The organism is Planktotalea sp., from assembly GCF_018607995.1.
Classification (GTDB): domain Bacteria; phylum Pseudomonadota; class Alphaproteobacteria; order Rhodobacterales; family Rhodobacteraceae; genus Planktotalea.
This window is the reverse complement of record NZ_JABBAL010000015.1, coordinates 128,928-184,136: the sequence shown is the minus strand read 5'-3', so window position 1 is coordinate 184,136 and position 55,209 is coordinate 128,928. Positions and strand designations below refer to the sequence as shown.

Below are 55,209 nucleotides of genomic sequence, written 5' to 3'. Positions count from 1 at the left end.
ATCAACGATGCGACCGCGCGTACAGCGGCGCTTCAGTCAGGTCAGGTGCACCTGATCAACCGTCTTGAGCCTAAGATTGCCGGCCTCCTGTCACGCGCACCTGGCGTTCAAGTTCAGTCCACTCCGGGCCGTGGTCACTATGTGTTCATCATGCATACGAACACTGCGCCGTTTGATAGCAAAGAGCTGCGTCTTGCGCTTAAGTATGCGATAAACCGAGAAGAAATGGTCGAGAAAATTCTGCGTGGCTACGGTTCTGTTGGTAACGACATGCCGATCAACGCAGCCTATCCTTTGTTTGATAGCTCGATTGAACAGCGTATGTATGACGTGGACAAAGCGAAAGAACACTACGCAAAGTCTGGTCACGATGGCTCGCCCATTATCTTGCGTACCGCTGATGGTGCCTTCCCAGGTGCTGTTGATGCTGCGCAGCTGTTCCAGCAATCCGCTCAGGCTGCTGGCATTCCATTGGAAATCAAGCGCGAACCAAACGATGGCTACTGGTCCGAAGTCTGGAACAAGCAGCCCTTCTGCGCATCTTACTGGGGCGGTCGTCCGGTTCAGGATCAGATGTATTCGACAGCGTATCTTTCAAGCGCAGATTGGAACGACACAAAGTTCAATAATCCAGAATTTGACGCCAAACTTTTGGCTGCAAAAGCAGAGTTGGACGGCGAGAAGCGCAAAGCACTATATTCCGAGATGGGCCAGTTGGTGCGTGAAGAAGGCGGTCTTATTTGCCCAATGTTCAACGACTTCATCGACGGTGTCAGCGACAAGCTTGTGGGTTGGGAAGTCGATCCAAACGGCGAGCTGATGAACGGTCAGGTCACACGCAAGCTGTCCTTCGCATAAGGTCGGGTTAGCGCATGCACCCGATTTTGAAATTGGTGTCCCAGCGTTTAGCGCTGGGGCTACTGCTCCTTCTCGCAGCGTCTGCGTTGATATTTGTGGGAACGCAAATTCTTCCCGGTGATGTTGCTGCTTCTATTCTAGGCCAATCCGCGACCCCTGAGGCGCTGGCCAATCTTCGTGCAGAATTGGGCCTGAACGAGCCTGCTTTGAGCCGCTATTTCAGCTGGCTTGGTAGCGCAGTCACAGGTGATCTCGGCACAGCGCTCACCAACGGTCAGGATATCGCGACATCAATGGGCAAACGCCTTGGCAACACCTTGTTCCTTGCCTTTTGGGCCGCTGTTGTCTCCGTGCCTCTCGCGATCTTTCTTGGTCTTCTGGCAGTACGCTACAAAGACCGCTGGCCCGACAAATTGATCTCAGCCGTCACGCTCACCTCTATCTCAATCCCCGAGTTCCTGATCGGTTACGTGTTGATGTATTTCATCGGTGTCAAACTCGGCTGGGCGCCATCCGTGGCGATGATCAACGACAGCATGAGCCTTGGTGAAAAGCTCGCAGCTATCGCACTCCCGGTCACTGTGCTGACCCTCGTGGTGCTAGCCCACATGATGCGCATGACCCGCGCCGCCATTCTTAACGTGATGCAATCCGCCTATATAGAAACCGCAGAACTCAAAGGTCTCAGCAGCTTCCAAGTCATCTCGCGCCACGCTTTCCCTAACGCGATTGCACCAATTGTGAACGTCGTCATGCTCAACCTCGCCTACCTTGTTGTGGGTGTCGTCGTGGTCGAAGTGGTCTTCGTTTATCCGGGCATGGGTCAGTATTTGGTCGATCACGTGGCCAAGCGAGATGTGCCAGTTGTGCAAGCCTGCGGCCTTGTTTTCGCAGCCGTTTACATCCTGCTCAACATGGTCGCTGACATTGTGTCGATCCTTGCGAACCCGCGCTTACGACACCCTAAATAGGAGGACCGGACATGTTCAAGAATATCCCCATATCCGCCCTCATCGGCCTTTTCTTTACAGGTCTCTATTTTTTCATCGCCATCTTCGCCCCATGGATCGCCCCCTACGGCATGGCGGAAGCCGTCGGCGACGTGTGGGAGCCATCCTCGGCCAAACACTGGCTCGGCACAGATAGTATCGGACGCGACCTGCTCAGCCGGATGATCTATGGCGGACGCACAACAATCTTCATCGCTACAGCGGCGACGATCCTCAGTTTCACGCTCGGCTCCTGCCTTGGCCTTTTAGCAGCAGTCATGGGCGGTTGGGTCGACCAAGCCATTTCACGCTTCGTAGATTTGATCATGTCGATCCCCACTTTGATATTCGCGCTCGTGGTCCTCTCGGTCATGCCCGTTACGATCCCGGTGCTTATCCTCGTCATGGGTCTCTTGGACTCAACACGCGTCTACCGACTCTCACGCGCAGTTGCAGTGGACATCAACGTGATGGACTACGTCGAAGCCGCAACACTGCGCGGCGAGGGGCGAGGCTGGATCATTTTCCGTGAAATCCTACCCAATGCACTTAGCCCACTGGTCGCCGAAATGGGGCTGCGTTTCATCTTCGCAGTCCTCTTCGTCTCGACGTTGTCGTTCCTTGGTCTCGGCGTACAGCCCCCCGGTGCAGATTGGGGCGGCATCGTGAAGGAAAACAAAGACGGCATCGTCTACGGCATCCCCGCCGCATTGGTACCAGCCTTCGCCATCGCAACGCTCGCAATTTCAGTGAACCTCGTAGCGGACTGGATCTTGAACAGAACCACCTCTCTCAAAGGAGGGCGCGGATAATGAGCGATCCACTCCTCAAAGTATGCGGTCTCAAGATCGACGCGACAGTTTATCCACCAGATGCCAAACCTCACCAGATTAAGATCGTGCATGGCGTCGATTTCGAGCTGCAAAAGGGCAAGGTCCTTGGCCTCATCGGTGAATCCGGCGCGGGTAAATCCACGATCGGCCTCTCTGCGCTTGGCTATGGGCGTGGCGGCGTGGAACTCACGGGCGGTGAAGTTTGGGTCAACGGACGCGACATCCTGCAAGGCGGTATCGCGGATCTGCGCAAACTGCGCGGCGCGGAAGTCACCTATGTGGCGCAATCCGCTGCTGCAAGTTTCAATCCTGCCAAAAAAATTATGGATCAGGTGGTTGAGGCCTCCGTCAGCCAAGGCAAGTTCTCCCGTTCAGATGCCGAAGCTAAAGCGCGGCTCTTGTTTGCCAAACTCGGCCTGCCCGATCCAGACAACATCGGATCGCGCTACCCACACCAAGTCAGCGGTGGCCAACTACAACGTTGCATGACAGCGCTCGCGCTGTGCCCCGAGCCTGATCTGGTGGTCTTCGATGAACCAACCACCGCGCTTGATGTAACCACGCAAATCGACGTGCTCGCAGCCATCAAAGAAGCGATCCGTGATACCGGCGTTGCTGCGCTTTATATTTCTCATGACCTCGCCGTAGTGGCGCAGGTCAGCGATGATATCATGGTTCTGAAAATGGGCGAGATGGTCGAATATGGCCCCGTCGATCAAATCATCAACACCCCGCAGGAAGAGTATACCAAAGCCCTCGTCTCCGTGCGCTCGATCAATAACGAAGAAAAAACGCCGACGGCTCCGATCCTAAGCGCCAAGAACATAACCGCGCGCTACAAGGGCACCAAATTCGACGTGCTGCATGATGTCAGCATTGATATCTCTCCCGGCCAAACCCTTGCGGTGGTTGGTGAATCCGGCTCTGGCAAATCTACGCTCGCGCGCGTGATTACGGGCCTTCTGCCCCCCAAAGACGGCAGCACAGATTTCGCAGGCCGCACACTTAGCCCCGATCAACCGAGCCGCACCAAGGAAGACCTGCGCGAATTGCAGATGATCTACCAAATGGCGGATGTGGCGATGAACCCGCGACAGACCGTGGGCACGATCATTGGCCGGCCCTTAGAGTTCTACTTCGGCCTCAAAGGTGCCGAAAAACACAAACGCATTAACGAATTGCTTGATGAGATCGAGATGGGCGATGGCTTCATCGACCGTTATCCAGCCGAGCTTTCCGGCGGTCAAAAACAACGTGTCTGCATCGCCCGCGCGCTGGCAGCGAAGCCCAAGCTAATAATCTGTGATGAAGTCACCTCCGCACTCGATCCACTCGTCGCTGACGGCATCCTAAAACTGCTGCTTAATCTGCAAAAGCGCGAAGACGTAGCTTATCTCTTCATCACCCACGACCTCGCCACAGTGCGCGCCATCGCGGACAGCATCGCGGTGATGTATCAAGGCAAAGTCGTGCGTTACGGTGCCAAATCCGAAGTGCTCAGCCCGCCCTTTGATGACTACACCGACCTGCTCCTAAGCTCTGTGCCAGAAATGAATCTCGGTTGGCTCGAAAACGTCATTGCCACACGCAAAATGGAAAGTGCTGGCAACTAGCGCGACTTCATCTTTCTAAATTAACTTCCGCCGGAGGCTCCTATGGATCGCAAACTACTCCTCATAATCCTTGATGGTGTGCCCTTGCGAAACTGGACCCGTCTGTTCGGCAATCTCGAGGGCTGGGTCGACGCAGGAACGGCACAAAAATGGACCATGACCAGCGTGTTGCCGTCGATCTCTGCAAGCTGTTATGCATCTATCCACACAGGCGTGACCCCGCAGGAACATGGCTGCACCGGCAACGGAAATGTGTTTCGCATCAACAAACCAGACCTCTTCTCTGAAATCAGAAAAGCGGGCGGTATAACAGGCGCAGTCACCCATTCCTTCTGGTCAGAGTTTTTCAACCGCCACCCCTTCGATTACGTGCGCGATATTGAATACGACGAACCTGAAAGCCAGACGATCAACCATGGTCGTTTCCATTCGATGACAGGCTACGGCGCGGCCAATCAAATGACGCCGTCCGATCTAGATCTCTTCGCGACGCTCACCAATCTCGCGCTAAAAAACAATCTGAATTACGGCATCCTGCACACGTGTACGCTTGATAGCATGGGGCATCGCTTTCAGCACGAAAGTCATGAGATGGACCATGCCTGTTTTGTGATGGACGAAATGCTCGCCCCGTTTATTCCGCGCTGGCGCGAGATGGGCTATGAGGTGATCGTCACTGCAGATCACGGCCAAGATGCACGCGGACATCACGGCGCGCGCGATCCATTGCAGCAAGAGTTCGCGCTTTATTACTTTGGCGACGCAAATGGGCCAAGCTCCGATACGCCATTGCACCAGTTGCAACTCGCACCCACAATCCTGTCACGACTTGGTGCCCCAATTCCGTCAACTATGACGGCCAGACCGTTTCTGAATTAGTAAGGCCAGCGGCCCGCCCCCAATGCACTCACCGCTTCTTTGATCCGCTCAAAACTCGCGCTTGAGCGCGCAGACATGTGCCGCGCGCGCATATGGCCATGCACCAAACCTGCTTCATCGACACGGTGCACTGGCACGCCAGCGACCTTTAACGCCGCTTCATAATCCACGCCATCATCGCTTAGCGGATCACATTGCGCAGTGTTGATCACAGTTGGCGGCAAGCCTTCAAACGAGCTGTCATGCAAAGGTGCGTAGCTTGGATCGCCCACAGGTTCTTTCCCCGCCAAGCGTACATCACGATAGATCACGATATCATCGCGCGTGAGCATCGGGGCGTCTGCAAACTCCAGATACGAACCCTTATCAAAATCCCCGCCAAGGCCCGGATATATCAAAACTTGCCCGCGAATATCCAACTCCGTTCCGCGCGCCATATGCGACACGCTGGCCGCAAGATTACCCCCCGCACTGTCCCCGCACAGCACCAAAGGTTTGCCAGTTTCAGCAAACACCGCGCGCGTCGCTACCATCGCATCGTCGAACATTGCAGGGTGCTTGTGCTCTGGCGCCATGCGATAATCGACCGACACCACATCATGACCGCTGGCCGCACAGATCTCGGCGCAGACGTCATCGTGACTGTCCAAACCGCCCACGACAAAGCCACCACCATGGTGATACATCACAACAACATTACTGCCGCCGATAGTATACTGTCGGCACGGCACGCCACCATAATCGCGATCAAGCGCAGTGACGCCAACGGGATAGGGCACCCGAAATTCGGTGCACATATCATTGTATATCCGGCGCTGATCCTCGACCCCAAAAGTCGCAGTATCTTCGGGATAGCATGCGTTCGTCTTTTCGATAAACGCCCATGTCTCTGCATCAATCAGCTTTTGATAATCGGCCATCGCGCCCTCCTGTTTCTTCATGTTTCAGCAAAACGACTAAGGCCAGCACGGTCAAGCCGACACCCACCAAAATCAATCCACGCGGTGCGCCATGCCCCAGTGCAATTTCCCACAAAGTGACCCATGAAGGGATCAAATATGTGTAGGCCATCACCTTCGCCCCCGGCAATCTCAGGGAAGCGAACTGCCCAAGCACAAACGTTGCGGCCGTCGCAAAGATCGACACATATAGCACTGTCAGCCAGACTATGTTTGGCAACGCTGCGTAGTCGGTGTTCCAGATCGCAGGCCAGCTCCAAACCAAGAGCACCAGAATGCCGCCAATCGTTGTTCCGAACGAGAAAAGTATCGCGCTTTCGCCCCGGTTCAACAAACGCACGAGCGGGATGTAGATCGCGTGGCACACGCAGCCCCAGAAGTAGATGATCTCGCCCTTGCCAACTTCGAACAGCATGAAGGCAGACCAATCCGCGCGGAAAATAACCCAGAGCGCGCCGACCGCACCAATGCTCAAACCCCCTGCGATCCGCCACGTTGTGATTTGACGCAAAAGCAAGAAGGACGCGAAGGCGGTGACGATAGGTGTCAGCGTAAAGACCGCTGCTGCTGACACGGGTGTTGCGGTTTTCAGTCCCTCGAACATCAGAACGAAATAGGTCGCAAACACGCCACCCAACAAAACGTAGCGCCACGCGGCGGTGAAAACGCTGGCGTTTAGCTCGCCACGCAGCGCGCAAATGCTGCCAAGGATGAGCGCTGCAATCGAGAACCGCAAAAATGTGACCAGTTCTGGTGCGATGAACGGCGATGCGAGCGCGCCAAGCGAAAAGGACCCCGCCACGAGCATCGAAAACAAGAGCATCGCTCCGTGACCGCGCAGCCCCTCGCTCATGCGGCGTCCCAATCTTTCGCTTGTTCTTTCACGAACTTCAGAAAGGCTTGCACTTTCGCGGTGCGATGCAAATCCACATGACTAACAAGCCACAAAGGCGCGCACCATTCCGCACGCGGTGGCGCAATTTGCACCATGTCAGGATGACTTTCCGCGTCTTTCACAGTCATAAACCCAATGCCTGCACCCGCTCTGATCGCCAGCTCCATCGCGCGATTGTCTGTGGATCGAAACACAACGTTCTCGCGCGGCACGTTTGTGTTGAGCCACACAAAAAACGGTGCGCGGTTGGTCTCCAGATCATGACCCACAAAGCGATGCTGCGCATAATCCGCTTCTCTGGCTGGTGTGCCGTGGCGATCTACATAGCTTTGCGCCGCATAAAGCCCGACCGATTGGCTCACAAATTTCTGCACCACATTGTCCGGCTGATCAGGCGCGACACCGGCGCGAATGGCAACATGTGCCTCACCGTATTCTAAACGAAACAGGCGTTCACCCGTTAGATAGCGCACGGTGATATCAGGATAGCGTTCTTGAAACGCGCTCAACGTGGGTGACATGAGCGGCGCGAGTCCGTTGAGAGAGGTCACAACTAGCTCGCCCGAAACCTCTTCACCCTTGCCTTTGACGCGCCCCGCGAGTTGGCTGAATTGCTCATCTGTTGCTTGCGCAACGCGGCACAGGTCCTCACCGGCTTCGGTGGCAGTGTAACCGCGCGCATGACGCTGAAACAGCTTTACACCAAGGCGCGCCTCAAGCGCATCAACATGGCGAATAACCGTCGCATGATGCACCCCTAGGATATCCGCAGCCCCGCTTACCGTGCCCATGCGCGCAACCTGATAAGCGGTGCGCACCTCGTCCCAATTGTCCATTCACAGCCCTTTTTGTGCGTCAATCCACGTTGCGCACCACATTCACTGGTTTGGTTCGAAATTGCAACAAACACACCCTTGGCAATCCCACCAGCACACACCAAACTCGTCGCACGAAAGTTGCGCGCAACACATATTCCACTTTGGTCATCGAGAAGCGCCCAATTCTAGTATCAGCCGTGCTTGGCTTCTTTTTCTTTGCGTCATCTGCAGGTGCAATCAGGGCTTTGATGGCGGGAGAGTGGGTAGCCGGCATTGTGCTAAGCGTCTCTGCAGTGTTCTCCGCCTTGCTTATCCGTCTCATTGTTCGCCGTGTGCAGGTGATCTTTGATCGCAACGGTGACACAATCACCTTTCGCGCACGTAATATGCGAGGCTACAATCAAGTCATCCACGCGCTTGGTGATCTCAGCCATGCCAAAAAGGACGGGCACGACACAGCACGTAGTGTTTTGATGTTCGATAGAGGTATGAGTCAACGCGAACACCCGATCACACAATACCACGTCAGTGGCCCTGCGCCCAAGCGGAGCACAGATGCTATTAACGCATGGCTCAAAGCACCCGCACCTGTTGACTCCGAGCCACCGAAAGCCTAAACGCACCCTACATCCGGAAGCATAAACCTTCCGGTCCTCAATTACATGAGGATCGCCACCAGTCAGCGCGTCGCGCCCACTGGTGCGTTTCTCGTTTGGAACATTCGCTGGGCCTTACTACATAGGTCTTAACTTGCACACGGCTAAAGGATCTTAGGCATGTTTGAAAATCTATCCGAACGCCTCGGCGGTGTCTTTGATCGCCTGACCAAGCAAGGTGCTTTGTCCGATGAGGATGTGAAAACCGCCCTGCGCGAAGTACGTGTTGCTTTGCTTGAAGCGGACGTGTCCCTGCCCGTCGCGCGCGATTTCGTCAAAGCGGTGCAAGAAAAGGCCACGGGCCAAGCGGTCACCAAGTCCATCACCCCCGGCCAGCAAGTTGTTAAGATCGTTCACGACGAGCTTCAGCATGTTCTGCGCGGTGAAGGTGAGCCCGGTGAGCTCAAGATCGACAACGCCCCTGCCCCGATCCTGATGGTCGGATTGCAAGGTGGCGGTAAGACAACAACAACAGGTAAGCTCGCCAAACGTTTGACCGAGAAGAACGGCAAGCGCGTTTTGATGGCGTCCCTCGATATTTACCGCCCAGCGGCGCAGCAACAGCTCGCGATCCTCGGCACGCAGATTGGCGTGGACACATTGCCAATCGTTGCTGGTGAAAGCGCGGTTCAGATCGCCAAGCGCGCCAAGCAACAGGCGACATTGGGCGGTTACGACGTTTACATGCTCGACACAGCCGGTCGTTTGCAAATCGACGAAATCTTGATGAAAGAGGTCGAAGATGTGCGCGACGCGGTGAATCCGCGTGAGACTTTGCTCGTGGTCGATGGCCTCACAGGTCAGGTCGCAGTGGAAGTCGCGCAAGAGTTCGACGGCAAGATCGGCATCTCTGGCGTGGTTCTCACGCGTATGGATGGAGACGGTCGCGGTGGTGCAGCACTTTCCATGCGTGCGGTCACAGGCAAGCCGATCAAGTTCGTCGGCATGGGCGAAAAGATGGACGCGCTTGAGACGTTTGAGCCTGAGCGCGTCGCGGGTCGTATCCTTGGTATGGGCGACATCGTTGCGCTGGTCGAGAAAGCGCAAGAAACCATCGAGGCCGAGCAAGCCGAGCGCATGATGAAGCGCTTCCAGAAAGGTCAGTTCAACATGAACGACCTCAAAGGCCAGCTTGAGCAAATGCAAAAGATGGGCGGCATGGAAGGCATCATGGGCATGATGCCGGGCATGGGCAAGATTGCGAAGCAGATGGAGGGCGCGGGCATTGATGATCGCATCCTCAAGCAGCAGATCGCCCTGATCCAGTCGATGACCAAGCGCGAGCGCGCGAACCCGCAATTGTTGCAAGCTTCGCGCAAAAAGCGGATCGCCAAAGGCGCGGGCATGGAAGTGTCCGAGCTGAACAAACTTCTGAAAATGCAGCGCCAGATGGGCGACATGATGAAGAAGATGGGCAAAGGCGGGATGCTCAAGCAAGCGATGAAAGGCATGATGGGCAAAGGCGGCGGCATGCCTGCTGGCATGGACCCCTCCAAGATGGATCCAAAAGCGATGGAAGCGGCAGCTAAGGCGATGGGTGGCAAACTGCCTGGCGGTCTTGGCGGATTAGGTGGCGGCATGGGTCTGCCCCCGGGTCTGTCTGGCTTTGGGAAGAAGAAGTAACCTTGGATCGCGCGCCCACCATACGCACCGAGCGGTTCACGCTACGGCACCACCAGATGAGCGATTTCGCTCCTCTAGGTGAGCTGTTCGCGTCTGAGCGTTCAATCTATATAAGCGGGCGGATTGATCGTCAAAAGCTGTGGTATTGGGTGGCTGGCGAAGTTGGCAGTTGGTCTTTGCAGGGCTTTAGCAGCCGGGGAAGCGAAACCCATGACGGTGCGTTTGTGGGCCAAGTTGGTGTCAACAAGCCAAGCCATTTTCCTGAGGTCGAGCTTGGCTATCTGATCATGCCTGAATTTGAGGGCCAAGGGATTGCGTTTGAAGCGGCTGAAGCTGCGCGCGCATGGGCGTTTGAAACCCTCAAGATTGAAACGTTAGTAAGCTACATTGATCCAAAGAACGCGTGCTCTATTGCGTTGGGGCAGCGTCTTGGCTGCGTCATCGATCCTGACAGGGCTCTTCCGGACGGCGAAACGAATGATGAGACGGTTGTGTATCGTCATCGGAGGGCCGCATGAGTTTAACCAACGCCCCCCATTTTGAAACAGAACGCTTGATCTTGCGTGGCCCTGAAATGCGCGACGTGGAAGCGTTTATCGTGTTCTCCGCAGATAAAACCCGCTCCGAGGGTTTCGGCTACATCCCACAACGTGATGAGGCTTGGCGCTGGTTCGCGTTGAACATTGGCCACTGGCACATTCACGGCTACGGCTACCTCACGATTGAAGACAAAGAGACAGGCAATCCCGCTGGCGTTTGCGGCATTTGGAACCCAGAGGGCTGGCCAGAACCAGAAATCGGCTGGGTGGTCTATGAGGGATTTGAAGGCAAAGGCGTTGCTTATGAGGCAGCAATCGCTGTGCGCGCATGGGCCTATGCGGATCTTAACTTTACAACGCTTACGTCAAACATCGTTCCCGCCAACACACGCTCCATTGCGCTTGCTGAGCGTCTCGGCGCAACGTTTGAACGGGAATATGAGAACGTGCAAATGGGGCTCGACCACCTCTATCGCCATCCTGCACCGGAGGTGCTTTTATGACACTGCGCCATGCACAAGCCCCCACTGGCATCCCATCTGCACTCGCCGCAAACGTGGCTGCGCAGATCCCGACGCTTGTGTCTGACGCGCTCTTGTTGCGCGCACCGCTTGTTGAGGATTTTTCACTTTATGCAGAAGTTATGTGCAGCGAGCGCGGTCAGTACATGGGCGGCCCTCTCAGCCGTGATGATGCGTGGTGGGGCTTCGTTCAACTCGCGTCAGGCTGGATGCTGCATGGGCATGGTGGTTGGTCGATTGTCGATGTGGATAGCGAAGAGCTGTTGGGTTTTGTGATCCTTGGGCTAGAGCCAGGCGATCAACAGATTGAGCTGGGCGTCCTTGTGTCTGAATCTAATGAAGGCCTCAGTATCGCACATGAAGCCGCGCAAATGGCGCGTACGTTTGCGTTTGATACGCTGAAGCTGACGGAACTGGCGAGCTACATTCACAAAGACAATACACGTTCTATTACCTTGGCGGAACGCCTTGGTGCCAAGCGCACAGTGCACGATGATACGATACTGGCCTACATTCATACCAATGAGGCTGTGCAATGACCTCATTCAACTTCGAAATTCCCACTATCGAAACAGAAAGCTTGATCCTGCGCGCGCCGCTGGAAAGCGATCTTGATGCGCTGGAAGTCTTCAATCAATCAGAACGCTCGCATCTCATTGGTGGCCCGCTGGATCGTGCGAATTGCTGGCGTGTGATCTCGAATGGCATCGGCCATTGGGCTTTGCGCGGATTTGGGATGTGGCACATTCATCATAAAGCAGATGATCGCATGATCGGTGCTTGTGGGTTCATAATCCGCGAAGGCTGGGACGAACCTGAACTTGGTTGGAACGTGCACGATGGCTATGAAGGCAAAGGCTACGCCTTTGAAGCCGCCATGGCCGCACGCACACACGGTGCGACGCATTTAGATTTGAACGGTATTCTCAGCTATATCGATCCTACGAATCATCGCTCTTTCGCCCTTTCGACACGCATGGGCGCGTACTTTGAGCGCCAAGGCAGTTTGCGGGGTGAAGTCGCAGACATCTACCGCCACCCCACGACAGGAGACACCACATGACAGACGCAGTCACCAAAGCCGCAGAGGTGCTCAAAGAGCATCGCTCCAGCATCGATCGCCTTGATGCGATCCTCGTCTACACGCTGGGCGAGCGGTTCAAACACACACAAGCTGTGGGCAAGCTAAAGGCAGAGCATGAACTACCTGCGAGCGATCCCACCCGCGAGGCCACGCAGATTGCGCGACTTGAAGACCTTGCAAACAGGGCCGATCTTGATCCTGAATTTGCCAAGAAATTCCTTAATTTCATCATTGAGGAAGTGATCCACCACCACAAACAACACCAATCATAGGATCCGTGATCTCACTGATCCGAAAAAGAAAACTTAGGAGTACTACATCATGGCTATGAAAATTCGTCTTGCTCGCGGCGGTTCCAAGAAGCGTCCATTTTACCGTATCGTTGCAGCGGATAGCCGCATGCCACGCGATGGTCGCTACATCGAAAAGTTGGGCACATATAACCCACTTCTTCCAAAAGACAGCGAAGAGCGCGTGAAAATGAACGTTGAGCGCGTTCAGTACTGGTTGGGCGAAGGCGCACAGACAACGGACCGTGTGTCTCGTATGCTCGAAGCGGCTGGCCTGAAAGACAAGGTTGAGCGCAGCAACCCGAAGAAGGGTACGCCTGGCAAGAAAGCTGTTGAGCGCGCGGAAGAAAAAGCAAACAAAGCGGCAGAAGCAGCAGCCCCAGCGGAAGCATCTGCGGAAGAAGCAGCAGCAGAAGAAGAAGAGTAAACCGCTCTGCCTTCTCAAGAATAAAGGGCGGCGCTGTAGTGGCGCCGTCTTTTCTTTTTCTATTGTTGGATGATTTGATATGTTCCGCTTGATCCGCCTTCCAATCATGTTCGGCATTGCATTCGTGCTTGGTGTTTTTTCTGAACGAAACGCAGCGCTCGATAAATGTGTGGACGCGGGCGGCACCATGAAAAGCGGCATATGTCGAGGAGTTTCAAAATGAGTGATGATCTGATTTGTGTCGGTTCCATTGGTGGCGCGTTTGGCGTCAAAGGTGATGTGCGCATCAAAAGTTTTTGTGCACAGCCCTCTGATATTGCTGACTATAACCCTTTGCGTCTAGACAATGGACGCACTTTGAATTTGACCCTACTTGGCCCCGTGAAAAACGGCTATTCCGCGCGCTTTTCTAACGTGAGCAGTAAGGAAGATGCTGACGCACTCAGCGGCCAAAAACTGTTTGCGCAACGCGCTCAACTGCCCGATCTGCCCGATGACGAATATTACCACACCGACCTCGAAGGGCTTGAGGTCGTTGACACAGGCGGCGTCGCGCTTGGCCGTGTGAAGAATGTCCAGAACCACGGCGCAGGTGACCTGCTGGAAGTACATGGCCCCAACCTGAAAACAGCCGTTTTGCTACCGTTTACTTTGGACGCTGTACCCACAGTTGACCTCAAAGCAGGTCGCATTGTCACAGACCCTCCGTTAGGTCTGTTTGAATAAATGAGCGATCCGCGCACCCTTTCAGAGCAGGCATTGACCAGTGGTAATATTGCCGATTTGTTGCGCCACGGTGTGCCTGTTCACTTGCAAAGCTGTTCGTTGACTGGCGTCGATTTCGCCGAAGCCGATCTTGCAGGATGGCGCTTTGAGAAATGTGATTTACTCCACACCAATCTCGATCACTGCATCCTCGAAGATGTGGTGGTCTCGGGATGCCGTAGCGTGGAAAACAGCTTTCGTTTCGCGCGTTTTTCGCAAGTTTTCTTTAAGGACAATGACCTAAGCAACACCAGCTTCAAGCACAGCCAATTCACGGATGTGGCGTTTGAAGGTTGCAAAATGCTCGGCGTGGATTTCACTGACACCACGACAAGTGAGCTGGCGTTCAAAGAATGTAATCTTGGCCTGTCCCAAATGCAAAAAATCACCCTCCGCGATGCGACCCTCAATGCGGTGAATTTCGATCAAGCCGACCTCACAGGCGGCGATTTTAGCGACGCACTTTTCGATGAATGCTCCCTGCGCGAAAGCAATGTAAGTGAGGCCAATTTCCAGGGTGCGGACCTGCGCAATTCCGACCTTGGCGGCCTTCAAATGAGCGACGCGCGTTGTTTCAAAGGCGCGATCATCTCCAAACGCCAAGCCGCTGATCTGCTTGGGCAACTGGGGTTAAAGGTACTTTGATATGACTGATACTCCCCGCTCTCATGGTCGCAAAGCGATCCGTCCAACCTTTAAGCCACGCGAGTTGATGACGCCAACACCGGAACTAGCAGGCGTGTGGCGCGCGCAGATTATCACCTTGTTTCCTGATGCTTTCCCCGGCGTTCTTGGTGCATCCCTCACAGGCAAAGCCTTGCAAGAAAGGCTGTGGCAGATGGAAACGATTGATCTGCGCCCTTTCGGGGAAACCAAACATCACAACGTGGATGACACGCCTGCAGGCGGCGGCGCGGGGATGGTTTTGCGGGCGGACGTGCTGGGCAAAGCGCTTGATAAGGCGGCAGAATCTGAGCGTGGAAATTGGCCGCGCGTCTATCTTTCCCCGCGTGGCAAGCGCCTAGATCAGAAGATGGCGCAGCGCTTTGCGGCGTGTGATGGAATCACGTTGCTTTGCGGACGTTTCGAGGGTGTTGATGAGCGTGTGATCGAAGAATACGACATCGAAGAAGTCTCCCTTGGTGACTTTATTCTCACAGGCGGCGAGATTGCAGCGCAGGCCTTGATTGATGCAACTGTGCGGCTTATACCGCGCGTGCTTGGGAACTATGATTCCACGCAGGACGAATCGTTCTCGCATGGGTTATTGGAGCATCCTCAGTATACGAAACCTGCGATCTGGAAGGATCGTGCGATACCGGAAATACTTCAGTCCGGCCATCATGCGAAAATTTCTGACTGGCGGCAGGCTATGGCCGAAAGGCTAACAAAAGAACGTCGACCTGACCTCTGGCGGGCTTGGTGTGCAGCGCACAACAGGGACCCGAATGAAGACCAAGAGCTCTGAGGACGCATAAACCTTTGCGGAACAACCGCGAGCATACATAGGAGATAGGACATGAATCTTATCGCACAATTGGAGGCCGAACAGGTCTCCGCACTCGGGAAAGACATTCCCGATTTCAAAGCTGGCGACACCATTCGCGTTGGCTACAAAGTAACCGAGGGCACGCGCTCTCGTGTTCAGAACTACGAAGGTGTGTGCATTGGCCGCAAAAACGGCAAGGGCATCGCGGGTTCTTTCACAGTTCGCAAAATCTCATTCGGTGAAGGCGTGGAACGTGTGTTCCCATTGCACTCCACCAACGTCGACAGCATCACAGTTGTGCGCCGTGGCCGTGTTCGCCGCGCCAAGCTGTACTATCTGCGCTCACGCCGCGGTAAATCCGCACGTATCGCAGAAGATACAAACTACAAGCCACTCAAAGGCTAAGGAGCGCACTGATGAAAAACGATATTCACCCAGATTACCACATCATCAACGTGAAGATGACCGATGGTACGATTCACCAGATGAAATCCACATATGGCAAAGAGGGCGACCAGCTCGCGCTCGACATCGACCCATCCGCGCACCCTGCGTGGACAGGTGGCGGCACACGCTTGATGGATGCTGGCGGACGTGTTTCCAAGTTTAAGAAGAAGTACGAAGGTCTGGGCTTCTAAGCTTAGCACTCTTTCGGATTTTACGAAGCGCCGCTCCTTTTTGGGGCGGCGTTTTGCGTTTTGGCGCTCAAAAGGACGCGAGACGTCTGATTCAGGGCCCATTGCGCGACGCTATAATGCCCACCTCTTGTTGCAACCAATCGCATTATTGTTGACAGTGTCCTCTATGCCTGCAGACTTGAGCTTTAACAAAAAGAGAACCTCGATGGCACAAAAACCGGACCTCGCTGCGCTATTCGGAGCAACCAATGCGGAGACCTTTCTAGGATTGCCCGCTTGCAAAGACCTAACGAATATTGACGCATCTTCGGCTTTCATAGGAGCCCCTTGCGCGACGCCTTACGGCTCTGTTGGTGCCTATGCACAAAATGGGCCTGAATCGCTTCGCCAAGCAATTGCGTCGCTGACTGCCAACATAAACCGACACAATTTTGATCTAGGGGGGCCAACTTTTCCAGAAGGCACCAAACGCGCCGTCGATTGCGGTGACCTGCCATGGAGCGGCACTGATTTTCCAAATAATCGCCAAACGATCCAAGAAACTGTGGCCTCTGTTCTGGCTTGTGGTGTCATCCCGATGGTCGTGGGTGGGGATGATTCAATTCCCATTCCGATGCTGCAAGCGATGGGCGGCACAGGGAAAAAATATACTGTTTTACAGATAGATGCGCACATTGATTGGCGCGACACGCATATGGGCGAAAATATGGGATTGTCCTCGACCATGCGGCGCGCATCAGAAATGGATCACATCGAAAAGATCATTCAGGTTGGTGCCCGCGGGATCGGTTCTGGGCATTCGTCTGACTATGAAGACGCGGTTGCATGGGGGAGCATTTTCTTCACAGGCCCCGATATTCATGCCCGTGGGATGAGGCAGGTTATTGAGCAGATAGACGTGGGGGCGAACGTCATCTTGTGCATCGATATCGACGCGCTTGACCCGTCCATTGCTCCTAATACGATAGGCCGCTCGCCGGGTGGTTTGAGCTATTATCAAGCCTTGGAGCTGATCAATGGCGCAGCGGAACGCGGACACATTGCAGCGGTCGACTTTGTAGAAATCATGCCAGAAGTAGATATCGATGGATTGGGCGGACTAACGGTGTCTCGCTTGGTCGCGGCCACAATGGGGATTTTGGCGCGCCAGCAGGCAGAGCAGTTTTCTTAACGCATCTGGATCTTAGAACAAGGGTGTTTTCATAATGCCGAAAGTAGTCTTGGCCAAAATTAGCGTCGATCTCTGGACATCGAAAATCATTAGGCGCAGGACTTACGCTAAGATCTGTAACTAGCCAATCGAGAGCCACCAGCATGCAAGCACGCCCCCTCTGGCTCGTCCTCGCACCATTCATCTTTCTCGCGCTTTGGTCCATGGGTTATTCGGTCGCCAAAATCGGCCTGCTCTACACGGACCCCATGACGTTGCTTGCCTTGCGCTTTGGCTGCGTGATCGCGATCATGGCCGTACTCTTTGCGCTTATCCGCCCCCCTTTGCCAAAAACCCGCGTTGAGTGGGCGCATCTGGCGCTTGTCGGGTTTCTAATCCAAGCGGTTTACTTCGGGATGAATTACTTTGCGTTTGAATCGGGCGTGGGCGCAGGCACGGGCGCTTTGCTCATGTCTTTTCAACCAATTCTCGTCGCCCTTATAGCCCCAATCTGGAGCCTCGAGGTCATCGGGCGACGTAGTTGGATCGGACTTGCACTGGGTCTGTGCGGCACCCTTTTAGTGGTCGGATCGCGCACAGATATCGAGCCACCGACGCTCTTCGGGTTAAGCTGCGCCGCCATTGCACTTCTTGGCATCACCAGCGGATCGCTTTGGGAGAAACGCTTTGGCCTAAACCATCATCCCGTCACATCAAACCTCATCGGCTACAGCGCGGGCTTCATCGGCATCCTCCCCGCACTTGCGCTGCAAAACAGCTTCGAGGTGGAGTGGAGCGGTGCCTTCATCGCAGCGCTCGCCTACCTTGTGATCGGCAACTCGCTCATCGCTGTCGGCCTACTGCTCGCAATGATCCGCGCGGGCGATGTTAGCCGCGTGTCGGCGCTCTTCTTCATGGTGCCGCCCCTTGCCACCCTGATCGCATGGTTCCTGCTGGGCGAAGTGATGCCACCCATTGCATGGCTCGGCTTGGCAGTCGCATCCCTTGGCGTGTACCTTGCTACGCGAAAGGCACGCGATGTTTGAGCGTTATGGGATCTATTACACGTTTGACGGAGCACTTGGAGAAATGGGTGCAAAATGGCTCGGTTGGGACATAGCGCAAGCGTGCGAACATACCGCTGGGGACTATACAAAACGCCCTCGCAAATACGGGTTTCACGCCACTGCAAAAGCGCCGTTTAATTTGGCGAATGGCAAGAGCGAAGCCGACCTGAAACAGGCTTTCACCACACGTTGCTCAACGTTAAGCCCCGTCACACTAGGCGCGCTACAGCTCCAATCTATTGGTCGTTTTCTTGCCCTGACCATCAACGGCGATGACACAGCCCTCAAATCACTCGCAAGCACCATCGTGCGCGACATGGATACTTTTCGCGCTCCACTCACCAAAGACGCCATTGCACGCCGAATGAAATCCCGTCTCAGCGACGCGCAAATCGCAAATCTGCATCGCTGGGGATATCCTTACGTGATGGACGACTATCAGTTTCATGTGACACTAACAGGGCCTCTCAAAGAGCCGCTCAACCAAGTGATACGCGCCGAGGCATCCCGCGTTTTCACACCGCTTTTGCCCGCGCCCTTTGTGCTATCGCACCTGACGCTGGTCGGCGAACGCGCTGATGGTCACTTTGTGCAAATCACCCGTTTGCCGCTCACAGGCTAAGTGACTGCAAAACTGCGGTTTCCAAAATGGCGCGCGCGGCCTCTTCCCCTTGATCGGGACTTGCTCTAATTCCGTTATTCATAAGAGCTCAAGGAACCCATCGCATGGCGCATATTATCGTAGTCGGAAACGAAAAAGGCGGGGCTGGCAAGTCCACTGTTTCGATGCATGTGGCGACCGCACTTGTGCGCATGGGCCATAAGGTTGGCGTGTTGGATCTGGATTTGCGCCAGAAAACCTTTGGGCGCTATGTGGCGAACCGCAGATCGTTCCTGAGCGATCAAGGGATCGACCTGCCTAGCCCCGACTACCACGAGCTGCCAGAGATTGGTCAAAATAACCTGCGCGAAGGCGAGAACATAAATGACCACCGCTTATCGGCGGCAGTTGCCACACTTGAACCCAACAGCGACTTCATTGTGATCGATTGCCCGGGTTCTCACACGCGCCTCAGCCAAGTCGCGCATTCGCTTGCCGATACGCTGATCACGCCTTTGAATGACAGTTTTGTTGATTTCGACCTGCTGGCCCATACGGACACGGACGGCCTTAAGATCAAAGGCCCTTCGGTCTATTCCGAAATGGTTTGGAGTGCGCGCCAATTGCGTTCACAAGCGAAGCTGCGACCGATTGACTGGATCGTGCTGCGCAATCGGATGGGCCCGCAGAACATGGTGAACAAACAAAAGATGGAAGCCGCGATTGGGCAACTTGCCAAACGCATCGGCTTTCGTGTTGCACCGGGCTTCAATGAACGTGTGATCTTTCGCGAGCTGTTTCCGCGTGGTTTGACTCTGCTGGATCTCAAGGATGTGGGCGTCAAAAAGATGAACATCTCCAACATCGCAGCGCGTCAGGAATTGCGCGACCTGATAAAATCGCTGAACTTGCCGGATGTGACCGTCGACTTCTAAGCCTAACTAGGCGGCTCAACTACAATATGCTATCGCGGTTTTGTAAATTCGAGTGACGCAACGCGAGGTTTCGGCCATGAGTACGAAAATCAAATCCTCTATACTGACTTTGGCGCAGACACCAACGGGCACGACCCCCGGATACATGCCGGGCTTTGGCAATGATTTTGAAACCGAAGCCCTGCCCGGCGCATTGCCCCAAGGAATGAACAGCCCACAAAAATGCAATTACGGTCTTTACGGCGAGCAGCTAAGCGGCACCGCTTTCACCGCCCCAAGCCATCAGAACGAGCGCACATGGTGCTACCGTATTCGCCCTTCTGTCAAACACTCCCATCGCTACACCAAGATCGACCTGCCCTACTGGAAATCCGCGCCATATATTGATCCTGGCGTTGTCAGCCTTGGGCAGTATCGCTGGGATCCTGTGCCACATTCAGAGCAGAGTTTGACTTGGCTCACAGGTATGCGCACCATGACGACTGCGGGCGATGTGAACACACAGATCGGCATGGCGAGCCACGTTTATCTGGTCACCGAGAGCATGAAAGACGCCTACTTCTTTTCCGCTGATTCAGAGTTGTTGATCGTACCGCAAGAAGGCCATCTGCGTTTTTGTACGGAACTTGGCGTGCTTGACGTTGCCCCACAAGAGATTGCGATCATTCCACGTGGCCTCCTTTATCGTGTGGAAGTACTCGACGGGCCTGCGCGTGGGTTTATTTGCGAAAACTACGGTCAGAAATTCGACCTACCGAGTCGTGGTCCGATTGGCGCGAATTGCTTGGCAAACCGTCGCGATTTCAAAGCGCCGGTCGCCGCGTTCGAGGACCGCGATGCGCCTTCAATCGTGATCATCAAATGGTGCGGCCAGTTTCATGAAACCAAGATCGGTCATTCGCCTTTGGACGTGGTCGCGTGGCACGGCAACTATGCGCCCTACAAATACAATCTCACGACCTATTGCCCCGTTGGTGCAATCCTCTTTGATCATCCTGATCCGTCGATTTACACGGTCTTGAGCGCGCCCTCTGGTCAGGAAGGCACCGCAAATATTGATTTCGTGCTGTTTCGCGAACGCTGGATGGTGGCAGAGGATACGTTTCGCCCTCCTTGGTATCACAAGAACATCATGTCCGAATTGATGGGCAACATATACGGTCGATATGACGCGAAGCCCAAAGGCTTCATCCCTGGCGGGATGAGCCTGCACAACATGATGATTCCGCATGGACCAGACAAAAATGCCTTTGAAGGCGCGTCCAATGCGGATCTCAAACCGCATAAGCTGGACAACACCATGTCCTTCATGTTCGAGACCCGCTTCCCGCAACACCTGACGCCCTTCGCCGCGAACGAAGCGCCGCTTCAAGATGACTACATCGATTGCTGGGATGATATCGAAAAGAAATTCGACGGCATACCCGGCAAGAAGTAAAGCAACACCACTGTGACCCTCGTGTGATGTCACACAGGGCGACCAAAGGATGACCTATGACACTAGAATTTTCTTGGGTGGCTTCAGCCAACTCGGCCGAGACCGATTTCCCGTTGAACAACCTGCCTTATGGCGTGTTCTCGATAGACGGTCTAGAGCCAAGGTGCGGTGTCGCGATTGGTGATATGATCCTTGATTGCCATGCAGCCGAAGAGGCGGGCCTGATCGATCTGAGCGCAGATCCAGTGTTAGATGTACCCTTCTGGAATGAAGTCATGGAAGCGGGCCACGACACATGGGCTGCCCTGCGCGCGCGTCTTACCGAGATCCTGGCAACCGGATCCAAGGACGAGGTGATTGCAAAAGACATGCTTGTGCCACGCGCAAATGTCGATCTGCATATGCCTTTCCTTGTAGCCGAATACACCGACTTTTTCGCAAGCCGTCAGCACGCACAAAACATGGGTGCAATCTTGCGCGGCGCGGCCAGCTTGCCTGCAAACTGGCTCAATATCCCAATAGGTTACAACGGGCGTGCGTCCTCCATTGTAGTGTCAGGCACGGACATCCACCGCCCCAATGGTCAGACCAAAGCACCCGATGCGGAGATGCCGAGTTTTGGCCCCTCTAAACGCCTTGATATCGAACTTGAAATGGGAGCGATTGTTGGCAAAAGCAGCGATCTTGGCCAACCCATCACCGTGGATCAGGCCGATGAAATGATCTTCGGCTATGTGCTTTTAAACGATTGGTCTGCGCGTGACATCCAAGGCTGGGAATACCAGCCGCTTGGTCCGTTTCAGGGCAAAGCCTTTAGCACGACCATTAGCCCTTGGATTGTGACCGCTGCCGCACTCGAGGCGTTCCGCGCACCAACACCCGCGCGTGACTTCACGCTTTTACCTTATCTCAACGGCACCAAAGATGGCCTTTATGATATCGAACTAGAGGTGCTGATGCAGCCCCAAGGCGCAGCTAAGGCAAGTTCTATTGCGAAGACCAACTACAATTGCATGTATTACTCAGCCGCCGAGCAATTGGCCCATCATGCGAGCAGCGGTTGTGCGATGACAGTGGGGGATTTGCTGGGTTCTGGCACAATCTCTGGCGCGGATCGCTCTGAATACGGCTCGCTCGTGGAACTAAGCTGGGCAGGCCGCGAACCGTTCACGCTGGACACAGGCGAAACGCGCGGTTTCCTTGAAGATGGCGACACCATGACCCTGCGTGGCGCCGCGCGTGGCGACGGTTTTAACATCGGGTTTGGCGATTGCGTCGGGACAATTCTACCCGCAGTCATTTGGCCAAAGTCCCAAAAAACCTAGCGTTTTTGGGGTACCAGCTAAAGCCCGGGTAGCACAGGGTGTCGCTCCACGCACCATGTAAACTTTTTCAATCCTCCCTTAATTTGTTGATATTTTATGTTTTTCAGAAGCTTAAGAATTTTTACAACGCACCCCAAATCAGACTTCTAACAAAGGCTGTCAACTGGCAAGTCTCTGGCTTCTTTACGATGATGTTGATCGGCTTCGTTTTCACAAGCTCTTTTGCTGCCAGTGGCGGCATCGCGATTGCCGACACGCTCATCGGTTTCATTGCATATTTCATACATGAGTTAGCCTGGTCAAAGGTCGCATGGGGGTTAAGTACGCGTTGATCGCAATATTGTCAGTTTCTGATCCCTTGACATAAATTCGCTTTGTGATCACAAAACACACATGCTGATAAATCCACGCCCCTCGGAAGTTCCCGCAGCCGCACATGATCGCGTTTACCGCACTCTGCGCTCGCGCATCATGTATGGCGACATTGCCCCAGGCCAAGCGATGACCCTGCGCAGCATTGGTGAGGAGTTCGAAGTCTCCATGACCCCTGCGCGCGAAGCAGCGCGACGGCTGGTGGCGGAAGGGGCGTTGTCGATGACAAGTTCCGGTCGCGTCTCAACCCCTGAACTTAGCAGTGAGCGCATAGAGGAGCTCGCCGCCCTGCGCGCGTTGATCGAAGTGGAGCTCGCCAGCCGTGCGCTACCTCGCGCGCATATGGCTTTGATCGAGCGTTTGCAGATGATCAACACCTCCATCGCAGAGCAAATCGCGCGCCAAGATGCGGTGGGCTACATTCGCACAAATTTGGAATTTCACCGCACATTATATTTGCGCGCGCAGGCGCCTGCGATGCTCGCGATGGCCGAACAAGTCTGGCTACAACTTGGCCCCACAATGCGCGCGCTCTACGGGCGTTTACGTCGCAAAGAACTACCGCATTTCCACCGTTTGATTGTTGCGTCTTTAAAGGCGGGCGATGAGCCAGGTTTGCGACTTGCTGTACGCTCTGACGTGACGCAAGGTCTGAAAATGCTGGCGCGCTAAGACACCACTAAAAATTAAACTAAATACGTTGCTTAGTTTTAAAAGACTTTTGGTAGCGCCTGTGACATCCCGCCGTTTCTAACGAGGTGCCACATATGCCCGCTCTACCCATTGATACGACTGCAACCGCCAATGAAATAGCTCTCTCCATGTTTGGCAATGGCATTACAATCATCTCCGCAACTTAAACGGGTGTCGCGGCTACCTCTGGAACCTATACCGGAGGTGATGCAAACGCGCTCGATATCACACCCACTGACACGGGTATTATTCTGTCCACGGGAAATGCGACCGCCGTCACGAACAGCAGTGGCGACGTAAGCGCGACTGAAGGAACAGGCACAAATCATGGAACCAGCGGTGATAGTGGCCTATACACGATATCGGGTGCAACAACTTACGACGCAGCTGTGTTCGAAGTAGACTTTGTACCCGAAGGCAGCACATAGACCATGCAGATCGCATTCTCTTCTGATGAATATCTCGAATACGTCGACGGCGGCTTCCACGATGCTGTTGGCGTTTGGGTGAATGACGTTCAAGACCAGATCAGCGTCGGCAGTGGCGATATCTCGATTGATAACATCAACGACGAAGACAACGAGAAACTCTATGTAGACAACCCCGCAACCGTCGACACATATAACACTGAAATGGACAGGTTTACTGTTACGTTGACCTTGAAAGCGCCTGTCACGCCTGCCACGCCTGGCGCGACAAATACGATAAAGCTGGCGATTGCCGATTGCGGAGACGGTGATTTGGACAGCAACCTGCTCATTGCTGGTGGATCATTTCAAACAGTGTTAATCGCAGGCAATGACACCGCATCTTTGAAGCTCGGACAAAGTGGTGACTTTAATCTTTTGTCAAACGATTAAAGCACAACCAGCATGGATCTGATGATCATCCAGATCAATGGTCAACCCGTGTCGGTCGGAGATGTGGTCACACTCACCTCGGGTGAACCGATTGAGTTGACGCCTTCGAGTTTCGTCACCCTAACAGTTGGCACTGCGGTGGACGAAAGTGTTTTTTCCTGCACAGTGGAAGACGCTGACGGAAACACCGACGTAGGTTTTGTGACCCTATCGGCAGTTGCTTGCTTTACTTCTGGCACGTTGATCAACACCGAACACAGGGCAAGGAGTGTCGACAGCCTTGTACCGGGTGATCTGATCAGAACACTGGACCACCATCTGCGACCGCTCCTTTAGGTTGGACGATCTCACCAGCAGGTTCAAGGCAAAGACGCCCCAATCGATTTTGATGAAAGTGCTCTGGGGGCGCACAGCGCCACCTCTGTTTCGCCGTTGCATCGGGTGTTGATCACCAACCCTAACGCTGCGCTATTTTTCGGGTCTGACGAGGTCTTAGTGTAAGCACGTGACCTGATCAACGAACGCACAATTCGCCAGCGCACAGGCCCGCACACCGTCACATATTTTCATCTATTGTTTGATCGTCATGAAATCGTCACAGGTGATGGCCTGCTTAGCGAAAGCTCTCAGCCTGGCCATCAAACCACCGCAAGCTTTGAGGCACCGCTGCGCTCAAGTCTCAAGCGCATTGTCGCAGCTCGCAATCTCAGCGAGATGAAAACGGCACGTCCCGGTTTGCGCAAATTCGAAGCCAAAGTTCTTATCACCCATGCAGAGGTGTTGGCTGCATAAAAAAACGCCAATACCCCGACCAAAGCTGCGCTTCAGGTGGGCGATCGACCTACACTTAGGTGTATCAAAATATCGGTGTGGCAGGCCTGCCATTGAAGGCATCTCAAATGATCACACATCGCCTAAAGGAAATCCTGTTGCAGTCTTGCAAGTGCACCTTGAACCAGATTGGTTACTGTTTTATCAAACAAGGCGGGACCATAGAAAAGTACCGGTCACAAGCTCGGGTTAGAATTCAGGAATTCACCGTTAAGCAAAGTCTGACAGCCCGCACGATTAAACGCTGACCCCGAACAGCCAGCCAATGCCTGCGGTCACAACCATCGCGAAGACACCCCAGCCAACAACCCTGAGTGTCGGACGCAACAATGGCGCGGCGCCTGCTTTGGCCCCCAATGCACCAAGCGCGGCAAGGGCAAGCACGGTCACAAACAGCACAACAGGAATGATCGACGTCGCGGGAGCCAACCATGCAGCCACAAGCGGGATCGCGGCCGCGATGCTGAACGTGACGCCAGATGTGAAGGCCGCTTGCATAGGGTTTGCGGATTGATCTTCCGTGATGCCCAACTCATCGCGCACATGCGCGCCTAAGGCATCATGCTCGGTGAGCTCCTTGGCAACGATCTGCGCAGTCTCTAAGTTCAGGCCACGCTCCACATAGATCTCTGCGAGTTCTGCGAGCTCGTCTTTGGGGAAATCCTTCAAACCACGGGCTTCGCGTTCGATATCTGCTTGCTCAATGTCGGATTGCGAGGAAACGGAGACAAATTCCCCCGCCGCCATCGACATCGCCCCCGCGGAAAGGCCTGCCACACCCGCGATGATCACCGCGCTCTGGCTGGCATCTGCTGCTGCAACGCCGACAATTAGGGAGGACACCGACACGATGCCATCGTTCGCCCCAAGCACCGCCGCACGCAACCAATTGCTGCGGGTGACGTAATGCGGTTCGCCAGGGTGTGCAGAAGGATCAGGCATATTCAATTCGCTTTCGTTGTTCTTACGTCACTGGCTCGAAATCAGCACAGCTTCGACCCGTCGATTGGCGGTGCGTCCCACTGCGCTAAGATTGCTTGCGACAGGCGACAGGAATCCAACCCCCTCGGCAGAGAGCTGATCTGCAGGTACGCCATACGCCTCGATCAATCGCGTCCGCACGGACGAAGCGCGGCGTTTGGAGAGCGCGATATTGCCCTCAAGGCTGCCTTCTGCATCTGTATGCCCAACCAAAGCGACTTTGCGCGTGCTGTTCGATCTGAGAAAATCCGCAAGGTTTCGGAGTGATTTGAAAGACCCTTCCCCTAAGTTGGAGGAGCCTGTTTGAAACGTGAGATCGCTCAGGATCACATGCCCTGACACGTCCAATGTCGCTGCGGCACCCTTCGTCGTGACGGCTTGTCCGCTGCCTGTGGTGCTTGCGATGATCTCGCTTCCTTTGGACACGCTGATATCGGCGGCATCGTCCACGGAGATTTGGATAATCTGGATATAAGCAGAGGCCGCGCTACGAGAAATAAGCAAGGATAACGCCGCCTTAGGCGCATTCGCCGCGCCCTTGATTGCGGACACGAAACGGTAGTCATCAAGCGCCACATACATGTCCGGCGCGTCGATCACATCAGTGCCAAAGCGGAAATCAAAACCACCACACGCGCGGGCTGCGCATTCAAAGATCAACGTGTAGCCGTTCTCTTTCAACTCGTCCCTGAGCGGCAGTAAAAGCTGCAACGGCGTCACCCCACCCCCTTCAATGCGCCATGCTTGACGCGTCACGAAACCCTCGAAAATACGCGACGGGATGTCTGTGCCATCGAACTTTGCAATCGGCAGAGCATAGCTATCGACGCCCAAATTCTGCCCCGCCGTTTGACGCGCGGAACCGGGCAGGGTCAATTCAACAGCGCTTGCCAAGCTGGGTAATAAGCCCAAGATCACGAAAAGGAAGGGGCGGAACATGCTCATCTATGCTGCGCGTGGTATTCATCGTTGGGGCGCATATCCGTCGCAGAGGCTACGCGATTGGACATATTATAGAACGCGCACACATTGGCGATGTCCCAGATATCGCGGTCCGTGAAGCCCACATTGCGCAACGCTTGGCGATCGGATTCTTCGATCGAGTGGCTTTCTTTAGTCACATGTTCCGCGAACAAAAGCATCGCACGTTGGCGGTCATCCAGATCCGCAACACGCCAGTTCATTACCAGCATCTCACCCAGTTTCGGATCACCCGAAAGCTGACGCACAGCCGCGCCATGCGCCGTCAAGCAATAGAAACATTTGTTGATGGAGGAGGTCACGACAGCGATCATTTCACGCTCGAGCTTACTGAGATTGCTGTCCGCGAGCATCAGATCATTGTAAAGTCCCGTGAAGGCGTTGAGCTTGTCGATATCAAACGCATGGGCTTGCAAAACGTTGGGGATCATCCCAAGTTTTTCTTGGCAAATGTCGAAATACTTCTGCGTCTGTGTGGGTAGTGGGTCGACCATCGGTAGATCGAGGGCAGTGGATTTGCTCATGTCATCATCCTTTGATGCGGTAGTGATATGTACCAACCAGCGTCATTCCGAGCGAGGTGTAAAGCCCGTTCGCGGCTTCATTTTCTTGTGTGCAGATCACCGACATATCGGTCGCGTCCTGCTCGTGCGCCCAAGTCGCGGCGCGGCGCATCATCCATTTGCCAACACCTTGCCCGCGCTGATGCGGCAGGATTTCAAGCGCGTGAACCATGGCGATGTTGTCATGGATACCGACGTAGCCAGTGCCTGCGGGTTGGTCATTCCAACGCCCAAGGAGCGCGGTTTTGGGACATGTGGCACGTTGCATGACGGCGTAGCGTTGGGCATCAATGCCGCCCTGAGCCCAAATGTCATGCATGATCTGCAAGGGCTCCCAAATGGTAAACGCAGTAACGCGCGGAATGGCGACATCTGTCAGGTCAGTGATCGGACAGGTGTAGATATTGACGGGGTCTTTGATGGTGTAGCCATTGGTGTCGAGCAGTCTGTCGAGGTCTTCTTCACCATCTCGCACCATAAACAAGCTTGCTTGGTCAAGCGCATGCATTGCACTCTCTGCGGCGCTCAAATCCAAAGGACCATCGCCATCTTGGGTTGCCGCAGACACACGTTGCCCACCCCCTTGTCCATCGCGAATGGTCCACGGGCCAAGGCGCGTTTCGCTGGCGGCTGGCCAAGTCTGCGCGCAAACTTCATAGAGCGCTGGGACCGCTAGCATCATATGTCCATCTCTATCGCAAGGCGTGCGATGGCTTGGCTAATCTGAGCCTTATCTTGCCCACGAATCACAATGTTAGAGCCGTATTTGCCATCCTTTTGAAATGGATAAGACCCGATAGAAAGATCAGGGAAATCCTGCGCAAGCTGCCCCAAAGGCCCAGCAATATCGCCCTCGCCACGATCCACGCGAAGGGTCTCACTAAGCAACGGCGCGCCACCTGTAAGCGTTGGCATCACAGTCGCAACCATTGCTTTAAACACGGACGGAACCCCTGCCATCACATGCACATTACCAAGGATGAAACCGGGTGCAACGGACACGGGATTGTCGATTAGCGTTGCCCCTTCAGGAATGCGCGCCATACGCAGGCGCGCCTCGTTCAGCTCCGAACCCTGACGCTCGTAATGCGCCGCCAGAAGCGCGCGCGCATCGTCGCGTATATCGATGGGCTGACCGAAAGCTTCGGCAATGCAATCGGCAGTGATATCATCATGGGTCGGGCCAATGCCACCGCTGGTGAACACATGCTCGAAGCGATCAGACAAAGCACGCACTGCGGCCACTATCGCGCGAGCATCATCGCTGACCACGCGCACCTCGCACAGATCAATGCCATGTGCTGTGAGTTCTTTGGCGAGATGATTGGTATTGGAATCCAAAGTGCGACCCGAGAGGATTTCATCACCGATCACCAACATGGCGGCTGTAGGGTTGGGCATTTGCGGCTCTCCTTGATGGGCGTTTAGCAACGGTATAGGCAATGCGTCATGCGCTTTCAAACCGATCTCATCCCCGCCCGCCTTATTCGTCGCTACAAACGCTTTTTGGCGGATGCGCAACTGGAAGATGGACGCGAAATTACTACCCATTGCGCCAACCCTGGTTCGATGATGGGGCTGGCTGAGGAAGGTGTGAAAATTTGGCTAGAGCTCAATGATGATCCGAAGAAAAAGCTCAAATATGGCTGGCGCTTGGTGGATCATGAGAATGGGCACTTTACGGGGGTTGATACCTCTGTACCTAACCGCACTTTGAGAGCCGCGTTAGAGGCGCGTGAGATTGCTGGGCTAGGTGATTACGATGTGGTGCGACCAGAGGTGAAATACGGCAAAAACAGCCGCATCGATTTCCTGCTGAAGGGCGGTGGGCCAGATACCTATGTTGAGGTGAAGAGCGTGACGCTCTGCCGTGAGCCAGGGCTGGCGGAGTTCCCCGACAGCGTCACCAAACGCGGCTTAAAGCATTTGGCAGAGCTGTCCACGATGGTGGCGGAGGGTCACCGCGCGGTGATGCTGTATCTGGTACAGCGGACGGATTGTAGCGAGATGACTTTGGCCGGCGATATTGATCCGGCTTACACGCAGGCCTTCGCGGATGCGCGGGACGTCGGGGTTGAAGTGATGTGTTTGGGAACGAAGATCACGCCGATGGGTGTTTGGGTTGGAGAGCCGTTGGGGTTTCGCAATACGGCTGGCTCGCTTTCGCAATGAAAGCTCTTTCTATAATACTTCTTCTATTTTTATCGGCAGCCATATCGATGCTCAGTTTCACCGCTTGCTATGAATTCTATTTCAAATGGCGCGGGTGTTTTAACGAACTCGGCAAATGCTTTGATGATGTCTCCAGTGTAGTTTACATAGAGCAATCTGGCGTCACTTGGTAATAGCTCGGCCTTTTGTCCTTTGCCGTCGCCTTGTATCAAATCTGGCGATTGACGCGTCACACTTAAGTACTTTCACCTCGAACGTGATCTACCCCTAGAAGCCAGCGGCTTTCCAACTTACATACGCGCTAAGTTGCAACACAAAGGAGCGTTCTCAATGTTCTCAAAGGCCAAAGGTCGCATGACCAAAGACGGTATTCGCATCTATGAAGACTCGGATTTCGCGGGTATGGCGGCGGCTGGTAAGTTGGCCGCAGAGATTTTGGACGACGTGGCCGAATTGGTGGCGGTTGGGCAAACGACGGGTGTGCTTGATAAATTCATTGAGGATCGGGTGAATGCGGCCGGTGCGACCTCTGCCACGATTGGCTACAAGGGTTACAAACACGCGAGCTGCATTTCGATTAACCACGTCGTGTGTCACGGCATTCCTGGTGAGAAGAAATTGAAAGACGGTGATATCGTCAACATCGACGTCACGGTGATTGTCGATGGTTGGTTTGGCGACACATCCCGCATGTATGTCGCGGGCAAGCTGTCGCGCAAAACTGAGCGTTTGATCCAAGTCACGCATGACGCATTGTTCAAAGGGATTGAAGCGGTGAAGCCGGGTAATACATTTGGCGACATCGGCCACGCGATCCAGACGTTTGTGGAAGGCCACCGCATGTCCGTTGTGCGCGATTTCTGCGGCCATGGATTAGGCCGCGTATTCCACGCGCCGCCTAATGTTGTGCACTATGGTCGTCCGGGAACGGGTGCTGTGTTAGAGCCGGGAATGTTCTTCACGATTGAGCCGATGGTGAACTTGGGTCGTCCTGAGACGAAGGTTTTGGCCGATGATTGGACCGCTGTGACGCGCGACAAATCACTGTCCGCACAGTTTGAGCATTCGATTGGCGTGACCGAGACTGGCTGCGCAATTTTTACGCTCTCGCCTGCGGGAAAGTATCATCCAACCTATGAAGTTTAAGGGTTGAAATTAATATGCTTGGGCGTTTAGGGCTGATAGCTGCGACGTCGCTTTGCTTTACATCGCTTTCTTTCGCTCAGCGCATTGCTGAAACAAGTCTTTTGATGCAAGTTTAAATTCCGTTAGTTGGCCAAATCGGCACCCCCAAATTCCTTGAGGTGGTTCAAAACTTAAGGACCGAGATATTCTCACAGGACCTTCCCATTGTTTATGGTCGTAAATTCGCCAAAGCAATTTCCGTGTTTGTCGGACCTGACACCGTTTCCGACGGATGATTCATGACACCGGATGAATTCTACATGAATCCGACGGTACCTGAGATCATGAACAACAAGGTTTTCCAGAAACTGGTTGTCGCGTCGAACGGCTATGGTTCGAAAACAGTGCCGAATATGTCGTCCTGCTTATCGAGTCATCCAAACAAACTGAAACCGAATATTTGGAACAGTGTTTGTTTACCGAAGCAATGACAGCCCTTGGCGAAAAATTAGATGGAAAGCCAATTCAAACAAGTAGAGAAATGCAAACACAATTGGACGCTTTAATCAAAACTTTAAAATAGCGCCCTAAGCGGCCAGCCCTTTGGAACCCATCCCAAGGAACTTGACCCTGCGGGCTTGGATCAGCTCGGCTGAGCTCATACCGTTCATCTCGCCCAGCATCTTTTCAATTGCGTTGCTCACAGCATCCATCGTTGCATCGCGATCGCGGTGGGCGCCACCCAAAGGCTCGTCCACTATGCGATCTACCACGCCCAATTTCTGCAAATCTTGTGCGGTCAAACGCAGGGCTTCTGCGGCTTCGCGCATTTTTTCGCTGTCTTTCCACAGGATCGACGCGCAACCTTCGGGAGAGATCACGGAGTAGACTGAATGCTCCAGCATCGCCAATTTATTAGCCGTCGCAAAGGCCACCGCGCCGCCGGAACCACCCTCGCCAATAATCACGCTCACCAAAGGTACGCCGATCTGCAAGCACATCTCGGTGGAGCGCGCGATAGCCTCTGACTGGCCGCGCTGTTCTGCGCCTTTGCCCGGGTATGCGCCGGGGGTGTCGACCAATGTCACAACGGGTAAGTTAAACTTGCTCGCCATTTCCATTAAGCGGATCGCTTTGCGGTAGCCTTCGGGACGGGCCATGCCAAAGTTACGCTCGATCCGCGTGGCTGTATCGTTTCCTTTATCTTGGCCGATCACCACGACGGGGCGGTCTTTGAAGCGCGCGAGGCCACCCATAACAGCGTGATCATCCGCAAAGCCACGATCGCCTGCGAGGGGCGTGTAGTCGGTGAAAACTTCGGACAGATAATCAGCGCAATGGGGGCGCTGGGGGTGACGCGCGACTTGGCATTTGCGCCAAGGGGTCAGGCTTGCGTAAAGCTCCACCAGCATATCCGCGCCTTTTTGATCAAGCGCAGCTGCCTCGTCTTCTACATCGGTTTCCTCATTGGCGCGTGCCATGGCGCGTAGCTCTTCTGCTTTGCCTTCAATTTCTGCCAATGGTTTTTCGAAATCGAGATAGTTCATGGGGTACGCTCACTTGCTGAATACTTCCAGCTTATATGGCGCGCCTGTGGGCCAGATGCAATAAAGCAAGATCAGTCCATCCGCTTTGAGTATTGCTAGGGCAGCACTCACGAGGACGTCAGACATGAACCAGAACAGTTACGACACGCGCATCTCTCGGGTAATAGATTACATCTATGCCAACCCGAGTGCTGATCTGTCGCTGGATTGCCTCGCAGATGTCGCTACGATGTCGCGGTTTCATTGGCGCAGGGTTTTCTCTGCTTTGACGGTCGAGAGTAGCGCGCAGATTGTACTTCGTTTGCGTATGCACCGCGCTGCGTTCTGGTTGGTGCATACGGAGTAGCCCTAGGCAAAAATTGCGCGCGAGGTCGGGTATAATTACACACAAAGTTTCACCCGCGCCTTTCGCGAAGTGTTTGATGCCAAGCCTTTGGAGATCCATGCCGCCCAAGCGCAGCATGTCTTAACGCTAAACCGCAAAGAAGGAGATGAGGATATGTATGGAGTAAAGGTAGAGGACGCGCAAAAGCGGCGCTTGGCAGCGATGGCTCATGTGGGTGCCTATAAGCAAAAGCTATGAGAAGGTTGCAGTTGTGTTCACGACCCGCGATCTATGGAACAATGCGCGCGGGATGGTGGGGATTTATTATGATGATCCATCGACCGTGCCTGAGGCCGAATTGCGCAGTCATGATGCCGTTGGATTGGCCGATGACGTGGCGATACCTGGCCCTCTGGAAGAGGTGTTGATCGGGGGCAGTGAAAGTGCAGTTCTGATAATGAAGGGTGCCTATACAGGGCTGCAACAGGCCTATGAATGGCTTTACGTGCAATGGTTGCCGCAATCAGGCCGGATGCTTGCGGACCAACCGAGTTATGAGGTCTATCTGAACTCGCCCATAGACACGGCCCCTGCGGATTTATTGATGCAGATTTATGTGCCGCTTCAGCCCAAGACAACTGGATAAAGCGACAGAATCAACAGGCCCGCCATCGCCCAATTGAACGCTCGTAGGCGGGCCGCGCTGGTGAGGAAGCGCGCCATTTGTTCGCCCAAAACGGTCCAAACCGAGACGCTGGGCAAGTTCACGATGCCAAAGACAAGCGCAACGAGACTCACATAGTAAAGCGTTTGATCCGGTGTGTAGGCAGAGATCGCAGTGAGCGCCATGGTCCAAGCTTTGGGGTTCACCCATTGGAACAGGGCCGCTTGGATAAACGTGATGGGCTTGCCTTCACTTTGCACATCGCCCTCTAGCGGAGCGGCGTTCGCGATTTTCCAAGCGAGCCACAAAAGATAGATCACGCTCACCACTTTGAGGATTTGATGCGAGATCGGGTAAATATCAAAGACCTGCACCAAGCCAACGCCGACCAAAACGATCATCAGCGTAAAGCCGATGACGACACCGAGCATATGCGGCAATGTCCGGCGAAACCCAAAGTTCGCACCCGACGCCATCAGCATCAGATTGTTCGGTCCCGGCGTGATCGAGGACACGAAGGCGAACAACGTTAGTGCGAGGAGTAGGTCATAGCTCATGCTCTGTCGCTACTGGAGATTTGGCTGCGCGGGAATAATTTTATTGTACCAAACCCGCCGCTTTGACGCTTAGCGGGCCGCGAAAGGCCCAACCACGATAGGCAACTGGCTCCGTCATTGTTGGGTTTGGAAAACGCGAGAAGAACATCGGCAGAGCGACGTCAGCAATTATGCAGTGCGACGCCCGTACGCCTGCGCAAAAATGCGGACCCGCGCCGAAGGAGATGGCCTTGGTATTATCACGGGTGACGTCGAAAGTATCAGGGTTTGTAAAGATCGCTTCGTCTCGATTGCCGGACGCAAACATCAAGAATGCGCGATCCTCGGGCTCAAACGTAATATCATTCAGCTTGTATCGCTTAGCGATGCGGCGCGGCGACATGCCGATGGGAGACATCCAACGCGCGTATTCCTCGAAGACTTGGAGCCAAGTAACCTCTCCCTTGAGCGCTTTGTTGAGCTGATCGCGATGTTCGATCAACGTCGCGATTGTTCCTGCAATCGCATCGCGGAGTTCATTTTGACCGCCTGATATGGCGAGTTTGATATTAGCGCGGATTTGCTGTTCGGGCATGCCCACGTTCATCGAAACGGACAGCAGAGACATGTCGGGGTTGGCTTTGAGTACAGGGATTTGCGCGTCGATATGCGCATCAATGGAGGCTGTACAATCGTGGCAATTGGCCTCAACTTGCCGATCACCCGCATAGTTGCCGACACCATCAATCATCCCTTGGCTGACCCGGTCCATTTCCACGAAATGCATATTGGTGAGGCCAGTTATGGCTTTAAGCGCTTCTGCTGAGACGGGCATCGCGAAATCGCTTACGAGATCGGCGGTCTGTATGGAGGCGAGTTGTTCGAGGATCTTTGACGTTGCGCTTTCAAACTGCATTTTCCACACATCACGCACCGTGCGCGGCGAGACGGTGGGAAAGATCATCTTACGCTCTGCCAGATGGGCCGCGCCGTCCTTGCGCATCATGTTTTCGCCCATAAGCGTGGTCATCAATCCGCCCGGCTGTTCGGAGCTGAAAACCTCAATGCGCTTTTCCTCACGAAAGATATCGTCACGGCGGGTGAGCAGGGTCGCATCAAGCTCTGGCACATAGGCGATTGGCGCGTCGCGACGCATTTTGGCGAGTGTTGGATAGGGGTCGATCCAAAAGGCTTGTGGGTCGACATGATAGCTGGGTGCATTGGACATGGGGCATGCTGCGACGGGTTTGAAGCGTGGTCAAGCCATAAGCTTGGGCAGTTCCACGGCCAATAGATCGAACACCAGCCTGATGCGGCGTGAGGTATGGAGCTCGCGGTGGGTCACGAGCCACGTGGGGAACATCACAGGATCACTATCGGGCAAAAGCACCTCCAGATCGGGCGAGGCGCGCACGACATCAACAGACATGGACGCGATGCCAAAACCCTGCTTGACCATTTCCCATGCAACGAGACTGTTAGAGGAACCAACCTTGAATTGAGCCGCAGTAAGCTCTAATCCAAGCACAGCGAGATACTCGAGCATCTGATCAGTGTTGCTGAAACTCAAGAAATTATGTGTCTTGCAGTCTTGATAATTGCGCGGACGCCTACGTTTCTGGATGTAACCTTTCGACGCATAAAACCGCCCGCCGGAATCATGAATGAGACACGTAATCAGGCCTGGCTGTTCGGGGCGCACACTGCGATATCGCCTTCGCGTTGCAGCAGATCGCTGACGGTTTTGGCCGTGACGATATCCACCTCGATCTTAGGAGCAATGCTGCGCAGTTTGGCAACGATGGGAGGCAATAAATGCGCGGCGAACAATTCGGACGCGGCGATGCGCACCATGCCCTCAATCGCTTGGGATTGGCCGGAGGCCATCAAGGTCATGCACCCCGCTGCATCGGCCATGGCGCGCACATGATCGGCAAGGTCCGCCCCAGTCTGGGTGATTTTCAAAGAGCGGCCAACGCGTTCAAAAAGGGTGAACGCCCAGCTCTTCCTCAAACGCAGTGATTTAACGTCCCAAGGTTGGCTGCGTTTGATTAAGCACACGCGCTGCCGCAGAGAACGAACCTGTTTCCGCGACCGCCAAAAACGCGCGTGCGTGGTTCCAATCGAATGAGATCGCCTGCCAATTCATGCATTAATTCATAATACAAACACGGATTTCGGCAATTCCGCATTTATGCATGCATGAATTAGAGTAGTCGCAAAGGAGATCACAATGATTGAGCAAGCAAAATTCTGTGATAAAGCCGCCGCGAAATATGCCACCAATCCGATCAAGGATATGGCGGCATATACCTATACGCTAGAGCGCACACGTAGCTATTTGCGCGATAGCGACAAAGTGTTGGAGATTAGCTATGGCACAGGTTCAACCGCGCTGCTTCTTGCAGCGAGTGTGGGTACCTATCATTGCACGGATATTTTCGAAGCGATGATCAAGATCGCGCGTGGTAAGGTGGCAGAGACAAGCTTGGCCAACTTCAGTTTCGAGGCGCATCCTGTCTTGGAGGGGATTTACTCGCATGACGGGCTTGATGCGGTGATGGCGTTTAACCTATTGCATTTGCTGCGCGATATTCCTGCGACGTTGGACACTGCGCGCGCGGCCTTGCGTCGCAAATTGGCGACCCAAGGGTTTGTAACGCGTAATACGGATGGGTCAGATTATCGCCGTATAGAACAACAACCACCTCCCGAGACGCTCGCCTTGCTTGCGGCGCTTAAGTAGCCCCGTTTGCTGAGCACACAGGGCCACCGATTTTGTTAGCCAAAGACACGACCAAGCGCTTGATCAACCGCATCTGTGATGTGATCGATATCATCCGCCGTCGCGATCAATGCAGGCGAGAAGCAAAGTGTGTTGTTGCGGCCTGGAATAGAGCGGTTTGTGGCGCCGATGATAACGCCTTGCGCCATACAATCCGCAACAACTGCGCCAACTATCTTCTCGTCCATTGCTTCTTTGGAGGCACGTTCTGATACTAGCTCTGCGCCAATGAAGAGACCCTTGCCGCGAACATCACCGATGACCGAGTGCTTTTCCGCCAAAGCGTGAAGGTTGTTCATCATACGCTCACCCATTGTGAGAGTGTTGCTCATGAGGTCTTCGTCCTCGATGATGCGCATGTTCTCAAGAGCAGCCGCTGGGCCCGCTGTGCATCCACCGAACGTGGAGATATCGCGGAAGTAGTTCATCGGGTCAGAGCTGTCGTCTTTGAACAGATCGAACACCTCTTCCGTCGTCACGCAGCAAGAGATTGCCGCATAGCCAGACGCTACACCTTTCGCCATTGTGACGATGTCAGGCTTGATGCCGTAGTTCTGGTAACCAAACCACACGCCTGTACGACCAACGCCGCAAACGACTTCGTCGATGTGCAAAAGGATATCGTATTTTTTGCAGATCTCTTGAACACGTTCCCAATAGCCTTCTGGGGGGGTGATTACACCACCGCCTGCAGTCACAGGCTCAAGACAGAGCGCGCCGACAGTGTCGGCACCTTCACGAAGGATGATCTCCTCAATCTGATCTGCGGCCCAAACGCCATAATTCTCTTCAGGTGCGCCGTCCTGCTCATGCTTGCGGTATTCCATGCAATGCGGCACGCGAATAAAACCGGGGGCGAACGGACCATATTGCGCGTTGCGCTCGTCCTGACCACCTGCGGACATAGAGGCGATGGTAGAACCATGATAATCGCGATCACGATAAAGAATCTTGTGCTTCTTGCCGCCATAGCGCTTGTGCGCGATCTGACGGACGATCTTGAAGCCCTTCTCGTTCGCCTCTGAACCGGAGTTCGCATAATACACACGGGACATGCCGGGCATTTTGGAAATTAGCTTTTCCGCAAACAAAGCGCCAGGGATAGAACCAGTCGTGCCACCAAAGAAGTTCATCTTAACAAGCTGGTCTCGCACAGCGTTGGCAATGCTTTCACGGCCATAGCCAACGTTGACTGTCCAAACACCACCCGAAACTGCATCGATGTGCTCTTTGCCATGCTGATCCCAGACTTTGATGCCTTTGCCTTCGATGATCATCTTAGGCTCGCCAGTCTCGAAGCCTTTGTGCTGGATCAGATGGTGCCAAACGTGCGCACGATCTGCGTCGACGACTTTAGAATAGTCGTTGTCTTTGAATGTCCCGTCCATTTGCAATCACCCTCTGTGTTGGCGTGCGCTTGTTGTTTGGCGCGCAGGAAAACCCCCCGGTTGCAACGAGGGATTCGATGCATCCAAATCATATAGATTGAGGCGAGTCTGATAGGGCCAGTTTGCTTTTGCGTTTAGGTCCAATTTTTAATTAGTGCTCGCAGTACATAGGCAATCTGAGAGGTATCTTTCTGGAAATCCTAGAGATTCCTGAATTACTAAGCTTGCTTCTGTGCAAAAATTTACCTTGGAGTTAGAGTTCTGCGCCAGTTTTTTTCACCCCAAAGAAGGCGTGCGCAGGCACCATGGTTGCGATGGGTCGAGGGGGCAGTTTGTTTGGAGCGTTCAACTGCAGAAATTCTCGAAGGAGGCGGGATTGATGGCCCGTCGCCAAATCGGCAGCAATGATGCCGCCGAGCGTGCCTTGCACAGTTTCCAAACCATTCTGGCAACAGGCGCTGAACAACCCTCCATCGACCTCACCAAAGGCGTGAACATTGTTCAAAGACAGACACAGATGGCCGCACCAGCGCGTCTTTGTTGGGGGTGAAATCCTAGTTAAACGGCTTCACCAAAGGCGTGTATATGCCTTCAAAGTTCATCTTAAGTCTCCTGTCATGCCGTGTCGTCGGGCAAAGGATCAGGCCAAACGTAACGTTTAATTTCTTCGCGGCTGAGCGCCCAATGATCGAGGGTGATTTCAACGGCTTCCTAAGCGCTGCGGCGCGAGATGGCGTCGATCAGCAAGTCATGATGATGCGCGGATTGGTCAATGCGCGCACTGTCTTGCGGTGCCACTCCACGATAAAAGCGTTGCGACATGCGGGTGTGATCAATCAGCAAGCGTCCCATCGCGGGGATGAGATAGGGATTGGCAGACATCATTACTGAGATCTCGTGCAAAAGGTGATTAGCGCGCGCCATAGCACCTGCATCCTGCGCACCTTTGGCTTTGGTAAAATCGAACTGCGCGGCTTTGAGCGCAATGATCTGATCCATCGTAGCGTTTTCGGCTGCAAGGCGAGAGATTGCGCAGTAAACGATAGATGCAGTTTGAAAGAACTGGCGCATTGCTAAAAAATCCATCGCAGAGACTAACGCGCCTTTGTTGGCCTCGTGGCTGATGAAACCTTCGCCTGCGAGACTCTGCGAGACTTCGCGTAATGGCGTGCGTGGCAGACCATAAGCAGCGCTCAGCGACACTTCATCCAGCATCGCCCCCGGCGCGAGCGCAAGTGTCAGCACACGGGTCTTTAGATCTGCAATACAGGCGTCTTTTTTAGACATGCCGAGGCGGCTCACTTCTACTTGTCTACTTGCATTCACTTTGTATACAAAATGAGAAGCGATTTATCCTATTTGCAACTAAGTCCAGTTGCATTGCTACTTAGGGCCAGAGTATGGTGAGCCATGGCCATTTCAATTGATACGTTTTTTCTGGATCCAGACTATCAAGGCACCTTGCAATCGCAGATCCAACAGATGATCGCACAAGGCATTTTGTCCGGGCGTTATTCCAAGGGAGAAAAGCTGCCTTCTTCGCGTAAGCTAGCCACGCATTTGGGGATTAGCCGGATCACTGTCACGCTCGCCTACACAGAGCTTTTGGCGAATGATTATCTGAACAGTCGTGGACGATCGGGGTATTTCGTATCGGACAATGCCCCCGAACCGCCACAGTTTGAACCCACCAGAAAACGCGCGGATGCTGTTGATTGGTCGCGTGCTATTGGGCAGAAATTCACAGGTGGGTCTGCACCGACCAAGCCTGTGGATTGGCAGAAATACAAATATCCGTTCATCTATGGGCAGGTCGACAAGAGCCTGTTTGATCACGCCAACTGGCGCTTGTGTGCGTTGCAGGCTCTAGGCGCGCGTGATTTTTCCGCGCTGACGGCAGATTATTATGATCAGGATGATCCACAACTGATTGAGTTCATTCTCCGTCATACGTTGCCCCGTCGCGGCATTTTTGCGCGCCCTGAGGAAGTGTTAATAACAGTGGGCGCACAAAACGCGCTTTGGCTGACTGCGCAGATCCTTTTGACGCAGCGCCGCACCGCCGCGATTGAGGATCCTTGTTATCACGCGTTGCGCGATGTGCTGACCCAATCTCGCTGCCACTTGTTGCCAGTCCCTGTGGATCGTGACGGATTGCAGCCCGACCTAATCGAAGACGGCACAGACGTTATTTTCGCAACCCCAAGCCATCAATGTCCCACCTCCGCCACGATGCCGCATACAAGGCGCAAAGCCTTGCTGGAACGCGCGCGAGAACTGGATGCGATTATCGTTGAGGATGATTATGAATTCGAGGTTTCGTTCCTTGGGGGGCCTATGCCTGCGCTTAAGTCGCTGGATGAAGACGGACGGGTGATTTACGTTGGCAGTTTTTCCAAGTCGATTTTTCCAGGTTTGCGGCTGGGGTATTTGGTCGGCTCTGAAGAATTCATCCGCGAGGCCCGTGCGCTGCGTGCGTCCGTTTTGCGGCATCCACCAGGGCACATCCAACGCACGACTGCCTATTTCCTTTCGCTTGGGCATTATGATGCTTTGGTGCGCAAAATCGGCAAAATCTATCAAAAACGCCGTGAAGTTATGGAGAATGCTATCAATGAACACGAGCTTGAGATTGCAGGGCGTGGTGTTTTTGGCGGATCGAGCTTTTGGATGCGCGCACCTGAAGATGTCTCCACAGTCGAGCTGAAACATGCTTTGATGGAGCGTGACGTCCTGATCGAAACCGGCCATCCCTATTTCGCGGCGGGCGCTGGTATCAAGAATTTCTATCGCCTCGCCTATTCCTCGATTTCGCAGGATTTGATTCCAGAAGGTGTGAGCCGCATCGCACAGGAAATATCAAAATTATCGAGACATTAATTCTCATTAATTTTTAGACTGGCTATATTTCAACATATCATCTGGCGCTAACAGGACTCACTCTGGCTCCATATGAAGAGGGCAATCTGTCAGCCTGCGTTGCGGGCTTTTATTTATTCCAAATCTCAGTCTAGGAGCGCATCCATGAAGATGACCACTGAAGAGGCCTTCGTTAAGTCCCTACAACGCCACGGTATTCAGCACGCATTCGGTATTATCGGTTCCGCCATGATGCCGATCTCGGACATTTTCCCACGCGCGGGCATCACGTTCTGGGACTGCGCCCATGAGGGCTCCGCAGGCATGATGGCTGACGGCTACACGCGCGCGACAGGCAAGATGAGCATGATGATTGCCCAGAACGGCCCGGGCATCACGAACTTCGTCACAGCTGTTAAGACAGCTTACTGGAACCACACGCCTTTGTTGCTGGTCACGCCTCAGGCTGCGAACAAGACAATCGGCCAAGGTGGCTTCCAAGAAGTTGAGCAAATGAAACTGTTCGAAGACATGGTCTGCTACCAAGAAGAAGTTCGTGACCCATCCCGCGTTGTCGAAGTTCTCACACGTGTAATTTCGCAAGCGAAGCGTTTGTCTGGTCCTGCACAATTGAACATCCCACGCGATATGTGGACACAGATTGTCGATATCGAAATCACAAATCCGATCGAGTTCGAGCCATCCTCCGGCGGCACAAACTCCGTTGCAGAAGCAGCCGCGATCTTGTCCTCCGCAAAGAACCCGGTGATCTTGAACGGCGCTGGTGTTGTTTTGTCTAAAGGCGGCATTCAAGCGTCCAAAGACTTGGCAGAGCGTTTGAGCGCACCTGTTTGTGTGGGCTACCAGCACAACGATGCGTTCCCGGGTAACCACCCATTGTTCGCAGGTCCTTTGGGCTACAACGGTTCCAAAGCTGGCATGCAGTTGATCAAAGACGCAGACGTTGTGTTGTGCCTTGGTACACGCCTCAACCCGTTCTCTACATTGCCGGGTTACGGCATGGAGTACTGGCCAACAAATGCGAAGATCATTCAGGTTGATATCAACCCTGACCGCATCGGCCTGACGAAGAAAGTTACGGTTGGTATCGTTGGTGACGCTGCGAAAGTTGCGCAGGGCATCATTTCCCAACTGGCGGACGACGCAGGTGATGCGGGCCGTAATGAACGCGAGGCACATATCGCAAAGACCAAATCTGCATGGGCGCAAGAGCTGACATCCATGACAGACGAGAACGACGATCCAGGCACCAACTGGAACGAGCGTGCGCGCGCAGCCAAGCCTGACTGGATGTCCCCGCGCATGGCATGGCGCGCAATTCAGGCGGCCTTGCCACGTGAGGCAATCATCTCGTCCGACATCGGCAACAACTGCGCGATTGGTAATGCCTACCCTGATTTCGACACTGGTCGTAAGTATCTTGCACCAGGTTTATTTGGTCCATGTGGCTACGGTCTGCCGGCGGTTGCTGGCGCGAAGATCGGTTGCCCTGATGTCCCAGTTGTTGGTTTCTCCGGCGACGGCGCATTCGGCATCGCAGTAAACGAGCTGACGGCGATTGGCCGTGGCGAATGGCCTGCAATGACACAGGTTGTCTTCCGTAACTACCAGTGGGGCGCAGAAAAGCGTAACTCCACACTTTGGTTCGACGATAACTTCGTTGGCACAGAGCTGGACGAAGGTGTTTCTTACGCAGGCATCGCGAATGCATGCGGTCTCAAAGGCGTCGTTGCACGCACGCAGGACGAGTTGACAGCAGCGCTGAACCAAGCGGTTAAGGATCAGATGGAGAACGGCATCACGACGCTGATCGAAGCAATGATCAATCAAGAGCTGGGTGACCCGTTCCGCCGTGACGCGATGAAGAAGCCTGTCGAAGTAGCTGGCATCAGCGCGGACGACATGGTCGAGCAGACGGTATAAGTCTGATGTCTAGCAAAACGAACCCATCCGCTTTGCTAGATAAAGCAAACACGCTCCCACCGCTTGCGTCTTTACTGACGCGAGCGGCGGCGACCCCTAAATCGATTGCCTTCGCTGAAGGCAGCGATCCGCGTATTGTTGAGGCAGCGGTTGCCGCCTTGAATGCTGGTGTAATTAAACAAGCACATCTTGTTGGGTCTCAAACAGATGTCGAGACCACGCTGGCTAAGTTTGAATTGCTGGATACCTCCAGAATCAAAATTCACGACCCCGAGAATTCTAGATTTTTCGACACCCTCGCCGAGAGGTTTGTTGAGTTACGCGCCCACAAAGGTCTGACGTTAGAGCTTGCACAAAAAGCCACGCTTGATCCTCTTGTATACGCGGCGTTGCTAGTTAAAACAGGACGCGCCGACGGCTCGATTGGGGGCGCAGTCGCAACAACCTCTGATACAGTTCGTGCGGCGTTGCAAGTGATTGGCAAAGCCAAGTCTGAGCCACTGGTGTCGTCCTTCTTCTTGATGATTTTACCAGAATATCACCCTCTTGAGCACCCCGCGATGGTCTTTTCCGATTGCGGTATGGTGATTGATCCTGATGCAGCAGAGCTAGCTGGCATCGCCTCGCAAGCCGCTGATAGTTTTGCCGCGCTGGTTGGCGAAGCCCCGAAGCTTGGTATGCTATCGTTCTCTACACATGGCTCTGCAAAGCATGAGCGCGTGACCAAGGTGCAAGAGGCGACCAAGGCTTTGAAAGCCGGCCGGCCTGACTTGGTCGTTGATGGTGAACTGCAACTTGATGCAGCACTTGTGCCTGCGGTTGCCGCCTCCAAAGCGCCAACAGGTACGTTGCAAGGCGCAGCGAACGTGTTGATCTTCCCGAACCTAGATGCAGGTAACATCGGATATAAATTAGCGCAGCGCTTTGGTGGTGCGGTGGCGATTGGTCCTGTGCTGCAAGGTCTTGCCAAGCCTGCAAATGATTTGTCTCGCGGATGTGTGGCGGGTGACGTGCTTGCGATGATCGCTGTGACAGCTTTGCAAGCGCAGACCGCATGAGCGCTTTCCTCGATCTTACGATCCCCCAAATCGTGCTGCTCGGGGGTATCTGCTTTGCCGCTGGTATGGTGCGTGGCTTTGCAGGATTTGCTTTGTCCGCACTCGTGATGGCCGCTGCCGCGACGATCATTTCGCCGATCTCACTCATTCCCGTTTTATGGTTCCTTGAAATGGCGGCGAGCCTGCAAATGGCAGGCGGCGGTTGGCGTGATGCAAATCGTACAATCGCCATTCTGCTCGTCATGGGTAACTTCATCGGCTGGCCGATTGGGCTGACGCTCACGACATCGCTACCTACAGATACTTCTACGCTGATCGCCTTGCTCATCATCCTCGCTCTTGCGGCCCTGCAACTCGCACGACTGCGCATCCTGGGCCTTGCGACCCGCCCCGGTACGCTGATTTCTGGCATAGTTGCAGGCATCGCTGCAGGCGTGGCGCATGTGGGTGGTATGGTCGTCGCGCTCTATGTGCTCTCGCAGAACCAACCCGCGAAAATGATGCGCGGCACGTTGGTTGTTTACTTGTTCCTCGCCTCTTTCGGATCGTTCCTATTCCTGATTTATTTCGACGTCATGACGCTACGAGCCGCATGGCGCGGGTTGTTTTTTGCCCCCATCGCAATGCTGGGCGTGTTCGTTGGAACGAAGTTCTTCAGTCCCAAGTGGGAACCCTATTACCGTCCATTTTGTCTCAACCTCTTGATGTTTTTGGCATCTTTGGGCCTGATCCGCCTCGCACTCTAAAGCCTACACCCTCAAGGGAGATTACGACACATGCCCAAAGACCAACCCATTCTGGACCTGTCGCCGAAAGTCTCTGACGAGGTGCGCAAAACCACCTGCTACATGTGTGCGTGCCGCTGTGGCATCAATGTGCATATGAAAGAAGGCAAAGTTGCCTATATCGAGGGCAACAAAGACCACCCCGTGAACAAAGGTGTGCTTTGTGCCAAGGGGTCTGCAGGCATCATGCAGGTCAACGCGCCCTCGCGTTTAAAGTCCCCTTTGAAGCGTGTTGGTCCACGTGGCTCAGGTGAGTTTGAAGAAATTTCATGGGAAGAAGCGCTGACAATCGCCACCGATTGGCTCGCCCCGATCCGCGCAGAGAACCCTGAGAAACTGGCGTTCTTTACGGGTCGCGATCAGTCGCAATCCTTCACGAGCTTCTGGGCGCAGCACTTTGGCACGCCTAACTATGCCGCGCACGGCGGGTTCTGTTCCGTGAACATGGCGGCCGCTGGCATCTACACGATGGGCGGTGCGTTCTGGGAATTCGGGCAACCGGATTGGGATCACACGAAGCTGTTCATGCTATTTGGTGTGGCAGAAGACCACGATTCCAACCCGATCAAGATGGGCATCGGCAAAATCAAAGAGCGCGGCGCGCGTGTGATTGGCGTGAACCCGATCCGCACAGGTTATAACGCGGTTGCCGATGATTGGGTCGGCATCACACCCGGCACCGACGGTTTGTTCATCCTCGCGCTTGTGCACGAGTTGATGAAAGCTGGTAAGATCGACCTTGAGTACCTCGCGCAATACACGAACGCGCCAGTGTTGGTCGACGCTGATACTGGTTTGTTGATGCGTGACGAGGCTGGCAAAGAGCTGGTGATTGATCGCAACACTGGCAAGCTCACTCCTTTTGATCAAAAGGGCGTGCGCCCTGATCTGTCTGCCTCGCATCGTCATGCTGGTGTGACGCACAAGCCTGTGTTTCATTTGATGGCAGAGCGGTATCTCTCCGAGGAATACGCCCCCGAAGCTGTCGCCGAGCGTTGCGGAATTCCAACCGAACGCATTCGCGGCATCGCCAATGAGATCGCACGAGTGGCGTTCGAGGAAAGTTTTGAGCTAGATCACGAGTGGACCGATTTCCGCGGTGAGACGCATTCCAAAATGACGGGCCGCCCTGTTTCGTTCCACTCCATGCGCGGTATCTCTGCACACTCTAACGGCTTCCAAACCTGCCGTTCCCTGCATGTCTTGCAAATCCTGCTTGGCACAGTCGAAGTTCCCGGTGGCTTCCGCTTCAAACCGCCTTATCCAAAGCCAGCAACGATCCACCCGAAGCCGCACTATGGCGTGACACCGGGCAAGCCGCTTGATGGTCCGCACCTTGGTTTCGTGCATGGCCCTGATGATCTTGCGCTGAAAGACGATGGCTCTGCCGCGCGTATCGACAAAGCGTTTACGTGGGACAACCCCATGTCCGCGCATGGCATGATGCATATGGTGATCTCCAACGCGTATGCGGGCGATCCCTACAAGATTGACACGCTGTTTATGTATATGGCGAACATGGCGTGGAACTCTTCGATGAACACGCGTGGCGTCATCGACATGCTGACGGATAAGAACGAGGAAACGGGCGAATATGTGATCCCACGGATCATCTACTCCGATGCCTATTCCTCTGAAATGGTCGCCTACGCCGATCTGATCCTGCCTGACACGACCTACCTTGAGCGTCACGACTGTATCTCTCTGCTCGATCGTCCGATCTGCGAAGCTGATGCTGCTGCCGACGCGATTCGCTGGCCCGTGATTGAGCCTGATCGCGATGTGCGTGGCTTCCAATCCGTGCTGTGTGAACTTGGCGCACGTCTTGATTTACCGGGCTTCATCAATGAGGACGGATCGCAAAAATACGCGGATTATGCCGACTACATCACCAACCACATTCGCAAGCCGGGCATTGGCCCGCTCGCAGGGTGGCGCATGGGAGAGAACGGCCTGCAAAACGGCCGCGGCGACGCGAATGAAGCGCAGCTGGATGCCTACATCGAGAACGGCGGTTTCTTTGTGGAGCACATCCCAGAGGGCGCGAACTACTACAAACCGTGGAACATGGCCTACCAAGAATGGGCTGTGGGCATAGGCATAATCGACAAGCCAGAGCCTTATCTGTTCCAGCTCTACGTTGAGCCAATGCGCAAGTTCCAGCGTGCCGCTGAAGGACATGGCGAACGTCAACCGCCAGAGCATCTGCGCGAGCGTATCAAAGAGACAATGGATCCGCTTCCCGTCTGGTACGAACCCTTCGAAGATGGTGCAGTTGACGTGGATGAATACCCCGTACATGCCCTCACGCAGCGCCCGATGGCGATGTATCACTCATGGGGTAGCCAGAACGCTTGGCTGCGTCAGATCCATGGGCATAACCCGCTCTATCTTCCGACGAACCTGATGCAAAAGCATGGGCTGAAGGATGAAGACTGGGCGACTGTCAGTTCCACACATGGCTCCATCACGGTGCCTGTCATGGAAATGGCCGCACTTAACGCGAACACAGTCTGGACATGGAACGCCATCGGCAAGCGTAAAGGCGCATGGGCCTTGGAAGAGGACGCGCCGGAAGTCACCAAAGGTTTCTTGCTCAACCACCTCATTCACGAGCTGATGCCGCCGAAAGGCGATGGCCTGCGTTGGGCAAACTCTGATCCGATCACAGGCCAAGCCGCATGGTTCGACCTACGCGTGAAGATCGAGAAAGCCGCGAACCCTCCAAGCGAGAGCCAGCCAGCATTGGCACCGATTAAATCACCTGTTCCGACAGGTCCTAAAGAATTGAAGTGGAAGCTTGGCCAATGACCACCCTCCCCGCCAGCACCCAGAAAAAACTCGGCCTCGTCATTGACCTTGATACATGCGTGGGCTGCCATGCTTGCGTCGTGTCTTGCAAAGGCTGGAATACCGAAAACTATGGCGCGCCTTTGAGCGATCAAAACCCTTACGGCGGCGATCCATCCGGCACGTTCCTCAACCGCGTACACTCGTTCGAAGTGCAGCCCGATGAAGGCGCAGCGCAACTTATCCACTTCCCCAAGTCCTGCCTGCACTGCGAGGACGCGCCTTGCGTCACTGTTTGCCCGACAGGTGCGAGCTACAAGCGTGTCGAGGATGGTATCGTTCTGGTGAACGAGCAAGATTGCATCGGTTGCGGTCTCTGCGCATGGGCCTGCCCATATGGCGCGCGCGAAATGGATGCTGCAGAGAAAGTCATGAAGAAATGCACGCTCTGTGTGGATCGGATTTACAACGAAAACCTACCCGAAGAAGATCGCCAGCCCGCATGTGTGCGCACATGTCCGTCAGGCGCTCGTCACTTTGGGGATCTCGCGGATGAGACATCAGACGTGAGCATCCTTGTCGCAGAACGCGGTGGTTTCGATCTGATGCCCGAGCAAGGCACGAAGCCAGTGAACAAGTACTTGCCACCACGTCCGAAGGACACCATGGAAGAGTTCGACATCCTCGCGCCTTATCTTGAGCCTGTTGCAAAAGACGCAGGTGGCTTCCTAGGTTGGCTAGACAAAGCCCTAGACGCCCTACCGGGAGGAGCGAAATAATGCATCCAGCACCGTCAATTATTCTCTTTACCACCCTTTCAGGTCTTGGCTTTGGCTTGCTGACCTTCCTCGGTCTTGGCATGCCCGGCTCCACCGGGTTTACAGCCTTCGTCTTCTTCACCATCGCTTATCTTTTGGCGGTTGGCGGTCTTTTGTTCTCGACGTTCCACCTTGGCCACCCAGAGCGCGCGCTGAAAGCCTTCAGCCAATGGCGTTCTAGCTGGCTATCGCGCGAAGGGATATGCGCTGTTGCGGCCCTCGTCATAATGGCGATTTATGGCATTGGACGCGTGTTCTTCGCGCAGCACTGGGGCCTAATCGGTGGCATCGGCGCGATCCTGTCGCTTCTGACCGTCTTCACGACGTCGATGATCTACGCGCAACTCAAGACGGTTCCGCGCTGGCATATGCCACTGACGAGCCCTTTGTTCATGGCACTATCAATCACGGGCGGCGCATTGCTCGCAGGACAAGTACAGTTTGTTATTCCGTTGCTGATCCTGTCTGCGGTCACCCAAGTAGCCTATTGGGTCGTGGGCGATAGTCGTTTGGCACAGTCGGGCAGCACTATGGAAAGCGCGACAGGTTTGGGCCATATCGGCAAAGTCAAAGCGTTTGAGCCGCCACACACAGGCACCAATTATTTAATGCGCGAATTCATCCATGTGGTCGGCCGCAAACACGCGACTAAGCTACGTGCAATCGCGCTGGTTCTTGGCTTTGCACTGCCCTTGATCTTTTTGACGCTACCCTTCGGCCACATCTTTGCGCTGCTCGCAGTGCTGTGTCATGTCGCAGGCATTCTGACGTCACGCTGGCTGTTCTTTGCGCAAGCGGAACATGTTGTGGGGCTGTATTACGGCAAACGCTGAGCTGCCCGATATTGTAGACAAAAAGCCGCCGTGCGTAATTGCGACGGGGGCTTTCTAATTCAAAGCAGATTGCTGAATGGCGATCTCTGTTCTCGCAGTACACGCATCACGCAAATCGGACAAAGCAAGTAGAGCCGGATCTGCGCGATAAGCCTCAAAGGCCGCGCTATCAGAAAACTTCAAAATATGCGTTTCATGAGGGCCATCGCTCAGAGTTTGCACATGATCCTGAGCGATACTTACGATCTCAACGCCATGGTGTGCCATGATTTTGAAAGCACGCGTTTCGAAGTCCGCAAACTCAGAAAAGCGCGCATCTTTCACCCATAGTCGCACTGTGACGACAAGACTGGGCATCTATTTCCGCCAGCTGCCGAACCATTTCTTCACACCATCGCTGGTGTTGGCAATGCTATCGCCCGCATCTTCGAGCACTGGATCAATCCGTGCTTCACGGAAGCGGCGCCAGCGCACCCAGACAGCCCAGACGAAAGCGAAGAAGAAAATCAAAATACCGATGTTAAGCCACGGGATGATGCGCACATTAGGATCATCGACCGCGCGCACGCTCACTGCATTCGGGAAGATCGACATGAATTCATTGCGCCAGCCGTAGTGTTTGATCACCACCCACTGTGGCGCATCTGCGCCGGACTTCAGATCAGAGGCCTCGGCCTGCAAATTCGAGGTGTCGAACTTGAAATACGGCGGCCAGCCCCAGCCTGTGTCTTCGTTGCGATAGACCATGACTTGGTCGTTGGTCAAACGCGTCTGGATAAAGAAAACATCGTGGTTTGCGGTCGTCGCAGCGTTGCCTACATCAGCGGCTGCCCAGAAGATCGAGTTCGCACCGAAATCAATCCGCTTTTCATAGGTGTCAGACACCCGCGCAACGTCATGTTGCGGCAAGGTGTAGTGAAAGAAGGATGCAACGAGGACCCAGAACGTGATCCAAAACACCCATTTAATATAGCCCATCTGATCAGGCTCCTCTTACATAAAATTTGTAGCGTATATGATAAACGAGATGATGCTGATCGGGATCACATAGACCCCAAGGATCAACTTGCGGCGCAGGGATCCGTCATACTCGAGCATGCCTTCTTTGACGAACGCGTCGCGATCGCCATCTTTGATCTCTTCGTCCCACTCAGCCTCTAACTTGCCGCGCCGCACGGAGCGCGAGTAGAGCGAAAGGCACACGTAAACCACAGACAATGCGAGGAAGCCAAATACCAGCAAACGGACTAGTGCGATCATTCTATTTCCTCCTCACCGCGCCATAAGGGCCAACGGCAGCTATCTTCTTTTCGCTCACGCCCCATGGGCCATCTTTCTTTGGTGCAGGCGCAGGTGGCTCCATCTCGGCATCATGCCCGAAGAGCGCAGCGCGTGCGCCAGCTTTGTCCACTTGATACTCGCGTTCCAGAAAATCCGCCACATAGGATTTTTTGCTCTCATCCCACGTCGCGTGGGGCTGGTAGAACAGCTCATTATGGCAGATGAACAATTGACGCACGTCTTGGGGCTGAGTTGGCTCAAGAGCATATTCACCGAGTCACGATCCGCATGATCCGCGCTACGCAGCGTGTAGAAGTACGCGGGATGATCGGAAGTGATGCGTGGCCATTTGCCCCCCTCTTCTGCCCAACGCAGAAGCGAGGCGAGACCGTGGAATTCTTCTGGCAAATCTTGCGCATGACGCCGCGCGAGCGCGCGAATATCACGGCGCGTGACCCCTGTTAGATCGATCCCGCTTTCCTGCGCGGTATCAATGACAATGAAGTCCATCTTCTGACGTATGATCGCAGCCGCATCGATGCCGCGTGCTTTGACGATAGGTTCAGCCAGATCGTTATACTCCAAGAACTTCGCAATCTGATTGCGGTCCTTCGTGTCGAACACATACTTGATCGGCAGCGCGCCCAACACCGCTTTGCTTCCACTGGAAATCACCGCAGGATGATCCATCCCTTGGAACACATAGAGCCCACCAAAATGCGCCGTCCAGAAATTGCATTGCTCGAATTCCATCAGATCGAGCCGCACAGGATTGCGCGTCACATCGCCCGTGCGCTTGGCCTTGCTGATCATATCCGCGATCAACACATCATCGAACCACGCATCTTCCTCGCGCATGAAACGATCCACGTCCTGCGCCAGCGCTTCCGCCTCTGCAACTGTGCCGGAAGTCGTATCCGCCTCGATCTTGACCTTGCGAATATCAAACAGACGTACGGGCCCATCGACGGCATAGACAGAGTTTACCAACTCCTCCGCTACCGCATCGCGCGCAGTGAGCGCGAAGAGCTGTGTTTCATTCTTTTGGATGAATTCCTTGAGGATCTCGCGCGAGGTCGAGAACTTCGCATTCAGCAGCGGCGCGGTCTTTTGATCCGTGGTGAGGAGGATAAACTGCCGGTTCACCCCCGCATGGTTAAGGTAGAGATGATCGTCGAGCTCATCGCCAATCTCGGGCGAGTAGCCAGAAACGTCGATATGAAATTCGCTGAGCTTAGTTTGGTGGTTGGTGAGGCAATGTGAATGCACTTTACATCATGACCGCCGCAAGAATTCCCTTAACTGTCGCAAAAGTCGTAGCGGATGGGAAGGCAGATGGATAAGGATGCGCCGAATTAAGTCATTAAGCAAGAACAGGAGCGCGCCATGAGCTGGTCACCCGAGAAGACCGAAGTCAAAAGTTGGAACGAGTGGGACACGCTGCGTCATGTCATCGTGGGTCGCGCCGATGATTGCCATATTCCGCCAGAGGAACCCGCGCTGGACGCGAAAGTGCCTGAGGACAGCGATATGCGCGGTCAATGGGGGCGTCGTCCGCAGGAAACGATTGATCGCGCAAACGAGTTGCTGAACAATTTCGCAGGCATGTTGGAAAAGCGCGGGCTGCGTGTGGATCGCCCCACCTCAATTGATCATTCCGTGCCTGCAACGACGCCTGATTTTCATACGGAAAGCCAGTTCGGCTGTATGCCCCCACGTGATGTTCTTTTGACCGTTGGACACGAGATGTTGGAAGCGACGATGTCCTATCGCTGCCGTTGGTTTGAATATCTGAACTACCGTCCGTTGATGCAGCAGTATTTCAAAGAGGACCCGAAGTTCCGGCACGAAAGCGCGCCAAAACCCCGCTTGACGGATGCGGATTATCACCCCGATTACCTGTCCGAGAAGATCGGTGATGCGAAGCGCTTGGAATGGGCCGCAGAAAAGTTCTTTGTAACCACAGAAGAAGAGCCGCTGTTTGATGCGGCAGATGTGCTGCGTTTTGGCAAAGATCTTGTGGTGCAACACGGATTTACGACCAACGAAAAGGGTATTGAATGGCTGCGTCGCCACTTCCCCGATCACCGCGTGCATACGGTGAATTTTCCTGGCGATCCTTATCCCATTCACATCGATGCGACCTTTACGCCTTTGCGTCCCGGTCTGATCCTGAACAACCCGCAGCGTCGTTTGCCAGAAGATCAACGCAAGATGTTTGAGGCCAATGATTGGGAAATTGTGGATGCGGCGCAACCGTCGCACAACTCGCCACCCCCGCTATGCTATTCGTCCACATGGTTGTCGATGAATGTGCTGGTGCTTGATCCGAAAACCGTGTGTGTCGAGAAGTCCGAAGTCTATCAAGCCGAACAAATGGACAAGTTGGGCATGGAAGTGGTCGAAGTTGAACTGCGTGATGCATATGCGTTTGGTGGTGGTCTGCATTGCTGCACGGCGGACGTTTACCGCGATGGTGAGTGCGAAGATTACTTCCCGAACATGTGAGCTATCGTGACCTCGTGTGCAGAGCGCACGAGGTCACCTCAGTCCTAACCGATCACATTGAATGCAGGGCCGTACGGGTATTTCGTGATATTCTCGTTGCCTTCTTCTGTGATGATCAAGATATCATGCTCACGGTATCCACCCGCGCCCGGCTGACCGTCCGCGATGGTCAACATCGGCTCCATCGATATCACGTGCCCCGGCTGCAAAACTGTGTCGATGTCCTCGCGCAGTTCCAGCCCAGCTTCGCGCCCGTAATAGTGCGAAAGCACGCCAAAACTGTGCCCGTATCCAAACGTGCGATACTGTAAAAGATCACACGCCTCAAAGAATGCGTTGATTTCATGGGTGACGTCCGCGCAGCTTGATCCAGCCTTGAGCAAAGACATCCCCAACTCGTGCGCGCCAATATTTGCTTCCCAAATCTTAAGCGACGCATCATCGACCTCACCCACAAACATCGTGCGTTCGAGCGCAGTATAGTAGCCCGAAATCATCGGGAAAGTGTTAAGCGAGAGGATATCACCCCGCTCTAGTTTGCGCGACGTCACAGGGTTATGCGCACCATCCGTGTTGATGTCGGACTGGAACCACACCCATGTGTCGCGGTACTCCGCGTCTGGAAACAGCTTGGCAATCTCTAGCTCCATCGCATCACGTCCTGCCATCGCAACATCAATTTCGCGCGCGCCGATCCGCACAGCGTCTTTGATTGCAAAACCACCAACATCAGCAACAGCCGCACCCGAGCGGATCAAAGTCAGTTCCGCCTCGGATTTGTGCATCCTTTGCAGCATTGTCGCGTCAAATAGATCAACAGTGCGGGACGGCGCGAGGAAGCTATCAAGCTTGGTTTTCTGCAACAGGCTTAAATGATCGCTCTCATAGCCAATAGATTTACCTTTGCCTGCAACGCTTTCGATCGCGCGCCAATAATTGTCGCGCTGCCAATCTGTGTAAGTAATGTTGTCACCATAACACCGTCGCCAAGGTTGGCCCGCATCAATTCCCGCAGAAATCGTCACCGAGGTTTGTGGTGTGACCACCAGCGCGTAGGGGCGCCCGAACGCGCAATATGTGAAGCCAGAATAGTATGAAACGTTGTGCATGGAACTGAACACAGCCGCCTCAACACCCATGTCGGACATGGTTTTGCGCAGCTTGTTCAAGCGGCTTTCGTATTCCGCATCGCTAAATTGTAGAGGGGCTTTTTCGCCGTTGTGAAAACGGTAGAAATCTGGTCGTGCAGTCATGGTGTGACCTCCATTTTGACGCATCAAAGAGAGGTCCCGGCGTTCAGGACGAGTTTTGCTAAAGAGCGCATCTGAAGATCAGATTGGGGCGACGCCATCGCTTGCGCCCTGAGGGATGTTTGACATGCGCCGTGCCAAAGGTCGGGTCTGCTTGCGTCGCGGAACATTCTAATCCCGACATCACACGCACCGCACTGGACAAGTCGCGATCCACGTGCTTTTCCTCAAACAAACCCGCCTTTTGGAGAACACCATGCTCGACACGCCAACAAACCTCGCTTCTTTGCTTAAGGATCCCAGCCTTTTGGCGACCAAAGCCTATATCGGCGGGGAGTGGGTCGATGCTGACGGTGGGGCGACGTTTGATGTTCTGAACCCCGCGCGCGGCGATGTGATCGTTCAGGTTGCTGACGTGAGCCGCGCACAAGTCGCAGGTGCGATTGCGCAGGCTGACGTCGCGCAGAAGGAGTGGGCGAAGAAGACGGGCAAGGAGCGCTCCAATATCTTGCGCGCATGGTTCGATTTGATGATGGCAAATCAGGAGGATCTTGCCACCATTCTTACCGCAGAGCAGGGCAAACCGATGGCCGAAGCCATGGGCGAGATTGCGTATGGTGCCTCTTTCATCGAGTTCTTCGCAGAAGAGGCAAAGCGTATCTACGGTGAAACAATCCCAGGTCATCAGGCCGACAAGCGCATCACGGTCATCAAGCAACCCATCGGTGTGACCGCGTCAATCACCCCTTGGAATTTCCCCAATGCAATGATCGCACGCAAGGTCGCTCCTGCTTTGGCCGCGGGCTGCGCCATGGTTGCACGTCCGGCGGAAGACACGCCGCTTTCCGCGCTCGCCATGGGTGTTCTG

At 54.3% G+C, this 55,209-nt stretch carries 61 protein-coding genes and 3 pseudogenes (2 of these 64 running past the window's edge); 43 read left to right on the top strand and 21 right to left on the bottom strand.

From position 1 onward, the window contains the following. The 5 genes in view from QZ280_RS04905 to QZ280_RS04885 are tightly spaced (at most 42 nt apart) and all read left to right on the top strand, a layout consistent with a single transcriptional unit that may run on beyond the window. Positions 1-858, top strand: the 3' portion of a protein-coding gene (locus QZ280_RS04905; RefSeq protein WP_293441441.1) for an ABC transporter substrate-binding protein. The gene continues 726 nt to the left of window position 1, outside the view; only the last 858 of its 1,584 coding nucleotides appear in the window; the start codon falls outside the window, past its left edge; its stop codon occupies positions 856-858. A gap of 14 nt (positions 859-872) precedes the next feature. Then, positions 873-1,829, top strand: coding sequence for an ABC transporter permease (locus QZ280_RS04900; protein WP_009830101.1), 957 nt, complete (start codon positions 873-875; stop codon positions 1,827-1,829). Between the two features lie 11 nt (positions 1,830-1,840). Further along, positions 1,841-2,659, top strand: a complete 819-nt coding sequence (locus QZ280_RS04895; protein WP_009829427.1) for an ABC transporter permease — start codon at positions 1,841-1,843, stop codon at positions 2,657-2,659. Continuing rightward, complete coding sequence (locus QZ280_RS04890) at positions 2,659-4,293, top strand: ABC transporter ATP-binding protein (protein WP_293441435.1); 1,635 nt, start codon at positions 2,659-2,661, stop codon at positions 4,291-4,293. The genes QZ280_RS04895 and QZ280_RS04890 overlap by 1 nt, the downstream gene beginning before the upstream one ends. A gap of 42 nt (positions 4,294-4,335) precedes the next feature. After that, complete coding sequence (locus QZ280_RS04885; protein ID WP_293441434.1) at positions 4,336-5,172, top strand: alkaline phosphatase family protein; 837 nt, start codon at positions 4,336-4,338, stop codon at positions 5,170-5,172. On the opposite strand, the gene QZ280_RS04880 is transcribed toward QZ280_RS04885, so the two are convergent. From QZ280_RS04880 to QZ280_RS04870, 3 genes are read right to left on the bottom strand one after another with little or no spacing between them, the layout of a single operon-like run. Beyond that, positions 5,169-6,092 (bottom strand): alpha/beta hydrolase, encoded by a 924-nt coding sequence (locus QZ280_RS04880; RefSeq protein ID WP_293441433.1) that lies wholly within the window; start codon positions 6,090-6,092, stop codon positions 5,169-5,171. The genes QZ280_RS04885 and QZ280_RS04880 overlap by 4 nt on opposite strands. Beyond that, positions 6,067-6,984, bottom strand: a complete 918-nt coding sequence (locus QZ280_RS04875; RefSeq protein ID WP_293441432.1) for a DMT family transporter — start codon at positions 6,982-6,984, stop codon at positions 6,067-6,069. The genes QZ280_RS04880 and QZ280_RS04875 overlap by 26 nt, the downstream gene beginning before the upstream one ends. Then, the gene (locus QZ280_RS04870; protein ID WP_293441431.1) at positions 6,981-7,862 is read right to left on the bottom strand and encodes a LysR family transcriptional regulator; all 882 of its coding nucleotides are present in this window, start codon (positions 7,860-7,862) and stop codon (positions 6,981-6,983) included. Before QZ280_RS04870 ends, QZ280_RS04875 begins: the two co-directional genes overlap by 4 nt. A gap of 14 nt (positions 7,863-7,876) precedes the next feature. Here QZ280_RS04870 and QZ280_RS04865 point away from each other — a divergent pair, with 14 nt between their 5' ends. The 23 genes and pseudogenes from QZ280_RS04865 to QZ280_RS16265 all read left to right on the top strand — a co-directional run bounded on the left by QZ280_RS04865 (position 7,877) and on the right by QZ280_RS16265 (position 25,109). Continuing rightward, positions 7,877-8,461 (top strand): hypothetical protein, encoded by a 585-nt coding sequence (locus QZ280_RS04865; protein WP_293441430.1) that lies wholly within the window; start codon positions 7,877-7,879, stop codon positions 8,459-8,461. 159 nt (positions 8,462-8,620) lie between these two features. After that, entirely contained in the window at positions 8,621-10,123 is a 1,503-nt protein-coding gene (gene ffh, locus QZ280_RS04860; RefSeq protein WP_293441428.1) for a signal recognition particle protein, read from the top strand. Between the two features lie 2 nt (positions 10,124-10,125). Beyond that, a complete protein-coding gene (locus QZ280_RS04855) occupies positions 10,126-10,641 on the top strand; it encodes a GNAT family N-acetyltransferase (protein WP_293441427.1) in 516 nt (171 codons plus the stop codon). Continuing rightward, on the top strand, positions 10,638-11,165 hold the full coding sequence (locus tag QZ280_RS04850; RefSeq protein WP_293441426.1) for a GNAT family N-acetyltransferase: 528 nt from the start codon (positions 10,638-10,640) through the stop codon (positions 11,163-11,165). Before QZ280_RS04855 ends, QZ280_RS04850 begins: the two co-directional genes overlap by 4 nt. After that, complete coding sequence (locus QZ280_RS04845; RefSeq protein ID WP_293441425.1) at positions 11,162-11,722, top strand: GNAT family N-acetyltransferase; 561 nt, start codon at positions 11,162-11,164, stop codon at positions 11,720-11,722. The genes QZ280_RS04850 and QZ280_RS04845 overlap by 4 nt, the downstream gene beginning before the upstream one ends. Beyond that, positions 11,719-12,246, top strand: a complete 528-nt coding sequence (locus tag QZ280_RS04840) for a GNAT family N-acetyltransferase (RefSeq protein ID WP_293441424.1) — start codon at positions 11,719-11,721, stop codon at positions 12,244-12,246. Before QZ280_RS04845 ends, QZ280_RS04840 begins: the two co-directional genes overlap by 4 nt. Beyond that, positions 12,243-12,539 (top strand): chorismate mutase, encoded by a 297-nt coding sequence (locus QZ280_RS04835; RefSeq protein ID WP_293441423.1) that lies wholly within the window; start codon positions 12,243-12,245, stop codon positions 12,537-12,539. The genes QZ280_RS04840 and QZ280_RS04835 overlap by 4 nt, the downstream gene beginning before the upstream one ends. Before the next feature lie 49 nt (positions 12,540-12,588). After that, positions 12,589-12,984: a 30S ribosomal protein S16 gene (rpsP, locus tag QZ280_RS04830; RefSeq protein ID WP_293441422.1), complete on the top strand. Its 396-nt coding sequence runs from the start codon at positions 12,589-12,591 to the stop codon at positions 12,982-12,984. A gap of 219 nt (positions 12,985-13,203) precedes the next feature. After that, positions 13,204-13,710: a ribosome maturation factor RimM gene (gene rimM, locus QZ280_RS04825; protein WP_293441421.1), complete on the top strand. Its 507-nt coding sequence runs from the start codon at positions 13,204-13,206 to the stop codon at positions 13,708-13,710. Next, positions 13,711-14,394: a pentapeptide repeat-containing protein gene (locus tag QZ280_RS04820; protein WP_293441420.1), complete on the top strand. Its 684-nt coding sequence runs from the start codon at positions 13,711-13,713 to the stop codon at positions 14,392-14,394. 1 nt (position 14,395) lies between these two features. After that, positions 14,396-15,217, top strand: coding sequence for a tRNA (guanosine(37)-N1)-methyltransferase TrmD (gene trmD / locus QZ280_RS04815; protein ID WP_293441419.1), 822 nt, complete (start codon positions 14,396-14,398; stop codon positions 15,215-15,217). Positions 15,218-15,268: 51 nt separating this feature from the next. Next, the gene (gene rplS, locus QZ280_RS04810; protein WP_009828636.1) at positions 15,269-15,643 is read left to right on the top strand and encodes a 50S ribosomal protein L19; all 375 of its coding nucleotides are present in this window, start codon (positions 15,269-15,271) and stop codon (positions 15,641-15,643) included. A gap of 11 nt (positions 15,644-15,654) precedes the next feature. After that, complete coding sequence (gene rpmE, locus QZ280_RS04805) at positions 15,655-15,876, top strand: 50S ribosomal protein L31 (protein WP_009830561.1); 222 nt, start codon at positions 15,655-15,657, stop codon at positions 15,874-15,876. Positions 15,877-16,081: 205 nt separating this feature from the next. Then, a complete protein-coding gene (locus QZ280_RS04800) occupies positions 16,082-17,047 on the top strand; it encodes an arginase family protein (protein WP_293441418.1) in 966 nt (321 codons plus the stop codon). 143 nt (positions 17,048-17,190) lie between these two features. Beyond that, positions 17,191-18,072, top strand: a complete 882-nt coding sequence (locus QZ280_RS04795; protein ID WP_293441417.1) for a DMT family transporter — start codon at positions 17,191-17,193, stop codon at positions 18,070-18,072. Then, the gene (locus QZ280_RS04790; protein ID WP_293441416.1) at positions 18,065-18,715 is read left to right on the top strand and encodes a DUF1045 domain-containing protein; all 651 of its coding nucleotides are present in this window, start codon (positions 18,065-18,067) and stop codon (positions 18,713-18,715) included. Before QZ280_RS04795 ends, QZ280_RS04790 begins: the two co-directional genes overlap by 8 nt. Before the next feature lie 104 nt (positions 18,716-18,819). Beyond that, complete coding sequence (locus QZ280_RS04785; RefSeq protein WP_293441415.1) at positions 18,820-19,629, top strand: division plane positioning ATPase MipZ; 810 nt, start codon at positions 18,820-18,822, stop codon at positions 19,627-19,629. Positions 19,630-19,774: 145 nt separating this feature from the next. Next, the gene (gene hmgA / locus QZ280_RS04780; protein ID WP_293441689.1) at positions 19,775-21,067 is read left to right on the top strand and encodes a homogentisate 1,2-dioxygenase; all 1,293 of its coding nucleotides are present in this window, start codon (positions 19,775-19,777) and stop codon (positions 21,065-21,067) included. Between the two features lie 56 nt (positions 21,068-21,123). Beyond that, positions 21,124-22,392 carry a fumarylacetoacetase gene (gene fahA / locus QZ280_RS04775; RefSeq protein WP_293441414.1) on the top strand — a complete coding sequence of 423 codons (1,269 nt, stop codon included), beginning with the start codon at positions 21,124-21,126 and terminating at the stop codon, positions 22,390-22,392. A 188-nt stretch (positions 22,393-22,580) separates the two neighbouring features. Next, complete coding sequence (locus tag QZ280_RS04770) at positions 22,581-22,724, top strand: DUF2061 domain-containing protein (protein ID WP_365734222.1); 144 nt, start codon at positions 22,581-22,583, stop codon at positions 22,722-22,724. 61 nt (positions 22,725-22,785) lie between these two features. Continuing rightward, entirely contained in the window at positions 22,786-23,436 is a 651-nt protein-coding gene (locus QZ280_RS04765; protein ID WP_293441413.1) for a GntR family transcriptional regulator, read from the top strand. 203 nt (positions 23,437-23,639) lie between these two features. After that, positions 23,640-24,317 (top strand): annotated as a pseudogene (locus QZ280_RS04760) (choice-of-anchor L domain-containing protein); the annotation flags it as partial. Between the two features lie 12 nt (positions 24,318-24,329). After that, positions 24,330-25,109, top strand: a pseudogene (locus tag QZ280_RS16265) (Hint domain-containing protein). Positions 25,110-25,385: 276 nt separating this feature from the next. Here the strand turns inward: QZ280_RS16265 and QZ280_RS04745 are convergent. Genes QZ280_RS04745 through QZ280_RS04725 form a run of 5 tightly spaced genes read right to left on the bottom strand, consistent with a single transcriptional unit; the run spans position 25,386 to position 29,074 of the window. Next, the gene (locus QZ280_RS04745; RefSeq protein WP_293441411.1) at positions 25,386-26,090 is read right to left on the bottom strand and encodes a VIT family protein; all 705 of its coding nucleotides are present in this window, start codon (positions 26,088-26,090) and stop codon (positions 25,386-25,388) included. A 27-nt stretch (positions 26,091-26,117) separates the two neighbouring features. Further along, positions 26,118-27,074 carry an OmpA family protein gene (locus QZ280_RS04740; RefSeq protein WP_293441410.1) on the bottom strand — a complete coding sequence of 319 codons (957 nt, stop codon included), beginning with the start codon at positions 27,072-27,074 and terminating at the stop codon, positions 26,118-26,120. Beyond that, a complete protein-coding gene (locus QZ280_RS04735; protein WP_293441409.1) occupies positions 27,071-27,634 on the bottom strand; it encodes a peroxidase-related enzyme in 564 nt (187 codons plus the stop codon). The genes QZ280_RS04740 and QZ280_RS04735 overlap by 4 nt, the downstream gene beginning before the upstream one ends. Before the next feature lie 4 nt (positions 27,635-27,638). Beyond that, on the bottom strand, positions 27,639-28,355 hold the full coding sequence (locus tag QZ280_RS04730) for a GNAT family N-acetyltransferase (protein WP_293441408.1): 717 nt from the start codon (positions 28,353-28,355) through the stop codon (positions 27,639-27,641). Next, positions 28,352-29,074, bottom strand: coding sequence for a molybdopterin-binding protein (locus tag QZ280_RS04725; protein WP_293441407.1), 723 nt, complete (start codon positions 29,072-29,074; stop codon positions 28,352-28,354). Before QZ280_RS04725 ends, QZ280_RS04730 begins: the two co-directional genes overlap by 4 nt. A 48-nt stretch (positions 29,075-29,122) precedes the next feature. Between QZ280_RS04725 and sfsA the strand changes: the two genes are divergently transcribed. Together sfsA and map are read left to right on the top strand one after the other, a co-directional pair. Beyond that, entirely contained in the window at positions 29,123-29,845 is a 723-nt protein-coding gene (gene sfsA, locus QZ280_RS04720) for a DNA/RNA nuclease SfsA (RefSeq protein WP_293441406.1), read from the top strand. A 330-nt stretch (positions 29,846-30,175) separates the two neighbouring features. Continuing rightward, on the top strand, positions 30,176-30,991 hold the full coding sequence (gene map, locus QZ280_RS04715; protein WP_293441404.1) for a type I methionyl aminopeptidase: 816 nt from the start codon (positions 30,176-30,178) through the stop codon (positions 30,989-30,991). A 566-nt stretch (positions 30,992-31,557) separates the two neighbouring features. Here map and QZ280_RS04710 read toward each other — a convergent pair. Then, entirely contained in the window at positions 31,558-32,517 is a 960-nt protein-coding gene (locus QZ280_RS04710; RefSeq protein WP_293441402.1) for an acetyl-CoA carboxylase carboxyltransferase subunit alpha, read from the bottom strand. A gap of 124 nt (positions 32,518-32,641) precedes the next feature. Between QZ280_RS04710 and QZ280_RS04705 the strand changes: the two genes are divergently transcribed. Both QZ280_RS04705 and QZ280_RS04700 read left to right on the top strand, forming a co-directional pair. After that, a complete protein-coding gene (locus tag QZ280_RS04705) occupies positions 32,642-32,863 on the top strand; it encodes a hypothetical protein (protein ID WP_293441400.1) in 222 nt (73 codons plus the stop codon). A gap of 208 nt (positions 32,864-33,071) precedes the next feature. Then, positions 33,072-33,488 (top strand): GyrI-like domain-containing protein, encoded by a 417-nt coding sequence (locus QZ280_RS04700; protein ID WP_293441398.1) that lies wholly within the window; start codon positions 33,072-33,074, stop codon positions 33,486-33,488. Here QZ280_RS04700 and QZ280_RS04695 read toward each other — a convergent pair. From QZ280_RS04695 to QZ280_RS16250, 5 genes are read right to left on the bottom strand one after another with little or no spacing between them, the layout of a single operon-like run. After that, positions 33,467-34,063, bottom strand: a complete 597-nt coding sequence (locus tag QZ280_RS04695) for a LysE family translocator (protein WP_293441396.1) — start codon at positions 34,061-34,063, stop codon at positions 33,467-33,469. The two genes, QZ280_RS04700 and QZ280_RS04695, sit on opposite strands and share 22 nt — an antisense overlap. Positions 34,064-34,103: 40 nt before the next feature. Next, the gene (locus tag QZ280_RS04690) at positions 34,104-35,270 is read right to left on the bottom strand and encodes a cytochrome P450 (RefSeq protein WP_293441394.1); all 1,167 of its coding nucleotides are present in this window, start codon (positions 35,268-35,270) and stop codon (positions 34,104-34,106) included. A gap of 30 nt (positions 35,271-35,300) precedes the next feature. Further along, positions 35,301-35,744 carry a LysR substrate-binding domain-containing protein gene (locus QZ280_RS16260; protein ID WP_365734218.1) on the bottom strand — a complete coding sequence of 148 codons (444 nt, stop codon included), beginning with the start codon at positions 35,742-35,744 and terminating at the stop codon, positions 35,301-35,303. After that, positions 35,720-36,007: a LysR substrate-binding domain-containing protein gene (locus tag QZ280_RS16255; RefSeq protein ID WP_365734217.1), complete on the bottom strand. Its 288-nt coding sequence runs from the start codon at positions 36,005-36,007 to the stop codon at positions 35,720-35,722. The genes QZ280_RS16260 and QZ280_RS16255 overlap by 25 nt, the downstream gene beginning before the upstream one ends. A 58-nt stretch (positions 36,008-36,065) precedes the next feature. Then, a complete protein-coding gene (locus QZ280_RS16250) occupies positions 36,066-36,191 on the bottom strand; it encodes a LysR family transcriptional regulator (protein ID WP_365734215.1) in 126 nt (41 codons plus the stop codon). Between the two features lie 84 nt (positions 36,192-36,275). Between QZ280_RS16250 and QZ280_RS04680 the strand changes: the two genes are divergently transcribed. Beyond that, positions 36,276-36,788 carry a class I SAM-dependent methyltransferase gene (locus tag QZ280_RS04680; protein ID WP_293441393.1) on the top strand — a complete coding sequence of 171 codons (513 nt, stop codon included), beginning with the start codon at positions 36,276-36,278 and terminating at the stop codon, positions 36,786-36,788. A gap of 35 nt (positions 36,789-36,823) precedes the next feature. On the opposite strand, the gene QZ280_RS04675 is transcribed toward QZ280_RS04680, so the two are convergent. Then, a complete protein-coding gene (locus tag QZ280_RS04675) occupies positions 36,824-38,215 on the bottom strand; it encodes an aminotransferase class III-fold pyridoxal phosphate-dependent enzyme (RefSeq protein WP_293441392.1) in 1,392 nt (463 codons plus the stop codon). A gap of 379 nt (positions 38,216-38,594) precedes the next feature. Between QZ280_RS04675 and QZ280_RS04670 the strand changes: the two genes are divergently transcribed. Next, positions 38,595-38,765, top strand: coding sequence for a hypothetical protein (locus tag QZ280_RS04670; protein ID WP_293441391.1), 171 nt, complete (start codon positions 38,595-38,597; stop codon positions 38,763-38,765). Between the two features lie 161 nt (positions 38,766-38,926). Here the strand turns inward: QZ280_RS04670 and QZ280_RS04665 are convergent, their stop codons facing one another. Next, positions 38,927-39,502 (bottom strand): GntR family transcriptional regulator, encoded by a 576-nt coding sequence (locus tag QZ280_RS04665; RefSeq protein WP_293441390.1) that lies wholly within the window; start codon positions 39,500-39,502, stop codon positions 38,927-38,929. A 123-nt stretch (positions 39,503-39,625) separates the two neighbouring features. Here QZ280_RS04665 and QZ280_RS04660 point away from each other — a divergent pair, with 123 nt between their 5' ends. The 7 genes from QZ280_RS04660 to QZ280_RS04630 all read left to right on the top strand — a co-directional run bounded on the left by QZ280_RS04660 (position 39,626) and on the right by QZ280_RS04630 (position 49,302). Beyond that, entirely contained in the window at positions 39,626-41,095 is a 1,470-nt protein-coding gene (locus tag QZ280_RS04660) for a PLP-dependent aminotransferase family protein (protein ID WP_293441389.1), read from the top strand. A gap of 144 nt (positions 41,096-41,239) precedes the next feature. Continuing rightward, positions 41,240-43,018, top strand: a complete 1,779-nt coding sequence (xsc, locus tag QZ280_RS04655) for a sulfoacetaldehyde acetyltransferase (protein WP_293441388.1) — start codon at positions 41,240-41,242, stop codon at positions 43,016-43,018. A 5-nt stretch (positions 43,019-43,023) separates the two neighbouring features. Continuing rightward, a complete protein-coding gene (pta, locus tag QZ280_RS04650) occupies positions 43,024-44,076 on the top strand; it encodes a phosphate acetyltransferase (protein ID WP_293441387.1) in 1,053 nt (350 codons plus the stop codon). Next, positions 44,073-44,822: a TSUP family transporter gene (locus QZ280_RS04645; protein WP_293441386.1), complete on the top strand. Its 750-nt coding sequence runs from the start codon at positions 44,073-44,075 to the stop codon at positions 44,820-44,822. The genes pta and QZ280_RS04645 overlap by 4 nt, the downstream gene beginning before the upstream one ends. Before the next feature lie 30 nt (positions 44,823-44,852). Further along, complete coding sequence (locus QZ280_RS04640; protein ID WP_293441385.1) at positions 44,853-47,672, top strand: molybdopterin oxidoreductase family protein; 2,820 nt, start codon at positions 44,853-44,855, stop codon at positions 47,670-47,672. Then, a complete protein-coding gene (locus QZ280_RS04635; RefSeq protein ID WP_293441384.1) occupies positions 47,669-48,430 on the top strand; it encodes a 4Fe-4S dicluster domain-containing protein in 762 nt (253 codons plus the stop codon). The genes QZ280_RS04640 and QZ280_RS04635 overlap by 4 nt, the downstream gene beginning before the upstream one ends. Then, complete coding sequence (locus QZ280_RS04630) at positions 48,430-49,302, top strand: DmsC/YnfH family molybdoenzyme membrane anchor subunit (protein ID WP_293441383.1); 873 nt, start codon at positions 48,430-48,432, stop codon at positions 49,300-49,302. The genes QZ280_RS04635 and QZ280_RS04630 overlap by 1 nt, the downstream gene beginning before the upstream one ends. A gap of 54 nt (positions 49,303-49,356) precedes the next feature. Here QZ280_RS04630 and QZ280_RS04625 read toward each other — a convergent pair whose 3' ends face one another. The 4 genes and pseudogenes from QZ280_RS04625 to QZ280_RS04610 all read right to left on the bottom strand — a co-directional run. Next, positions 49,357-49,659, bottom strand: coding sequence for a DUF1330 domain-containing protein (locus QZ280_RS04625; protein WP_293441382.1), 303 nt, complete (start codon positions 49,657-49,659; stop codon positions 49,357-49,359). Further along, entirely contained in the window at positions 49,660-50,280 is a 621-nt protein-coding gene (locus QZ280_RS04620; protein WP_293441381.1) for a DUF1523 family protein, read from the bottom strand. 15 nt (positions 50,281-50,295) lie between these two features. Further along, entirely contained in the window at positions 50,296-50,562 is a 267-nt protein-coding gene (locus QZ280_RS04615; RefSeq protein WP_293441380.1) for a hypothetical protein, read from the bottom strand. A 1-nt stretch (position 50,563) separates the two neighbouring features. Further along, a pseudogene (locus QZ280_RS04610) lies at positions 50,564-51,822 on the bottom strand (DUF6638 family protein); the annotation flags it as partial. Positions 51,823-51,969: 147 nt separating this feature from the next. On the opposite strand from QZ280_RS04610, the gene QZ280_RS04605 reads away from it, so the two are divergent. After that, a complete protein-coding gene (locus QZ280_RS04605) occupies positions 51,970-53,091 on the top strand; it encodes a serine/threonine protein kinase (protein ID WP_293441379.1) in 1,122 nt (373 codons plus the stop codon). Positions 53,092-53,135: 44 nt separating this feature from the next. Here the strand turns inward: QZ280_RS04605 and QZ280_RS04600 are convergent, their stop codons facing one another. Continuing rightward, entirely contained in the window at positions 53,136-54,344 is a 1,209-nt protein-coding gene (locus QZ280_RS04600) for an aminopeptidase P family protein (protein ID WP_293441378.1), read from the bottom strand. A gap of 253 nt (positions 54,345-54,597) precedes the next feature. On the opposite strand from QZ280_RS04600, the gene QZ280_RS04595 reads away from it, so the two are divergent. Next, positions 54,598-55,209 carry the start of an NAD-dependent succinate-semialdehyde dehydrogenase gene (locus QZ280_RS04595; RefSeq protein ID WP_293441377.1) on the top strand. Its footprint extends 867 nt past the window's final position, so 612 of the gene's 1,479 nt are visible here — the first part of the coding sequence; the start codon lies at positions 54,598-54,600; its stop codon lies beyond the right edge, outside the window.

Excerpts from the sequence above, each read along its gene's own strand:
- QZ280_RS04620 (WP_293441381.1), bottom strand. The coding sequence starts at position 50,280 with ATGGGCTATATTAAATGGGTGTTTTGGATCACGTTCTGGGTCCTCGTT.
- QZ280_RS04850 (WP_293441426.1), top strand. The coding sequence starts at position 10,638 with ATGAGTTTAACCAACGCCCCCCATTTTGAAACAGAACGCTTGATCTTG.
- QZ280_RS04740 (WP_293441410.1), bottom strand. The coding sequence starts at position 27,074 with ATGAGCATGTTCCGCCCCTTCCTTTTCGTGATCTTGGGCTTATTACCC.
- QZ280_RS04895 (WP_009829427.1), top strand. The coding sequence starts at position 1,841 with ATGTTCAAGAATATCCCCATATCCGCCCTCATCGGCCTTTTCTTTACA.
- QZ280_RS04800 (WP_293441418.1), top strand. The coding sequence starts at position 16,082 with ATGGCACAAAAACCGGACCTCGCTGCGCTATTCGGAGCAACCAATGCG.
- QZ280_RS04700 (WP_293441398.1), top strand. The coding sequence starts at position 33,072 with ATGTGGGTGCCTATAAGCAAAAGCTATGAGAAGGTTGCAGTTGTGTTC.
- rpmE (WP_009830561.1), top strand. The coding sequence starts at position 15,655 with ATGAAAAACGATATTCACCCAGATTACCACATCATCAACGTGAAGATG.
- QZ280_RS04735 (WP_293441409.1), bottom strand. The coding sequence starts at position 27,634 with ATGAGCAAATCCACTGCCCTCGATCTACCGATGGTCGACCCACTACCC.
- QZ280_RS04845 (WP_293441425.1), top strand. The coding sequence starts at position 11,162 with ATGACACTGCGCCATGCACAAGCCCCCACTGGCATCCCATCTGCACTC.
- QZ280_RS04615 (WP_293441380.1), bottom strand. The coding sequence starts at position 50,562 with ATGATCGCACTAGTCCGTTTGCTGGTATTTGGCTTCCTCGCATTGTCT.
- QZ280_RS04690 (WP_293441394.1), bottom strand. The coding sequence starts at position 35,270 with ATGTCCAATGCACCCAGCTATCATGTCGACCCACAAGCCTTTTGGATC.
- QZ280_RS04765 (WP_293441413.1), top strand. The coding sequence starts at position 22,786 with ATGCTGATAAATCCACGCCCCTCGGAAGTTCCCGCAGCCGCACATGAT.
- QZ280_RS04710 (WP_293441402.1), bottom strand. The coding sequence starts at position 32,517 with ATGAACTATCTCGATTTCGAAAAACCATTGGCAGAAATTGAAGGCAAA.
- QZ280_RS04745 (WP_293441411.1), bottom strand. The coding sequence starts at position 26,090 with ATGCCTGATCCTTCTGCACACCCTGGCGAACCGCATTACGTCACCCGC.
- QZ280_RS04680 (WP_293441393.1), top strand. The coding sequence starts at position 36,276 with ATGATTGAGCAAGCAAAATTCTGTGATAAAGCCGCCGCGAAATATGCC.
- QZ280_RS04665 (WP_293441390.1), bottom strand. The coding sequence starts at position 39,502 with ATGTCTAAAAAAGACGCCTGTATTGCAGATCTAAAGACCCGTGTGCTG.
- fahA (WP_293441414.1), top strand. The coding sequence starts at position 21,124 with ATGACACTAGAATTTTCTTGGGTGGCTTCAGCCAACTCGGCCGAGACC.
- QZ280_RS04880 (WP_293441433.1), bottom strand. The coding sequence starts at position 6,092 with ATGGCCGATTATCAAAAGCTGATTGATGCAGAGACATGGGCGTTTATC.
- QZ280_RS04660 (WP_293441389.1), top strand. The coding sequence starts at position 39,626 with ATGGCCATTTCAATTGATACGTTTTTTCTGGATCCAGACTATCAAGGC.
- rpsP (WP_293441422.1), top strand. The coding sequence starts at position 12,589 with ATGGCTATGAAAATTCGTCTTGCTCGCGGCGGTTCCAAGAAGCGTCCA.
- QZ280_RS04670 (WP_293441391.1), top strand. The coding sequence starts at position 38,595 with ATGGCCCGTCGCCAAATCGGCAGCAATGATGCCGCCGAGCGTGCCTTG.
- QZ280_RS04790 (WP_293441416.1), top strand. The coding sequence starts at position 18,065 with ATGTTTGAGCGTTATGGGATCTATTACACGTTTGACGGAGCACTTGGA.
- sfsA (WP_293441406.1), top strand. The coding sequence starts at position 29,123 with ATGCGCTTTCAAACCGATCTCATCCCCGCCCGCCTTATTCGTCGCTAC.
- QZ280_RS04835 (WP_293441423.1), top strand. The coding sequence starts at position 12,243 with ATGACAGACGCAGTCACCAAAGCCGCAGAGGTGCTCAAAGAGCATCGC.
- map (WP_293441404.1), top strand. The coding sequence starts at position 30,176 with ATGTTCTCAAAGGCCAAAGGTCGCATGACCAAAGACGGTATTCGCATC.
- QZ280_RS04695 (WP_293441396.1), bottom strand. The coding sequence starts at position 34,063 with ATGAGCTATGACCTACTCCTCGCACTAACGTTGTTCGCCTTCGTGTCC.
- QZ280_RS04645 (WP_293441386.1), top strand. The coding sequence starts at position 44,073 with ATGAGCGCTTTCCTCGATCTTACGATCCCCCAAATCGTGCTGCTCGGG.
- ffh (WP_293441428.1), top strand. The coding sequence starts at position 8,621 with ATGTTTGAAAATCTATCCGAACGCCTCGGCGGTGTCTTTGATCGCCTG.
- QZ280_RS16250 (WP_365734215.1), bottom strand. The coding sequence starts at position 36,191 with ATGAATTGGCAGGCGATCTCATTCGATTGGAACCACGCACGCGCGTTT.
- xsc (WP_293441388.1), top strand. The coding sequence starts at position 41,240 with ATGAAGATGACCACTGAAGAGGCCTTCGTTAAGTCCCTACAACGCCAC.
- rimM (WP_293441421.1), top strand. The coding sequence starts at position 13,204 with ATGAGTGATGATCTGATTTGTGTCGGTTCCATTGGTGGCGCGTTTGGC.
- hmgA (WP_293441689.1), top strand. The coding sequence starts at position 19,775 with ATGCCGGGCTTTGGCAATGATTTTGAAACCGAAGCCCTGCCCGGCGCA.
- QZ280_RS04870 (WP_293441431.1), bottom strand. The coding sequence starts at position 7,862 with ATGGACAATTGGGACGAGGTGCGCACCGCTTATCAGGTTGCGCGCATG.
- QZ280_RS04890 (WP_293441435.1), top strand. The coding sequence starts at position 2,659 with ATGAGCGATCCACTCCTCAAAGTATGCGGTCTCAAGATCGACGCGACA.
- QZ280_RS04625 (WP_293441382.1), bottom strand. The coding sequence starts at position 49,659 with ATGCCCAGTCTTGTCGTCACAGTGCGACTATGGGTGAAAGATGCGCGC.
- QZ280_RS04725 (WP_293441407.1), bottom strand. The coding sequence starts at position 29,074 with ATGCCCAACCCTACAGCCGCCATGTTGGTGATCGGTGATGAAATCCTC.
- rplS (WP_009828636.1), top strand. The coding sequence starts at position 15,269 with ATGAATCTTATCGCACAATTGGAGGCCGAACAGGTCTCCGCACTCGGG.
- pta (WP_293441387.1), top strand. The coding sequence starts at position 43,024 with ATGTCTAGCAAAACGAACCCATCCGCTTTGCTAGATAAAGCAAACACG.
- QZ280_RS04820 (WP_293441420.1), top strand. The coding sequence starts at position 13,711 with ATGAGCGATCCGCGCACCCTTTCAGAGCAGGCATTGACCAGTGGTAAT.
- QZ280_RS04730 (WP_293441408.1), bottom strand. The coding sequence starts at position 28,355 with ATGATGCTAGCGGTCCCAGCGCTCTATGAAGTTTGCGCGCAGACTTGG.
- QZ280_RS04840 (WP_293441424.1), top strand. The coding sequence starts at position 11,719 with ATGACCTCATTCAACTTCGAAATTCCCACTATCGAAACAGAAAGCTTG.
- trmD (WP_293441419.1), top strand. The coding sequence starts at position 14,396 with ATGACTGATACTCCCCGCTCTCATGGTCGCAAAGCGATCCGTCCAACC.
- QZ280_RS04640 (WP_293441385.1), top strand. The coding sequence starts at position 44,853 with ATGCCCAAAGACCAACCCATTCTGGACCTGTCGCCGAAAGTCTCTGAC.
- QZ280_RS04630 (WP_293441383.1), top strand. The coding sequence starts at position 48,430 with ATGCATCCAGCACCGTCAATTATTCTCTTTACCACCCTTTCAGGTCTT.
- QZ280_RS04785 (WP_293441415.1), top strand. The coding sequence starts at position 18,820 with ATGGCGCATATTATCGTAGTCGGAAACGAAAAAGGCGGGGCTGGCAAG.
- QZ280_RS04635 (WP_293441384.1), top strand. The coding sequence starts at position 47,669 with ATGACCACCCTCCCCGCCAGCACCCAGAAAAAACTCGGCCTCGTCATT.
- QZ280_RS04605 (WP_293441379.1), top strand. The coding sequence starts at position 51,970 with ATGAGCTGGTCACCCGAGAAGACCGAAGTCAAAAGTTGGAACGAGTGG.
- QZ280_RS04675 (WP_293441392.1), bottom strand. The coding sequence starts at position 38,215 with ATGGACGGGACATTCAAAGACAACGACTATTCTAAAGTCGTCGACGCA.
- QZ280_RS04900 (WP_009830101.1), top strand. The coding sequence starts at position 873 with ATGCACCCGATTTTGAAATTGGTGTCCCAGCGTTTAGCGCTGGGGCTA.
- QZ280_RS04885 (WP_293441434.1), top strand. The coding sequence starts at position 4,336 with ATGGATCGCAAACTACTCCTCATAATCCTTGATGGTGTGCCCTTGCGA.
- QZ280_RS04875 (WP_293441432.1), bottom strand. The coding sequence starts at position 6,984 with ATGAGCGAGGGGCTGCGCGGTCACGGAGCGATGCTCTTGTTTTCGATG.
- QZ280_RS04795 (WP_293441417.1), top strand. The coding sequence starts at position 17,191 with ATGCAAGCACGCCCCCTCTGGCTCGTCCTCGCACCATTCATCTTTCTC.
- QZ280_RS04705 (WP_293441400.1), top strand. The coding sequence starts at position 32,642 with ATGAACCAGAACAGTTACGACACGCGCATCTCTCGGGTAATAGATTAC.
- QZ280_RS04770 (WP_365734222.1), top strand. The coding sequence starts at position 22,581 with ATGATGTTGATCGGCTTCGTTTTCACAAGCTCTTTTGCTGCCAGTGGC.
- QZ280_RS04600 (WP_293441378.1), bottom strand. The coding sequence starts at position 54,344 with ATGACTGCACGACCAGATTTCTACCGTTTTCACAACGGCGAAAAAGCC.